50 protein-coding genes, 1 tRNA gene and 1 pseudogene (2 of these 52 running past the window's edge) are annotated in these 57,671 nt (G+C 45.7%); 9 read left to right on the forward strand and 43 right to left on the reverse strand.

Annotation, left to right across the window (positions count from 1 at the left end):
* The 4 genes and pseudogenes from vanY to NO352_RS21595 form a co-directional block, all read right to left on the reverse strand.
* Positions 1–583 carry the 5' portion of a VanY-A/VanY-F/VanY-M family D-Ala-D-Ala carboxypeptidase gene (vanY, locus tag NO352_RS21580; RefSeq protein ID WP_005545369.1) on the reverse strand. It extends 281 nt beyond the left edge of the window, so 583 of the gene's 864 nt are visible here — the first part of the coding sequence; it begins with the start codon at positions 581–583; the stop codon falls past the left edge of the window.
* 109 nt (positions 584–692) lie between these two features.
* The gene (locus tag NO352_RS21585) at positions 693–1,799 is read right to left on the reverse strand and encodes a HAMP domain-containing sensor histidine kinase (protein ID WP_268599176.1); all 1,107 of its coding nucleotides are present in this window, start codon (positions 1,797–1,799) and stop codon (positions 693–695) included.
* A gap of 81 nt (positions 1,800–1,880) precedes the next feature.
* Positions 1,881–2,299, reverse strand: a pseudogene (locus NO352_RS21590) (response regulator transcription factor); the annotation flags it as partial.
* A 539-nt stretch (positions 2,300–2,838) separates the two neighbouring features.
* Complete coding sequence (locus tag NO352_RS21595; protein ID WP_289356749.1) at positions 2,839–3,399, reverse strand: TetR/AcrR family transcriptional regulator; 561 nt, start codon at positions 3,397–3,399, stop codon at positions 2,839–2,841.
* A gap of 150 nt (positions 3,400–3,549) precedes the next feature.
* Between NO352_RS21595 and NO352_RS21600 the strand changes: the two genes are divergently transcribed.
* Positions 3,550–4,503, forward strand: a complete 954-nt coding sequence (locus tag NO352_RS21600; RefSeq protein WP_289356750.1) for a DsbA family protein — start codon at positions 3,550–3,552, stop codon at positions 4,501–4,503.
* Positions 4,504–4,730: 227 nt separating this feature from the next.
* Here the strand turns inward: NO352_RS21600 and rlmH are convergent, their stop codons facing one another.
* Positions 4,731–5,210, reverse strand: coding sequence for a 23S rRNA (pseudouridine(1915)-N(3))-methyltransferase RlmH (rlmH, locus tag NO352_RS21605; protein WP_040735637.1), 480 nt, complete (start codon positions 5,208–5,210; stop codon positions 4,731–4,733).
* A gap of 268 nt (positions 5,211–5,478) precedes the next feature.
* Between rlmH and NO352_RS21610 the strand changes: the two genes are divergently transcribed.
* Entirely contained in the window at positions 5,479–5,646 is a 168-nt protein-coding gene (locus tag NO352_RS21610) for a hypothetical protein (RefSeq protein ID WP_005545381.1), read from the forward strand.
* Between the two features lie 115 nt (positions 5,647–5,761).
* Here NO352_RS21610 and NO352_RS21615 read toward each other — a convergent pair whose 3' ends face one another.
* Both NO352_RS21615 and NO352_RS21620 read right to left on the reverse strand, forming a co-directional pair.
* Positions 5,762–10,516 carry a phosphodiester glycosidase family protein gene (locus NO352_RS21615; protein WP_289356751.1) on the reverse strand — a complete coding sequence of 1,585 codons (4,755 nt, stop codon included), beginning with the start codon at positions 10,514–10,516 and terminating at the stop codon, positions 5,762–5,764.
* A 70-nt stretch (positions 10,517–10,586) separates the two neighbouring features.
* Positions 10,587–10,853: a helix-turn-helix transcriptional regulator gene (locus NO352_RS21620; protein ID WP_289356752.1), complete on the reverse strand. Its 267-nt coding sequence runs from the start codon at positions 10,851–10,853 to the stop codon at positions 10,587–10,589.
* Between the two features lie 439 nt (positions 10,854–11,292).
* On the opposite strand from NO352_RS21620, the gene NO352_RS21625 reads away from it, so the two are divergent.
* Together NO352_RS21625 and NO352_RS21630 are read left to right on the forward strand one after the other, a co-directional pair.
* Complete coding sequence (locus NO352_RS21625; RefSeq protein WP_289356753.1) at positions 11,293–13,443, forward strand: YhgE/Pip domain-containing protein; 2,151 nt, start codon at positions 11,293–11,295, stop codon at positions 13,441–13,443.
* A gap of 220 nt (positions 13,444–13,663) precedes the next feature.
* Positions 13,664–14,974, forward strand: a complete 1,311-nt coding sequence (locus NO352_RS21630) for an MFS transporter (RefSeq protein ID WP_289356754.1) — start codon at positions 13,664–13,666, stop codon at positions 14,972–14,974.
* Positions 14,975–15,116: 142 nt separating this feature from the next.
* Here the strand turns inward: NO352_RS21630 and NO352_RS21635 are convergent, their stop codons facing one another.
* From NO352_RS21635 to NO352_RS21645, 3 genes are all read right to left on the reverse strand, one after another.
* A complete protein-coding gene (locus tag NO352_RS21635; RefSeq protein ID WP_268622904.1) occupies positions 15,117–18,116 on the reverse strand; it encodes a YhgE/Pip domain-containing protein in 3,000 nt (999 codons plus the stop codon).
* Positions 18,117–18,137: 21 nt separating this feature from the next.
* On the reverse strand, positions 18,138–18,752 hold the full coding sequence (locus NO352_RS21640) for a TetR/AcrR family transcriptional regulator (RefSeq protein WP_238555787.1): 615 nt from the start codon (positions 18,750–18,752) through the stop codon (positions 18,138–18,140).
* Positions 18,753–18,932: 180 nt separating this feature from the next.
* Entirely contained in the window at positions 18,933–19,676 is a 744-nt protein-coding gene (locus NO352_RS21645) for an MBL fold metallo-hydrolase (protein WP_268622905.1), read from the reverse strand.
* Positions 19,677–20,101: 425 nt separating this feature from the next.
* Here NO352_RS21645 and NO352_RS21650 point away from each other — a divergent pair, with 425 nt between their 5' ends.
* The gene (locus NO352_RS21650) at positions 20,102–20,428 is read left to right on the forward strand and encodes a YxeA family protein (RefSeq protein WP_163979195.1); all 327 of its coding nucleotides are present in this window, start codon (positions 20,102–20,104) and stop codon (positions 20,426–20,428) included.
* Between the two features lie 150 nt (positions 20,429–20,578).
* On the opposite strand, the gene NO352_RS21655 is transcribed toward NO352_RS21650, so the two are convergent.
* The gene (locus tag NO352_RS21655) at positions 20,579–20,749 is read right to left on the reverse strand and encodes a CxxH/CxxC protein (RefSeq protein WP_005545397.1); all 171 of its coding nucleotides are present in this window, start codon (positions 20,747–20,749) and stop codon (positions 20,579–20,581) included.
* 112 nt (positions 20,750–20,861) lie between these two features.
* On the reverse strand, positions 20,862–22,109 hold the full coding sequence (locus NO352_RS21660; RefSeq protein ID WP_268599175.1) for a S1C family serine protease: 1,248 nt from the start codon (positions 22,107–22,109) through the stop codon (positions 20,862–20,864).
* Positions 22,110–22,350: 241 nt separating this feature from the next.
* Here NO352_RS21660 and NO352_RS21665 point away from each other — a divergent pair, with 241 nt between their 5' ends.
* The gene (locus NO352_RS21665; protein ID WP_005545400.1) at positions 22,351–22,575 is read left to right on the forward strand and encodes a hypothetical protein; all 225 of its coding nucleotides are present in this window, start codon (positions 22,351–22,353) and stop codon (positions 22,573–22,575) included.
* On the opposite strand, the gene NO352_RS21670 is transcribed toward NO352_RS21665, so the two are convergent.
* The 18 genes from NO352_RS21670 to rpsF form a co-directional block, all read right to left on the reverse strand.
* Complete coding sequence (locus NO352_RS21670) at positions 22,529–23,350, reverse strand: MBL fold metallo-hydrolase (RefSeq protein WP_005545402.1); 822 nt, start codon at positions 23,348–23,350, stop codon at positions 22,529–22,531. The two genes, NO352_RS21665 and NO352_RS21670, sit on opposite strands and share 47 nt — an antisense overlap.
* Positions 23,347–24,096, reverse strand: coding sequence for a two-component system regulatory protein YycI (gene yycI / locus NO352_RS21675; protein ID WP_005545404.1), 750 nt, complete (start codon positions 24,094–24,096; stop codon positions 23,347–23,349). The genes NO352_RS21670 and yycI overlap by 4 nt, the downstream gene beginning before the upstream one ends.
* A gap of 33 nt (positions 24,097–24,129) precedes the next feature.
* A complete protein-coding gene (gene yycH, locus NO352_RS21680; protein WP_289356755.1) occupies positions 24,130–25,449 on the reverse strand; it encodes a two-component system activity regulator YycH in 1,320 nt (439 codons plus the stop codon).
* Positions 25,446–27,233: a cell wall metabolism sensor histidine kinase WalK gene (walK, locus tag NO352_RS21685; RefSeq protein WP_412071093.1), complete on the reverse strand. Its 1,788-nt coding sequence runs from the start codon at positions 27,231–27,233 to the stop codon at positions 25,446–25,448. The genes yycH and walK overlap by 4 nt, the downstream gene beginning before the upstream one ends.
* An 80-nt stretch (positions 27,234–27,313) precedes the next feature.
* On the reverse strand, positions 27,314–28,048 hold the full coding sequence (gene yycF, locus NO352_RS21690) for a response regulator YycF (protein ID WP_268599174.1): 735 nt from the start codon (positions 28,046–28,048) through the stop codon (positions 27,314–27,316).
* Positions 28,049–28,257: 209 nt separating this feature from the next.
* A complete protein-coding gene (locus tag NO352_RS21695) occupies positions 28,258–29,793 on the reverse strand; it encodes a peptidoglycan DD-metalloendopeptidase family protein (protein WP_289356756.1) in 1,536 nt (511 codons plus the stop codon).
* A 324-nt stretch (positions 29,794–30,117) separates the two neighbouring features.
* Entirely contained in the window at positions 30,118–30,894 is a 777-nt protein-coding gene (locus tag NO352_RS21700; protein WP_289356757.1) for a spore coat protein, read from the reverse strand.
* Positions 30,895–31,130: 236 nt separating this feature from the next.
* The gene (locus NO352_RS21705) at positions 31,131–32,414 is read right to left on the reverse strand and encodes an adenylosuccinate synthase (protein ID WP_005545412.1); all 1,284 of its coding nucleotides are present in this window, start codon (positions 32,412–32,414) and stop codon (positions 31,131–31,133) included.
* 174 nt (positions 32,415–32,588) lie between these two features.
* Entirely contained in the window at positions 32,589–33,947 is a 1,359-nt protein-coding gene (dnaB, locus tag NO352_RS21710; RefSeq protein WP_163979204.1) for a replicative DNA helicase, read from the reverse strand.
* Position 33,948: 1 nt separating this feature from the next.
* Complete coding sequence (gene rplI / locus NO352_RS21715) at positions 33,949–34,392, reverse strand: 50S ribosomal protein L9 (RefSeq protein WP_005545414.1); 444 nt, start codon at positions 34,390–34,392, stop codon at positions 33,949–33,951.
* Positions 34,389–36,347, reverse strand: coding sequence for a DHH family phosphoesterase (locus tag NO352_RS21720; protein ID WP_268622911.1), 1,959 nt, complete (start codon positions 36,345–36,347; stop codon positions 34,389–34,391). The genes rplI and NO352_RS21720 overlap by 4 nt, the downstream gene beginning before the upstream one ends.
* An 11-nt stretch (positions 36,348–36,358) precedes the next feature.
* On the reverse strand, positions 36,359–37,312 hold the full coding sequence (locus NO352_RS21725) for a DUF2232 domain-containing protein (RefSeq protein ID WP_238555788.1): 954 nt from the start codon (positions 37,310–37,312) through the stop codon (positions 36,359–36,361).
* A 101-nt stretch (positions 37,313–37,413) separates the two neighbouring features.
* Positions 37,414–37,836: a CBS domain-containing protein gene (locus NO352_RS21730; RefSeq protein ID WP_005545418.1), complete on the reverse strand. Its 423-nt coding sequence runs from the start codon at positions 37,834–37,836 to the stop codon at positions 37,414–37,416.
* A 147-nt stretch (positions 37,837–37,983) separates the two neighbouring features.
* Entirely contained in the window at positions 37,984–38,961 is a 978-nt protein-coding gene (locus tag NO352_RS21735; protein WP_005545420.1) for an LCP family protein, read from the reverse strand.
* Positions 38,962–39,666: 705 nt separating this feature from the next.
* The gene (locus tag NO352_RS21740) at positions 39,667–40,158 is read right to left on the reverse strand and encodes a hypothetical protein (RefSeq protein WP_005545423.1); all 492 of its coding nucleotides are present in this window, start codon (positions 40,156–40,158) and stop codon (positions 39,667–39,669) included.
* A 275-nt stretch (positions 40,159–40,433) separates the two neighbouring features.
* The gene (gene rpsR, locus NO352_RS21745; RefSeq protein WP_005545426.1) at positions 40,434–40,703 is read right to left on the reverse strand and encodes a 30S ribosomal protein S18; all 270 of its coding nucleotides are present in this window, start codon (positions 40,701–40,703) and stop codon (positions 40,434–40,436) included.
* Positions 40,704–40,723: 20 nt separating this feature from the next.
* Positions 40,724–41,215 carry a single-stranded DNA-binding protein gene (gene ssb, locus NO352_RS21750; protein ID WP_005545428.1) on the reverse strand — a complete coding sequence of 164 codons (492 nt, stop codon included), beginning with the start codon at positions 41,213–41,215 and terminating at the stop codon, positions 40,724–40,726.
* A 51-nt stretch (positions 41,216–41,266) separates the two neighbouring features.
* The gene (rpsF, locus tag NO352_RS21755; RefSeq protein ID WP_005545431.1) at positions 41,267–41,554 is read right to left on the reverse strand and encodes a 30S ribosomal protein S6; all 288 of its coding nucleotides are present in this window, start codon (positions 41,552–41,554) and stop codon (positions 41,267–41,269) included.
* Positions 41,555–41,790: 236 nt separating this feature from the next.
* On the opposite strand from rpsF, the gene NO352_RS21760 reads away from it, so the two are divergent.
* Positions 41,791–41,985, forward strand: coding sequence for a YjzC family protein (locus NO352_RS21760; protein WP_005545433.1), 195 nt, complete (start codon positions 41,791–41,793; stop codon positions 41,983–41,985).
* Between the two features lie 753 nt (positions 41,986–42,738).
* Here NO352_RS21760 and NO352_RS21765 read toward each other — a convergent pair.
* The 3 genes from NO352_RS21765 to NO352_RS21775 form a co-directional block, all read right to left on the reverse strand.
* Positions 42,739–42,829 (reverse strand) — tRNA-Ser (locus NO352_RS21765).
* A 64-nt stretch (positions 42,830–42,893) separates the two neighbouring features.
* Entirely contained in the window at positions 42,894–43,100 is a 207-nt protein-coding gene (locus tag NO352_RS21770) for a DUF951 domain-containing protein (RefSeq protein ID WP_005545435.1), read from the reverse strand.
* Entirely contained in the window at positions 43,100–44,035 is a 936-nt protein-coding gene (locus tag NO352_RS21775) for a mechanosensitive ion channel family protein (protein WP_268622913.1), read from the reverse strand. Before NO352_RS21775 ends, NO352_RS21770 begins: the two co-directional genes overlap by 1 nt.
* A 146-nt stretch (positions 44,036–44,181) precedes the next feature.
* Between NO352_RS21775 and yyaC the strand changes: the two genes are divergently transcribed.
* Positions 44,182–44,769: a spore protease YyaC gene (gene yyaC / locus NO352_RS21780; RefSeq protein ID WP_005545438.1), complete on the forward strand. Its 588-nt coding sequence runs from the start codon at positions 44,182–44,184 to the stop codon at positions 44,767–44,769.
* Between the two features lie 15 nt (positions 44,770–44,784).
* Here yyaC and NO352_RS21785 read toward each other — a convergent pair whose 3' ends face one another.
* The 6 genes from NO352_RS21785 to NO352_RS21810 form a co-directional block, all read right to left on the reverse strand.
* Positions 44,785–45,276, reverse strand: a complete 492-nt coding sequence (locus tag NO352_RS21785) for a DUF4446 family protein (RefSeq protein ID WP_005545440.1) — start codon at positions 45,274–45,276, stop codon at positions 44,785–44,787.
* A gap of 584 nt (positions 45,277–45,860) precedes the next feature.
* On the reverse strand, positions 45,861–46,715 hold the full coding sequence (locus NO352_RS21790) for a ParB/RepB/Spo0J family partition protein (protein ID WP_163979212.1): 855 nt from the start codon (positions 46,713–46,715) through the stop codon (positions 45,861–45,863).
* Positions 46,708–47,469 carry a ParA family protein gene (locus NO352_RS21795; protein ID WP_005545445.1) on the reverse strand — a complete coding sequence of 254 codons (762 nt, stop codon included), beginning with the start codon at positions 47,467–47,469 and terminating at the stop codon, positions 46,708–46,710. Before NO352_RS21795 ends, NO352_RS21790 begins: the two co-directional genes overlap by 8 nt.
* Positions 47,470–47,695: 226 nt before the next feature.
* Entirely contained in the window at positions 47,696–48,511 is an 816-nt protein-coding gene (gene noc, locus NO352_RS21800; RefSeq protein WP_005545448.1) for a nucleoid occlusion protein, read from the reverse strand.
* A 539-nt stretch (positions 48,512–49,050) separates the two neighbouring features.
* Positions 49,051–51,384 (reverse strand): S8 family serine peptidase, encoded by a 2,334-nt coding sequence (locus NO352_RS21805; RefSeq protein ID WP_289356758.1) that lies wholly within the window; start codon positions 51,382–51,384, stop codon positions 49,051–49,053.
* Between the two features lie 168 nt (positions 51,385–51,552).
* Positions 51,553–52,491 carry a helix-turn-helix transcriptional regulator gene (locus NO352_RS21810; RefSeq protein WP_289356759.1) on the reverse strand — a complete coding sequence of 313 codons (939 nt, stop codon included), beginning with the start codon at positions 52,489–52,491 and terminating at the stop codon, positions 51,553–51,555.
* A gap of 124 nt (positions 52,492–52,615) precedes the next feature.
* Between NO352_RS21810 and NO352_RS21815 the strand changes: the two genes are divergently transcribed.
* Complete coding sequence (locus NO352_RS21815) at positions 52,616–53,065, forward strand: VOC family protein (protein ID WP_005545455.1); 450 nt, start codon at positions 52,616–52,618, stop codon at positions 53,063–53,065.
* A 65-nt stretch (positions 53,066–53,130) separates the two neighbouring features.
* On the opposite strand, the gene rsmG is transcribed toward NO352_RS21815, so the two are convergent.
* From rsmG to jag, 4 genes are all read right to left on the reverse strand, one after another.
* Positions 53,131–53,856 carry a 16S rRNA (guanine(527)-N(7))-methyltransferase RsmG gene (gene rsmG / locus NO352_RS21820; RefSeq protein WP_289356760.1) on the reverse strand — a complete coding sequence of 242 codons (726 nt, stop codon included), beginning with the start codon at positions 53,854–53,856 and terminating at the stop codon, positions 53,131–53,133.
* A 68-nt stretch (positions 53,857–53,924) separates the two neighbouring features.
* Positions 53,925–55,823 carry a tRNA uridine-5-carboxymethylaminomethyl(34) synthesis enzyme MnmG gene (gene mnmG, locus NO352_RS21825; RefSeq protein ID WP_289356761.1) on the reverse strand — a complete coding sequence of 633 codons (1,899 nt, stop codon included), beginning with the start codon at positions 55,821–55,823 and terminating at the stop codon, positions 53,925–53,927.
* Positions 55,824–55,898: 75 nt separating this feature from the next.
* Positions 55,899–57,275, reverse strand: coding sequence for a tRNA uridine-5-carboxymethylaminomethyl(34) synthesis GTPase MnmE (gene mnmE / locus NO352_RS21830; protein WP_268622915.1), 1,377 nt, complete (start codon positions 57,273–57,275; stop codon positions 55,899–55,901).
* Positions 57,276–57,470: 195 nt separating this feature from the next.
* A protein-coding gene (gene jag, locus NO352_RS21835; RefSeq protein ID WP_005545459.1) for an RNA-binding cell elongation regulator Jag/EloR crosses the window boundary here: on the reverse strand, positions 57,471–57,671 show its end. Its footprint extends 564 nt past the window's final position; the window shows 201 of its 765 coding nt (coding positions 565–765); its start codon lies off the right edge, out of view; it ends in the stop codon at positions 57,471–57,473.

Here is a 57,671-nt window from a genome sequence, read left to right on the forward strand (position 1 = left end):
TATCCAAGGGATAGCGTAATATAAATCCGTATTCCCAAGAATTTTTTTCTATCCACCTTCCTTCAGGTGCTTTATCCATCTTCATTTGAGTAGATCCCACATCAAGCGATAACCCCAAATTGTGTTCGCTATGACCTGCTGGCAAAGCAAAATCAGAACCCATTTCTTCGTAAAGTCTGCTTTGCTCATCTAAGTCTCGAAAACCACTGCTAATTAAAAAGTGCCAAACCCCATCTTTTTTGGCATCAGCTATCATCTTGGAAAATTTTTTAGCTATTTCTTCTGACAATTTAATTTCGTTATCAAGTAACCCATACCCCTTTGTCAATTCTTCGTGCGTAAATAAATTTATGACATCTGATTTTATACTCTTTTGGCGAACAGGATGTTCATTGTTGACCAAGAGTAGATTCCCATGATAGATTTGTTCTTCCGTAAGCTCAATCTTTTGGATATTTTCAGTAGCTGTATTATCATTTTGTTCATATTTTTGAATATCTACTTTATCTTTGGATATCGGTAATATATTAAAAATAAAAACTAGAAATAATGCAAAAACCAATAAAAAACCCCACTTTTTCATTTTTAGTCTCCTCCTTGATGTAACTTGTTTATAGGATAGGAAAAACTTTTAAAATAAAAAGTGGGGTAAATTTTAAATTTTCCTTAAATTTTTCATTTGGATTTTACACTTAATCTCTTTGGGAATCCTCCATTGGTAATCGGACTTCAAATATAGTGCGTATTAAATCACTTTCGGCAGTTATTGTCCCATTGTGTTGCTCTACTATATTCTTCGCAATGAATAAACCGAGACCTGTGCTATTTTCTTGATGAGTTCGTGCTTTGTCACCAGTAAAAAGCATATCGAAAATATGAGGCAGTTCATCTGGAGGAATGGCGTCCCCATAATTGATAACTTGAATAACTACTTCCTTTGAATCAATAGAGCCGTTGATATCTACATACTGCCCATCATATCCATAACGGTTTGCATTAATTAGAAGATTTTCAAACACACGCGCCAACAACTCTCCATCACCCATAATAGATAAAGGGGAAGTAATATTCGTTCTTGCTATCAAATCGTTTTTCTCTAAGACAGGATACAACTCTTCTTTTAATTGAATAAGTAGCTCGCTTAAATCGATTTGTTTCTTTTCAATTGGTAACATGCCATAATTCATCCTAGTTATTTCGAATAATTCATCAATCAACCGTTCTAGGCGTTGAGATTTAGTAAAGGCAATCGTTAAAAAATGCCTGATCTGATTTTCAGTCAAGCTATCATCCTTAAGGATTAAATCTAAATAACCTAAAACAGAGGTAAGAGGTGTGCGCAAATCATGAGCCAAATTCACTACTAACTGCTCTTTACTATTTTCCGAAAAGTCACCCCTTTCTATAGCCTTTTCCAATTTTTCACTTGCCTGATTAATGCCTTGTGCAATATCACTAAATTCATCATTTGACAATATTTGAACTCGATGCTTAAAGTCACCCTGAGCGAGATAATGAATTCCTTTTGAAATCTCATTGAAATAGGCAGAATAGGGTTTTGTAAGTAAAAAGAAAAACAATATCGAAAGCAGGATAAATAACAGTAAAAAGACGTTAAGGTCTCCAATATTTTGTATGATTTTGCGAAAATAAGCTAGTGTATCTCCATAACTAACATTTGTATAATAATACAATTGGAGTACTTTAAAGAGTAGGTATGTTATGGCGCTAGACAACAACATGCTTAAACATAACAATAATATCATTTTTGAACGAAAGCCTCGTAGTATTTTAACCATTGAGTTTATAATCTACCTCCATACCTGCTAAAAAATGTCTTCTGCACTATAAACTTTATTTGGATAACTGGTTAATAACTATAAAATTTCAAACTCTTTCGGTGTTGACTCAATATTCTTACCATATATAGTAACTGTACGTTGTTCAGGAGAAATCGTTAATCCTCCAAATTCCAAGTTTGAGTTCTGTTTGAATGGTTTCGTCATATAATCGTTTGCTCCAATCACGAGTCCCTGCACTTTATCAAAATCAGACATTTTCGCGCTCAAAAAATAATGGGCATATTATGTTTTTCGCGAATGCAATGTGCAACCTTATATCCATCCATTTTCGGCATCGCAATATTCAAAATAAGTAAATCAATGTGTTAAGTCTGGATAACATTAATATTTTCTTGCCCATCCGATACCTTAATGACACGATACCCTTCTAAATGTATAGCAACCAAATCAGCAATTTCAACATCATCGTCACCTATTAATATTGTTATATTTTCCATTCATTCTACTCATATACAAAATTATCATTAATTGAACTTAATTTTGAGCAGCAGAACTGCATGTAACTGAACAATAAATATTGTCACGCCTGTTGATTATCCAATAAAATACAAAAATATCGCAGCAAAAAGGACGCCTTTTCAGTAAAATCTATTGCACCACACAACACGATTTGAAAGAGGCGACCTCCTGATAAGGATAAACTTTCGCCCATATTTTAGCCTCGATAAGATTGAAGTAAATGGACTTAATAATTGGTCTAACATACTTTCCCCCCGTGATATATCCTCTTAGATGTCCAGTATGTTTTACCGATGAAATTTACCAACACTTGTGGTAAATTTCATAGCCAACAGCCTTTCTAGCGGATAAATAGAATGAAGCCATTTCTCTTGAAACGCTGGAGGACGCCCACCCAGACATTTTTTATGGATTTTGGTTTCATTCCTGAATCTTGTAGTTAGTTTATTGCATAACTGCTTTGCCAATTTAGCTCTGCTTTCCATCTCTTAATACTCGGCAGAGTCAGCTTTAACCCTCACCCCTGTTCAATGCCCGACATCAGAAAGGGAATAGCGGGGTGAATAAATGCTTCCGGCGATAATTCCTTCCCCTTTCTCCTCCACTCCACAGAAGCACCATATAACCCCCAACTTAAAAGGACCGCTGTGATTTTTAACGATTCATCCGCCGCCATCGTCAGTTGTTTTCGCAGCATTTTATAGAAGATAATCTCGAGCTGCTCTCGAATAATACGAGCAATGGTCTCATCGTATCCTCGATGACACCGATTGGATAACGCGCTCTGGAAATCTGTTATAGCTACGAAAATTTTAATAAGCGATGCTTCATTCAGCACGCTATTTCCAAAGTCTATCGCATTCAAATTAATCAGAAGCACTTCGGATAAAACCTTGTCGAGCAAATCATATATGTCTTCAAAGTGATAGTAGAACGTTGCCCGATTAATCATCGCCTCTGTCGTAATATCCTTCACGGTAATATCCTTGAATTCTTTTTTACCTGAAAGTTCAATAAAGGAATCCATGATTAACTTACGCGTTCGCAAAATTCGGGGGTCTGTCTTGGATTGCGTCATTCCTGTCCCTCCAACATTTTAAACAGATGTGCCCATGTGTTGCATAAACGACAAATCACATGATCTATTGGTGTTCCGGTAGAATTATTATGGCTAAAATGTAGTTGTAAAGCAAAATGATCTTTCGGAAACTTCAAGGAGGCAACCATCATGGCAAATGACGATAAACGAATAATCAGCGATAATCATATGATTTGTGATCTTGAGACCGGTGTCTGCGGCGTAGCTGGGGAAGAAGAAGTGGAAATGATTGATTTCAATCCACTCCACAAATCCATTACAGTTTATTATGTGACGGATCCAATCTGCTCACACTGCTGGGCGCTTGACCCTGTCCTACGACGATTTAAAACGCAGTATGGACATGTTTTCAACTTCCAAACGGTAATGGGCGGGCTGCTCGAAAAATGGGGGGATGAGCCGGTCGATCCACGTAACGGTATATCTGGACCTGCTCATGTCTTCGACCACTGGCGAGAGGTTGGGGAATACTCGCGTATGCCAATTGACGGTTCGCTGATGCTAAGCGATCCCGTCCAATCCTCTTACCCACCCTCTCGTGTATTTAAAGTGATTCAGCAACATCATGGCAATACAGTAGCCTATGATTACTTAAGACGATCACGAGAAGCTTTATTCGCATTTAATCGAAATATCGCGGAGGAATCCGTCATGATTGACATCGTAAATCAGCTTGGGCTGAATGGAGAAGCGATCGTTCAAGATGCTGAACATCAATCCGGCCAATCCTTATTGAATGAGGATTTTAGACTCGCTAGAAGCCTTGGCGTTCGAGGTTTCCCAACGATCGTCATGATCAATGAAGAGAATAAAGGAGTCAAAATCGTAGGTAGTCGTCCGTTGGAGTCTTACGTTGAGGGCCTTCAGCAAGTGTTGAATACGGGAGAAATTAAGCCAAGGCAGCAACCATCGCTTTCGAACTTGCTTTCGCAAGAAAAGCTATTATTTTCTAAAGAAATTGAAGTGATGTATGAGATCGACAAGTCGGGGATCAATGCTTTTGTTGAAAAAGAACTTGCACCAGGAAGTTATGAAATAGGGAATCTCTTAGGGGAGTTCTACTATACAACAAAGAGTTCTTGATGGGGAACGTTGAAAATGAACGAAAATAAAGTTAAGGACAAAGAGCTGGCTAATGGGCTGCTCTTTGTCTTTTTACATAGAAATGGATAAATTTCTTGGGCGGATATCGCCTATGAGTTGGGTACAGGAGTCAGCAGCATTTCATTACGGCTTTCGGACGCGTGCTTGAAATAGAGATAATGCCCGCAAACATATTTGTACCTTCTCCACAACAATATTTTTCACCGTCACTTATGGTACGGCTCACCTCGATTTATCTTCACTGCACGGTAGATCTGCTCCACGAGTACCAAGCGCATCAACTGGTGCGGCAGTGTCATGCGGCCGAAGGACAGCTTCGAATTCGCTCGGCGAAGAACCGCATCAGATAGCCCGTTAGAACCGCCTATGACAAAGGCAACATTGCTTGTCCCGTACGTAGCCAACCGATCGAGCTGCGAGGCCAAGTCCTCACTCGACCAAAGCTGCCCATCTATCGCGAGGGCCACGACATGGGCATCCTGCTTAATGTGGCCAAGAATACGCTCTCCCTCACGATCCTTAACTTGCTCCAGCTCGGCATCGCTCATTTTCTCGGGTGCCTGCTCATCCGGTACCTCTGACACCTGGAATTTCACATATGGAGCCAGCCGCTTGCTGTACTCCGCAATGCCCTGCACCAAGTATTTCTCCTTCAGTTTCCCTACGCATACCAATTGAATGTTCATTGTTGCTGTTAACCCCGTTTCCTGATCTTAATCACCATATAAAAAGAGAGAACGATCCATGCCCTCCCTATGATCCAGCATATATAGTTAGTGTACCCGACATTTATCTCCTTCGTCCATGTTGGCAATCAGCCGCCTGATGTCACAAATTTTCAAAATAAAACAAAAAACTTTTGTACCCAAACGCGTAAAAGCGTGATAGAATACATCTATGCAAATATTTACATCGGCTTTTTAACCAACAACTACAACCTTGGAGGTGTAAAGAATGGCGACGATCATTCTGTACATGGCTTACTTGCTAATTCCGGTACTCAGCTTTCTATTTCTGTTCAACCTGCTCGACAACAACAAGAAGAGAACACAATATTCCGTCTACTACTCGTCCATAATGTCGGCATTCTGCCTCATCGTGTTCTTGTCAGGGCAGCTCTAAACTTAATAGCGACTATGATTGTTAAAAACTTGACATGCAAAAGGGGCTGGATAAACAGCCCCTTTATTTGTGCCTTCATATGGAGTTAAAACGGTTGTATGGTCGGTGTTCTTCTTCAGAAGAAGTGGCAAGTGTAACGCTGAATGGGCTTGTGAAGGCGTTGAACGGCACTACTGTTGCATTCAGTTGCAGCGTCGCTAACCTTTAATGTTCCTTCGTTTCGATCAAGTTGGACCTCGTCAATCGTCGTATCCGGCAGGCCATTAACTGTAATGAAACTTTCCCCGTACACGGACTCCACTACACTCGTAGCACGTACAACCGCTGTCCCCTGCTTGTGTCCTGTCACGATACCATCAGACGTTACCGTCACAGCTCCGTCTACTGAAGCATCACGAACTGACCATTTTACGGTCTGATCAGCACCGATAAGAAGCATCTTCGCATTCAACTTTACACTTTCTTTTACAGCCAAACTTACGTCCGTCTGATCAAGCTCGACCGATACAGGCTGCTGTTGTGGCTTGCGAATCGAGAACTCATCAATGACAACATCATTAATGTTCTTCACGAGGAACTTCATCTCGCTGCCAATAATCTCAACGGCTACATAGATTTGCGCCTTCGTTCCGTCTATTTTGTACTGCCAGTCTTGTGCAACAACCTCATAGAACTTCGGCCCTGAGGAGCCCGCTACAATATAAGTTGTCCCTTCTCCCTCGCCAACTGGCTTGCCGCCGCGCAATGGGCTCGTTCTTAAGTACACATGGTCATGGCCATTTAATGCCGCATCCACATTAAGTTCATCAAATGTGGATGTCCAAGCATTGCGAATATGCTTCTCATTATTCTTGCTTCCATATGGACCACGATGGAACGTAACGATCTTCCACGTTTTATCCGTTGCGGCCAAATCTCGTCGCAACCATTCCTTTTGCTCTTCGAGGTCGTACTCACTATTCAGCACGGCAATATGGGCATTATGATAATTAAATGAATAATTGCTGCCCTTCAAGCTGTCTATCCCGTTCTGTGGATTGTTGAAATGAGCAAGGAAATCATCATTTTTCCGTGTTCCCGTCACCTCATGGTTACCGACTACCGACACAACTGTTGTCTTCAAGAATGTATCCTGTACTGCCTTGAACCACATATTCCATTCATTTTCCTTAAACCCATCCTCGACCATATCCCCGGCCTGTAGAATGAAGTCAAAATCCGGCTGATCAGCCACTGCCTTCCGTACAATATTGCCCCACAGCTCGAATCCCGCTTCATCCGCGGATTGCGAGTCGCCAAAGAAGAGGAATTTCGTACGTGTACCGTCCAGCTCAGCCGTCTTGAACGTGCCCTGCTCACTCACCTTGTCGCTGCCGTTGCCAACACGATATACATATTCCGTTCCCGGCTTAAGCCCTTGAACAACTGCCTTATGCACACGAACCGTACCGATATCCCACGTATGGAGCATATTGCTCGAGCCATTCACCCGAATGACATTCGAATGGTTAAAATCGACGAAGTCTTCCTTTTTCGCGATCTCTACCACTGAAACATCCACGTTAATATTGGAATGCCACGTAAAGCCGCGAGAAGTTGCCGGATCTACTCCCATTGTCACACTCACGTTGTAAGGCAATTCGCTGCCCGCCACCGGGGATACCTTGAACTTCACTACTGGACTGAATCGTGTTCCCTCGTTCGCTTGCAGCTCGTATTCCCGCACTGTCCCCGTCAGCTTATTCGTGGTAAGCTTGCCGTCTGTGCCCGTTACACCCAACTCTATTCCGTCACGTGTCACGATACGCGCGCCTTGTACAGGAGCGCCAGTCTCATCAACAACCCCAAGCACAGTATCCTGCCCCTCGGTTATGCCGTCCGTGTTCCAATTCAAGCGCAGATGATACTGAATGGCCGCGTGAAGAGGAAGGCCGAAGAAGCTAAAGTCTGTGTTTCCTTTATCCGCCAATCCAATGCTTCCTGATGTAAAATCGACCTTGAACGCACCCGACACATCCGACTTTAGGTGATATTCAATTCTCGCGAGCACTTCGTCATCCCTCAAGTTTAACTGATGCACATCAGAAAACTTTAGATTCACTTTCCCATCCGAGGTAATACTTTCCTCGATATTAGCGGGGCCAAGTTCACCGCCTGCAACTACTTCTATCTTCTCTATCAAATTGGGATCAACGATAAATCCAATGTCAGCACGTTTAATATGGGAAGGCTTGAATCCTTTAACCTCCACCTTGTAAACATTGCCTGCATAAGCATTGTTTGCTCCCGTATATACGAGCTTCGATGACACGGTATCAACGGTAAACATCCATTCTTTTTCTGCCCGATTCCCGTTCATATCACGAATTTTGACCTTCACGACATGAACCCCGTCTGCCAAAGGCACATTCGGTGTATAGTGAATTTCACCCTTCGGTGGATAAAATCCATGCTGAACCAGTTGTCCATCCACATACATGCGCACCTTATCGGGATCAATCAGCGTCGTTGCTGGATGCTTGATTGGATCATATCCGAAATCTTCCCCGTACACATGGATTTTCGGAGTCGAAGTATGAATTGTACTGCCATCAACCGGAGAGAAATCCTTCAGCACTGGCGGCTCCATGTCATCCGTATTCGGGCCATATAGCGCTCGGATTTGATCGATATAAAGAGTCCCATCGTTCTTGTTTGTATTTTTCGTTTCCATATATCGAATCGGCATGGAAATTTGAAGCGGAAGAGGTCTTCCCTTAGGAACCGCTGCCTCGATATACTTCCAGCCTGTGAACTCAAGGCCCGTCTTCTCATCCGTATAATCAATATCTACTGCAGCCCCATTGCCGTCTCGCAGCTGACCGCGCAGCCAGTGCTTTTTACCGTCGCCATACACCCACGCGCTTATTTTTTCCGGATAGCCAGGAATATCAATATACTTATCCTTGCCTTTCGTATTGATGTATGCGCCTGATATCCCTACTGTATCGGTAAAGTCATATTCCAGCTTTGCAGCCTTACTGCCGAATCGTACAAATTCTTCATCCGCCGTCTCGCTGAGCTTTACACTCTTGTACCTTGCACCACTTTCCTCATAGTAACGATCCAGACCACCCTCGAAATCTTCCAATACAACAGGTTTCAGCCCTATATTTACATCCATTGATGCCTCAATATTACCGTACTTGACGATAATTTTACCGTTCTTATCCGATTCCGAAGTTGCGGTAAATACACCGTTAGCATCAATAGAACCGATTGGGCCTTCGACCCTCCACTCAAACTGGCGATTATCGGCAACAACGACTCGCCCATCTCGAATAGCCGTTACCTGCATATTCACTTGTTCGCCGGTAGAAAAAGCCTTTACCTTGTCAGGCAATATGAGGTCTGTCAAATCCTTTACCACCTCGACTTGGCCTTGCCCCTGCATGCCACCTGCAGTCACTGCAACATTTGCGCTCCCTGCAGCAGATCCAGCCGTGAACTTGCCATCCCCTGCTATCGTTCCAAGCGAAGGATCAACAGCCCATTGAAATACATCTGTATATGGAGCTGGATGTCCATTTACATCTACTCCGGCTGCTGCGAATTTGAATGTAGAGCCAACGAGCACTCGCTCCATATTCGGCTGTACGACCAGCTTCGAGGCAGTTCCTTGCTCCGGTGCCTTATTTACGAGCAGCAATCCGTTTGCCGTCTTGCGTTCACTGCCGTCAGATGGACGGTTCAGGACCTTGCGAGTCAGCTCCCCCGGCAGCTTCGCTACGAACGTGGACGAGCCGCCACCATCAAGACACAGCGCATTGACGACACCCATGTCCTTCATTACCTTACCGAAATCATCGTAGGATACCCCTTCACTAAATCCTGGCGCTCGGCCGTCGATCACCATCATGATAATGGAGCCGTCAGCTTTTGTTCCGATTGCCACTCGTGGGTAGAGTGCCTTATCAGGATTCTCTTGCGGTACGCCATCCTTGACCAGCATAAACACGCCGCCGACTGCCATTTTAACGTCCTTCCACTCATCCTCCAGCTCAAAGCTTGCGGAGATTTCATCTCCTACCTTCAGCTGTTCGAGGATTTTGCGGTTCTCTGTTCCCGAAGCAGACAGCACAACCTTGCCCGAGGCAAGCGGTGCGTCCCCTTTGTCCTTGCGTATCTCCGCAACCTTGAGCTTTAAGGTGCTGCCGCTCTTTACTTCTCCCGACAGCACATCAAGAATAACTTCGTCGCCGAGATCATTAGTTTTGGTTGAAGTATGAAATACGGATGTGAATAAGGACAGCTTGTCGGCATTTTCACGCATCCGATTAATTTCCGATATTTCATAATCCTTGCCGCTAATGTGAAGCGTTCGCTTCAACTCTGGACTCAGTCCGTATATCGAGGTTCCATCCTTTTTCAATCCATATGCATACCAATCCCACTTAGGCGGCGGACTCACCAATATCTCACTATCACCCATAAATAAGCCAAGAGGCACGCCTGTCGTCATATCATAGAAGTCGCCGTTGATGGCTGCAATAACCCGATTTCCCGCCTTGTCTGCATGATCGGCCATCTTCGTAACACCTGTCATGCCGTACACTTTCCCGTCCGTCATGCCAGGCTGCAAATCCAAGGAAGGATTCTTCGGATCGAACTCTACATAATGAACCTTCTCTTGCCCTTGTGGCAGCTCCATACTGTTCCAGGTATAATTTACCCCAGGTGCAAGCTCCATCTTTCGCTCATCCACAACTTTTCCGAAGCTTCCCTGCCCTGCACTAGACGCCATTGCCATACTGGTACCTGTGAATGCAATCATGGACCAGATCATACACAGAGATAGAACGACCGCCAATCGTTGTCGAATTTGTTTCATCCGTAATGTGTTCCTCCTACCGTGAAATGTACGAGAGGCCTTGCCCTCTCTATAACATGTCTCTATAACATCATCTTGTATAGTCGGCTGTCCCTGCAAAGTAATGAAACGCATTTCTCATTTCTTCGCCGATTCTACTCCTTACGAAATATTCAAAAATTGCTAGATGCGAAAACTTCCGATACTCAAGAAGCGTCATCTTCACGATCTGCTTAAATACGCGATTAAAATATTGAAGAGTTGTATATCCCGCGGCATGTGCATCCTCCCTCTTCCACATCTGCATGGCTAGCTTGCGTTCAACAACATCTTGATCCGCGAGCATGACCCGCAACATCAATGTCCCTCCTTTGCTGCTTTACTTGGTAATCAACGTTAACATAAACCGTTGGCGTCTGGTCATGATCTAACCAATCTTATCCAAATCTTAATAGTCAGGCGTACACCCGACCTCCTTTCCCTCTCTTCATAAAATGTACTGCTTAATGAGCAGAGCTGCCCGTACGCATCAGACTTTTTTCATCCGTTACAATACCTCCCTCTCTAAATTAGCTGACATGAGTCGGATGATTCGTCCCTACTATTTATGCAAGCGCTTTCCTAAAAATTGTTCACATTCCCCTTGCTTGCTTTGGCATTGACCCATCACCACACAATCCGTACACTGTATCCCCCAGCTTTAAGGCATCACCTCCTTTATCGCATGTTTCTCGCCTAAAATAGGCACAATGATAGCAATGTTGTCAATTCTTGAAATGAACGGGAGAGCAACTGCTATGAAATCCATCTTCAACCTATACCTGACTGACCTGAAACGCATTACAAGCAATTGGGCGGCCGCTATTGTGATTACGGGCCTTATTGCCCTTCCTTCCCTATATGCATGGTTCAACATTCTGGCATCATGGGATCCCTACAGCAACACCAAGGGTGTAGCCATTGCTGTCGCCAACAATGATAAGGGCGATACCCTGATGGACAAGCCAATCAATATCGGCAAGCAAATCATCGAATCGCTCAAGACCAATGAAGCGATCGGCTGGACATTCATGGACGAGAAAGAAGCACTGCGCCGCGCCGAACGCGGACAGGTATACGCAGCCATTATTATCCCTGCCGATTTTTCCGCACGGATCGGTACCGTATTGTCCAATGATCCACAGAAGGCGGAAATCGTCTATTACGTGAATGAGAAGATCAATGCAATTTCACCGAAAATTACAGCCAAAGGCGCGTCCGGCATCATCGAGCAGGTCAGCTCCAACTTCGTTCGTGAAGCCAATCGCACCATCTTTAAAATATTTAACGATGTAGGGGTGGAACTGAAAAATGAGCTCCCGACCATCGAAAAGGTAAAAAACCTCGTCTTTAAGCTGGAAAAAGGGTTCCCAGAGCTCACACATATTGTCGATGTGGCACTGCGCGATACGGCGAAGGCCAATGACATTGTAGCCTCAGCACAGCGTAATCTCCCGCTCGTTTCTCAGGTGGCCGAGGAAGGAGCCCGCTTCTCTCGCAGCGTTGGTGATCTGCTCAATTATAGCGAGCAAGGGATTGATACGATATCTCCCTTTATTAAGCAGGATCTTAACTCCATTCAACAGACGGCATTGGCCATTCAAGATTTGACCTCCCTACTGCAAGATGCAAGCAGCGATCCCTCTCTTGTGAAGGAGGCTTTGAATCGTGCCGAGGGTCGGCTGAATACTGCTCTTACTCTTGTAGATGGCCTTAGCAGCTGGTTCAGTCGACTTAATGGGGTTGTCCCTGGAGATCGCTTTGGCAGCACTATAGGACGCTTGAAATCCATACGAGATAAGCTGGAGCGGCAATTATCCACTGTGCGTCAAATCTCCGGCGCGGTAGATCGTGGTGAGAAAGTGTCGGCAGACCTGATTAATCAATTGAATCGGATTGCGAAAGAGACTGCTGATATTACGGGCAGCATATTAAATCGGTACGATGATGAGATTAAGCCGAATATTGTCCAAGGCATTCAGACAGCAAAGCGTACCGTCAACAATGTTCAGACTGTATTGCAGGATGCACTGAATCACATGCCTGACGTAAAGACAATTCTGAACGATGCCGCTAAGCTGATTTCGGTCGGTAGTGAGGAAATTGCAAAGATACAGCACAGCCTGCCGGAAGCGCAATCCAAGCTGACGGATATCGCGAATCGAATTCGCTCATTAGAGGCACGTGGCGATATCAATGAAATTATTGATTTGCTGAGAAACAATTTTGAGAAAGAGAGCGAGTTTTTCGCTGAGCCCGTCGTGTTGAAAGAACATAAGCTGTTTCCGATCCCGAACTACGGATCGGCCATGTCACCATTCTTCTCTACGTTATCATTATGGGTCGGTGCCCTGCTCCTGGTGTCGCTTCTGACGGTGGAGGTGCATGAGGAAGGCGTAAAATATAAGGATCATCAAGTGTATTTCGGTCGCTATCTCACCTTCGTCACAATCGCGCTGCTGCAGTCCTTGCTTGTAACACTAGGCGATTGCTATCTGTTGAAGGCATACGTGCTCAATCCATTCTGGTTCGTTCTCTTCGGCATGATGCTAAGCGTCGTATTCATGCTAATAGTATATACGCTCGTATCTGTCTTCGGCAACGTAGGCAAAGCGTTGGCCATCGTGCTGCTTGTTCTCCAGCTGGCAGGCTCAGGAGGTACCTTCCCAATCCAAGTAACACCGCCTTTTTTCCAGGCAATTCATCCTTATTTGCCATTCACCTATGGCATCAGCATGATGCGTGAGGCGGTCGGCGGTATCCTATGGGATGTAGTGTGGCGCGACTTGATGATGATGTGTATCTATGTTGCGATTACACTCGTCATGGGCCTTCTGCTAAAGACACCGCTCAACCGGTCAAGCGCCAAGTTCGTGCGAAAGGCGAAGGAGAGCAAACTGATTCACTAGCCTTACATTCAGGCACGCATGTTCCATACAGTACGTATAATCTAGGGCGCTCATGAATTCTATCCTATCCATTAGCGCTCGATAGTACATCTGCTGGCTTAGAACTTAAAGCTTAGAGCATCGAGCTCTGGAACCCAAATCGAACAATTCGACCCCTTCCTTGTTCGCGGAACCATTGATACAATGGAAGATGCTAACATGGACAATCGGAGGAACGAACATGCGCTTAATTCAACAAGTATGGACAGACGTGAAGCAATGGGATCGGAATATTAAGCTGTTTTTTATCGCCAACTTGTGCTTTCAAGTGGGCAGCGGTATGTTCATGGTACTCTACAACTTGTATATTCAATCACTCGGATATAATGATGACATGAACGGGACGCTCATCAGCCTGCAATCTCTTGCTACGGCTTTGATGTTTGTCCCGATTGGCTTTCTGGGGGATCGCACGAGCCGGAAGAAGATTCTCATCCTTGGCGCGCTGCTAACAGGGATCGGATTCATTGGACGCTCCTATGTTGAGTCATCTACGAACCTGCACGTATTGGCGGTTTTTTCAGGGCTAGTTGCGTCGGCCTTTCAAGTTATTGCTGTTCCGTTCCTTGCGGAAAATGCCCGTAAGGAGCAGCGTTTGCAGCTCTTCAGTTATCACTTTGCTCTAGGCTTGGCTGCGCAGGTATTTGGCAGCATGGGAGGAAGCGCCTTGGCGGATGTACTGCAATCTACAGGCTGGACACGGGTTGCGAGCCTACAAACCGTATTGATGCTGGGCGGAATCGCCACATTAATCTCCTTCCTGCCGCTGCTTGCCGTGAAGGAAGCGCGCAAGCGAGGTGCTTTACAGGCAGAGACGGAACCAGCAGCTCCATCACGGACAGCAGCTCCAAAACGCAAGGAAGAAGATCTTCAACATCCTAATCCGGCAGCAGAATGGCGCGACATTCGCCGCCTTACCTTCTGTCAGCTGCTTGTAGGCTTAGGCTCTGGGCTAGTCGTTCCCTACTTGAACCTATATTTTACGAATCGATTCGACACTTCCATCACTATGGTCGGTTTGTTAATCTCGTTAGGGCAGGTCATGACGATTATTTCTATGCTTATTGGCCCAACGCTGGTGAAGCGAATCGGACAGGTGCCAGCGATCGTCGTGTTCCAAATGCTATCCCTGCCATTCCTGCTGTTGACCGGATTCACCAACGCGCTTTCCATTGCCGTCGTCAGCTTCCTGTTCCGGCAAGCGCTTATGAATGCAGCCAACCCAATTCAATCCGCCGTTATGGTTGACCGAATTTCAGACTCCCGCCGCGGAATTGCAAATTCATTAACACAGACTGCCTTTATGCTTGGATGGGCAAGTATGGGCACAGTGCAATCCTATTTGGTAACGACTCACGGCTATTATTGGGGCTATGCGATGACCTTTAGTATTACAGGAGTTCTCTATGTAACCTCATCCATTTGCTACTTCACTATGTTTCGCGAGAAGCGTATTCAGAAGGATCTGCAAACCGAGGGAATTGCTACATAAGTCTAGATCGTCCAGCACAAACTCAAGAACCATACGAAATCCAAAAAAACTGCCTGATTGCTCAGGCAGCTTTTTTGCTTATATGGCTATATATAATTGCATGACTCTGTTACCCTATCTTACACAATCTCAGCCTAACTGCTTACAGAAGCTTACTTTGCTTCGCCTTCTTCAAGAACTTATCACTAGACTTATTAATCGTCTTCTTCAAGCCTACACCAAGTACAAAGGCAATTCCGATATAAATCAACAGGATGAGTACATGCTTCGTTACGACATCCCACAGAATTCCCCCCACGGCTTCTCGCATAATGCCGATTGCATGTGTGAATGGCAGGAACGGATTCAGCTTCTGGAAGAACTTCGGCGTCATTTGAATCGGGAATGTACCGCCCGAGGCTGCCAATTGGAACACGAGCAATACAATGGATAGCGCCTTCCCTACATTTCCGAATACCGATACCAACGTATAGACGATGCTGACGAATATGATACTGATGAAAATCCCGAATGCAAAGAACCAGAACTTATGCACGACATACGTTTTGAGCAGGAACATGTCGCCCAATGTCACGATCATGCTCTGACATATCCCGATCGTTACAAAGGTCATCCAACGTCCGAAGTACACTTGGTAGCTCTTATAATCTTGCTTGTTCTCGATATCCACGATCAACATGGAGATAAGCAGCAAGCCGCCAACCCATAATGCCAATGTCGTAAAGAACGGTGACATCGCTGATCCATAGTTCGGAACTGGGAACAATTCATGTTGATTGAGCAGTACCGGCTCTGCAAAGAACTGGCTTTCCTTTGCAGCATCTTTGCGAAGCAAATCAATGATTTGATCCAGGTCGCCTTTTGCTTCGAATTCACGGATTTTAGCAGCGATATCCTTTACTTTCTTTTTGAGTTCCGGGTATTTGTCACTGAATTCATTCAGGCCATCTTCCCCAGTATTAATTTTGCCCTTCACATCGGCTAATTGGGCTTCGATTTCTGGAATCATCGAATATACTTCTTTTTTCACGTTCTTGATGAAATCCAGACCTTTGCGGGAATCCTTGACGCCTTTATCGAAGGCAGGGACAACATCCGAATCGATCTTCTTCACGATTTTATCAATAGATGCGCTTGTGTCCTTCGTAGAATCATAAATTTTTTGCAGCGCATCCTTCGTCGGCTGATTCGCCTTGCCTGCTGCTTCACTTGCACGCATCAGCATATCCGACAAGTCTGCGATTTTCCCTTTCAGCTTATACATGTTATCGACGATATCTGTAATTGCACCGTCGTCTACCGTCTGCTTCATTTTCTCGGTAGCAGAAATGAGCTGATCCGCCACTTTTTGTCCGCTATCAATATGCTTCTTCGCGTTATTGATTTGATCAATTACTTTGTCCGCTGTATTGCGGTTCATAACTTTATCGGCCAAATTAATGACATTGCGCGTGCTGACCTGCATTTTATCAATCATGTTCAGAACATCACGATTCAATGCCTGCATGTCTCCGCGAATCGTATGGAATCGTGGTTTAATGCTGTTATCGTAATCATTAATGAGCTGACCGACGACCTCACTTGCTCTTGCTATAGCTTCAGCGCCAATCTGCTTGCCATTGCCTAGTCGATCCTGCAGCAGAGTCAGCTTCGTCTCCATACCCTTCAATTGGGCAATCAGCAGGCCAGTGTCTACGCCAGTCACTTGGGCAAGCTTATCCAGTTGATTCTTATACTTCTCCAAGGAGCTTAGCGTAAGCTTCAGCTGATTAGTCAGATCCCCTATAGCTGCATTCAGCTTATCGGATAATGAAGCATCTGTTGCACTGCCTTGAATAAGCTTATTGACCCGATCAATCTTCTCTTGCAGCTGGCCAAGATGCTCTCGATACATTTTGCCCAGCCGCTCTGCCTCATCAAAGGCTTTAGTTACGGTTGGAGCAACCTGCGAGTTCAGGCTCGCTCTTGCCTTATCCAAAATGTTATTTACATCAATAGCCTTATTTCGAATATCCTTCAGCTTATCGTCGGCAATCGATTTTACAGACTCAACTGTTCTTTGTGCTTCATCCAGACGATTCTTCAAATCCTCTGCGCCCCGCTTCGCATCAGTCAGGGAGGTTAGCACATTATCGAACATTCCGTTATTTCTTAAATTGCGGTCTATATCTTCCACAGTCGTGATTACACGCTGCAAGGAATTCATCCCGGACTCCACTTCAGCACTCTTCTTGGCCAGCTCTGTTTCCACTTTGCCAAGGTCGAAGTCCGAGTTCATAATATTTTCTGCAACCTTCGATGTATCATTGACGACACCCTGCAGCTTGCGCAAATTATCTTTGACAACCGGCACTTCCTTATGGAAAGTATCATTGCCCTCATCGATCAGATTCTCTGCATCTGCAATTACCGAATCCGGTCGATTTTCAAAGCGTTTGATGACACGAATTGCGGACTCTGCCTTACTTACAAAGTCCTTTGCCTTTATAATATCCACTTGGCCCGACTTCATCAGCTTCTCGATTTCCGGAAGCTTCTCTTCCAGCTTGAAGATGTTGTCTCTCAGCTTCTTAATATCGGGTTCATTCGTCTCCAGCTTGAGGCCCACATCATTGAAAATATCGAAGATTGCTTTATTTGCCGTCTCGACAAAGTTGCTGCTGATATTTGATACAAGCGTTGAAGCTCCTGCACCCGCAACCTTTGGCGATATCGCGTTAATCTTTTCATTAATGTAGTAATCGAGCTGCGCCTTTTCTGGGTGATCCGAAATAACGGAAGAAATCTTCTCTGAGAAATCCTCAGGAATAACAATGGCCGCGTAGTAGTCGCCATGGTTGACCCCTTTGACAGCTTCTTCCTTCGTGACAAATTTCCACCCTAACTTGTTATTTTCCTTTAACTGATCCATGACCTTTTTCCCGACATCAAGATCCTTGCCTTCCACCTTAGCACCTTTATCCAAGTTCGCAACCGCAACCGCTACGTCCTTCGTATTGGCATACGGATCCCAAGATGGGAGAATATTGAACCATGCATACAGGGAGGGCAGAATCACTACTGCTAAAATGACAATAATTGCAGCAGGATTGGTTATAATGTTGCGAAGATCCGTTTTATAAATGCGTAAGATGTTCTTCATCCCACTGCCACCACCATTCTTCTAAATAATATGTATTGCGTTATCCGATTCTCGCAATTCTGTTTGTGCTGCCCCATTCATTAAATAAAATTCCAGCAACTGTGGTATCTGGCCTTGATGAAAAGCCTGAGCCCGCTTCGGCCAATCTACCGCTAAAGCCACATAGGTTCTTATAAATAGGAAAGCCGTTAGTTCAGCATCGCAGCTTTTTAACTCTCCAGAATGAATAGCTAGCTCCACTTGCTCCTTCACAAAGTGCTGGAGCGCATCTTCAACCTTGCCTATTTTCGACATTACAATCTCGGTACCCATTTCCCTCATCTCGTGTGAGAGAACGACCATCAAATCATGCTTGGATCGAAACTCCAATACGTTGTGAAGCGTACGGTGCAGATTCTCTAAGAAGGTTGCACCTTGCTGGATAGACGACTTTGCAATTTCCAAAATGTCTTGAATGAACCCTTTCATAATCGCTTCTAACAGCTCTTCCTTATTCGGAAAAAAGCGATAAATCGTACCTTTTCCAACATGTGCAAGTCTCGCAATCTGATCCATGGTGCTGCCTTTATAACCATATAGTGAAAATGACTGTGTTGCTGCCTCTATTATTCTCGTTCTTCGATCAACGATCATCATAATTCCTCCTTTCCGCAAAGAGGCGATTTTGAACAGGCTTCAGAACTACAGAACTGATCGTGAATTTTGGTCATTCATTCTTGCTATTATACTTCCAGTAAAATGAATTTGCAAGAAACAACACATTTTAGACACAAAAAAGCGCCCTATCTCATTGACAGAACGCTTGTAACCGTTTTCCTATTCCAAGATTTTGCTGCTCATGGGTACAACTCCCCACTTCCGCTCTGCATCCTGAATCGCTTGATCCATGACAGAAACCGGGTTCACAATCATTCCCCCATGACCAACAGCAAGCAGGGTAGGCTGCAATGCTATTAGCTTGCATGCACTCGCCAATGCGGCTTCCTTATTCCAAGTCGCCATTGCAGGGAATGGGAATAGTGGCTTGAACATCCCCGACACTGCAACCCCTCCCCGAATCTGAAAAGCATCGCCCGCAAGCAGAGCTCCATCCCTTGTATCATAGAAAGCCATCATACCTGGTGTGTGGCCTGGTGCAAGCACAGCGCGTAAAGATCCTATCCTTTGTCCATCTTGCAGGAAAACATCCGGCTTCGTCCGAATCGCCCCTTCTTTCGGTACACCACCGCGAATTGGTGTTACAGGCTCACCAGCCTCTAATGTTCGATTCCCTGCCAACAGTTTGGCATCACGAGCAGAGATCAATACCTGAGCATCAGGAAGCTCTTGCTTCAAGGCATCCAGAGCACCAATGTGATCATCATGTGCATGAGTAAGCAAGATACGTGTAATCGGCTTTCCAATTTGCTTAGCTGCCTTCAATATACTAACTGCACTATAAGGAAGAGCAGCATCCACCAATGTCAGTCCGTGCTCCTCTTCAACCAAATAACAATTCACCGGAAACAAACGTGGAAGGAAAGACAGTTGAAAGATGTGACCTTGCTTACGCATACGCATGAATGACCATTCCCTTCTAACTAATTGTAATTATATATTAACTAATGTTATTAGTTTTTGCAAGAAGAAATTTCCCTATTGCTTTGCATAGCATGTCCTCTCTCTAAATAGGCTTACTAAACGAAATCGTTGTACATTTTCGGCCAGATAAAGCGTTCAATGCCCCATAGCTCTTTGTTTTTGGCTATCCACATGTGGATAACTATTCTCCATAGTCCCACTATTTCTTATCCACATATTCATCCACGTTATCACCAGCCGCTGACTATTTCTACAGATGGCTGTCATCCCTCTTTTCACTCCTCTATATTCTCCGAGACACATGACATAACTGTAAGGATGCTGTTGGGTAAATCGATTTGTCCTTCCTCTTGTACTTGTTATGATAAGACTCAGGAATATGGATAACCCGGAGGTAACCACATATGAAGAGAATAATCACTTTATTCGCAGTCATCACCTTATTTGCAAGTATTCTTGTCGGCTGTGACTATAATCGAGACGGCAAGCAGCAATATTATGTCCAAACTGTTGGCGATCCAAATGAGCAAGGTGAGTATACACTCCCTGCATTTGATGAAAACGGCAATGAGAAAAAGCTTACTTTTATGAAAACAGGGGAAAATCGCAAGTTTAAAGAACATGCCTTTTTACGTGTCTATGTCAAAGATGAGGAACGAGTAACTGCCTACGAAGAGATAAGCAAGGATGAGTTGCCGGATAAGGTTAAGGACAAGCTGAATGTAAAATAACTTACTGCCATTCACTCCTAATCAACTAACGCAAAAAAACAAGGGCGTATCCCCCTCGGGGGCAGCGCCCTTGTTGTGTACACTCTATTGAACCGTATGAACGAATTAGCCCCTGTCTTGCTGCACAGACCAATACGCCCAACGACAAGACTACACGACCAGAAACTTTGCTTCTTGCTCGCAATCCATACAGCACTTGATTGGCCGTTCCCAATCACTGAATTCTACGCCATCCAAATCGACTACATCAGGCGCATCTTCGAACTCATCTACAAAATTGTCAATTGCCAATTCTACATGCTCTTTACAGACTACGTACATGTCGTTCCCTCTTTCTCGCTAATCTTGCTGTATTATTACGTCCATCATAACATAAATAGGACAAGTACGGGGAAAAGACCTTTGTTTTCCCCATCAATGGACATTGATTAGTTTATCCGCCCTGCTGCGGCTTATCCTCAAGCTGTACAGTCGTCATCATCAGCTTGCCTTCACGATAGAAGTGAACCTCCATCGTTTCCCCGATCTTCTTCTTCTCATATAGGTATTTGCGCAGGTCGCGGGTTTGACCAATGGCCTCATTATCGAAGCGGATAATCACGTCATTCAGCTTCAATCCCGCCTTCTTCGCTGGCCCTGTGGCTTCCAGTACAATGACCCCGTTCTTCACTTCATGTGGCAGCTTCAGATCATTGCGCTGCTCCTCTGTGATTGGGGCATAAGGATTCGTCAGATCGATCGTATAGACGCCCAAGTAAGGCCGAACCACCTTGCCATTCTTCATAATCTCATTCACAATTGACATCACTTCATTCGTCGGGATCGCGAATCCAAGACCCTCAACGCCGGTCGTAGCAATCTTCATTGTATTGATGCCGATGACCTGTCCCTGCAAGTTTACGAGCGCACCGCCGCTATTGCCTTCATTAATGGCTGCATCCGTCTGGATGACCATCTGCTCCCAGTCATATACGCCATCCTGGTTTAGGGAGACCGGGATTAGCCGTTTCGTATAACTAACGATACCAGCAGTCAGAGATCCGCCGAGACCGAGCGGGTTGCCGATTGCCACCACGGTTTCCCCAAGGCGCAGCTGCCGTGAATCCCCAATCTCCGCAACCGTTGTTACACCTGCATCATCAATGCGAAGAACCGCAACGTCCATCACGCGATCCTTGCCTACGAGCTCTGCATTTTTGCGCTGTCCGTTCGAAAGCACGACCTCCAGCTTGTCTGCTCCCTGCACAACATGCTCATTTGTCAGGATGAACGCTTTGCCATCATCGCGCTTGATAATTACACCCGATCCCAGATTCGTATCCTTCTCATCCTCGGTCTCAGGTGCCGCTAATCGCTTCTGCTCATTGACAATGCTGACGACTGCGGGGCCAACCTTATCCGCTACAGATACAATCCGATCATAGGGATCAACTGTTCCCGCAGTATTGACTGCTACAGGCTGTGGGGACGTGCCGCTCCCTACGATCCAGCTATATACAATAACCGCTGACAAGGCACTGACTACCGAGCTTACGATAGCTACTTGCACGGTAGACCATTTGCGGCCAGACCAATTGGATCTGCCCAGAATCCATCCCGTTCTTGCTTCACGTTCCTGCCATCTTCGCTTTACCCTGCCAGACACCTTTGTCGAGAAAAAATCATCATCAAACAAGCTCATCCGAACAACTCCCCTCAACCCTCCAACCGGGATCGATCCACGCGTTGAATCGATGCCTAAGCAGCATCATCACCATGGAATGATATGGCTGAAAATCGTCAACACTATATATTAATGCATACTATGAGCTTGTCATGTAAAAAGAAATGTACTAGATTTGCAAGCTTGTACATATTCTATCATACAAACAGGAAGTTGAGAGAACAATATCCCTTCCCTAATCGAAAGGAGCTATCGATTTATGACGACAACTAACCCAATTTGGTCAGACATCGACCTCGTCGGTCAACTCGCTGATATGAAGGAAGACCAATACCGTCTCACCTTGGCACTATCTACCCTTATGGAGCTGCTCGTGGAGAAGGGTCTGATTACACAAGAGGATATCTCCCAAAAGGCCAATGACCTTGATAGATGGCTTACAGACGCACCACAGACTTCGCGTGAACCGTATCCCATTCCGTAGGCTTGTTATAATACGTGTCTTTTATTTGCAATTCGCTCTCTTTGAAAAAATGGCCGTTGTCCTCCATGACTCCCTTCACCGTCAAGCGGGCGAGATCCATCATATTGTGATCCAAGCTCAAGTGGGCCAAATACACACGGCGAGTATTGCCTGTCGCAATCTCGCACAGCGCCTCGCCTGCCGCATCATTGGACAAATGGCCCATATCCCCGAGTATCCGCCGCTTAATGTTCCATGGATATCGGCCCATACGAAGCATTTCCGTATCGTGGTTCGATTCCAGCACAAGTACATCGGAATCGATAATCTCATCGCGAACCTTATCGCTCATATAGCCAAGATCCGTCGTAACACTCAGCTTCGTTTCGCCTTCATAGAACTTATAGCCGACCGGCTCGGCAGCATCATGGGAGATACCGTACGATTCTACACGCAAATCCCCAAAGTCGCGCGCCTCGCCGGTTTGCATAACAATCCGATTTTCCTCTGCGATTTCACCCACATGCTTCTCAAGTGCTTCCCAAGTATTTTCGTTGGCATAGATCGGCACATTATGCTTGCGAGAGAATGCACCTAGACCTTTAATATGATCAGAATGCTCATGCGTAACGAATATGGCGTTAATCTGCTTGCCGGAAAGTCCTTGCTCCTCCAGGAGCTGCTCTGTCCGTTTACAGCTCAGGCCCACATCGATCATCACCGTTGCATCCTCGTTCTGAATGACCGTTGCATTGCCTGTTGATCCACTCGACAATACCGAAAATCGCAAACTCATCTATCGTTCTCCTTCTTTCCTTCTTGCGGCGTATCAATCGCCCCACTTATCGCATTCACATAATAGACTTCATCATTTTCCAACAGGATGCGCCATGATGGCGCCGCCACCTGCGTATTGGCCGCATCGAATATTTGACCGTGATAGCCAAGCTGTACATCCTTAACGACAGCTCCAGACATTAAAGCACTCAAAATGACATGCTCCAAAGCTTGAGAAGCCGGCAATATTTTTTGCTCCTTGCTTTCCTTCGCCTCAATCAGCTCCACATATTGCTGCCGGAAGCCTTGGATCTTCTGCTGACTATGCACGAGATCCAGTGTCACCTCGAATATGGGCAGCCCGTTCGGCAGCCGCTGATGTAAGACGAAGGTGCCATTCCGACCGGTCAACGGGTCATATCGGTACATTTCGATATGAGGAATGTCCCCTTGAAGCGACTTGATCAAATCGTTCTCTGCGAATACAATCTTCGTATCCTGCGGTTGTTTAAGCGGCTCAATCTGCTCTCCGCGCTTCAGGAATCGATACGTAATTTCACGTAAGGCCGGAGTTTCCGAAGGAATCTTAGCCGTCACTTGTATCTTCTTCACTTCCATCATCTTCTTTGCCGCGTCAGACAGGGAGGTCCAATCCAGCTCGGAATGCATTTGGTCGCGTACTTCTTGCCAGAGCTGATAGCCCAGCACAATATTGAGCAGCAGAAAAGCATAGATCAATATATTCTTCGCCCGACTCCAATCCATGTGACTCCTCCCTTCTGATGAGCAATATCCCCTTTACTTTCCTGCAGCCTCATCGAGCAATGCAGTCGTTCCATCCTTGTTCTTCACCTGCCATGCAGGCAGCAGTCGAACCGTGTCTTTCCCTAATATCGGAACATATACAGGATCAATGGCTGATATCGGCTTCTCCTTGCTAAGCTCTTTCAACTTTTTGATTAATGCATCGCCGATCGCCAACTTGCGCATCTCTTTTTTCGCTGCACGCTGATGAAGCTGCACAAGAGATCGTTCATAGCTCGTAACCGTGCCTTCCTGCATCGTGACCTGCATATAGCCAAACCGGAATCGGCTTGTATTTACAATCGGGTAAGAGCCCCAATACTGCTGGAACCGGATTGCTGTTCCTAATTCACTGGCTGCTCCATTTAACGAATCCCGCTTCATATTGTCAGGCATCGTAACACGATATCTGCCATTCCAGCCGCCATGCTGGTTAATGAACCGAACTGCTGCGGTTACATCTGATGTGATATCCTGTTGTCCTTCTGTCTGTACAACTGGATCGGAATAAATGAGCCACTGTAATCCACGGTTTACTTCAAGCCCCCGTTTAACATCGGTATAAATCTCAGAATTTCCAGTCTCAATATTTTTCGTTACGGTTGGGTCATTGAACAAACTGCGCTGCATCTGCTCCGCCGTAATTCGGTCAAACGGCAGTGTAACCTCCTGCATCTCAATAGGCTGCTCAGGAACATAATACGCTCCATCGACAAGCTTATAAGGCGTCCAGGCCCGTCCGAATTCGACTTGCTGCTTCACATCCTGCTCCGTCAAGTTCGCACTGGTCGACTCATAGACAGCGTCCCCCTCCGCATTGAAGAAGAAGACGCGGACTTCCTTCGTATCCTTCGTGGTATACAACCAGATTCGACGGATGCTTTCATTCATAAGTACACTATCATCGCCGATCGGGAACACCCTCTGCAGCAGCTTTACCGGAATAGGCGTGTGGAACAGCAGCTCTACCCCTTCGTTCTCCTCACGAATGCGAGCCCAATCTACCGCAGAGACTGAACGATACTGGAATCCATCGTACGAACGTCCTTGCAGCCGTTTGACGATAATGTTATAGAAGGTCATGCCTGGATATAGAACCGTATGCTTGTTCCCTCCTAGGTGAAGCACGAGCTGCTCCGGGAACACCAGATTCTCAACCTTCTCCTCTGGACCAAGCGGATCCGTCATAATATAGTCGCTAGTGAACTTTTTGCGTACGTCGAAGTTCGGCATGCTGTATGCGAGAAAGAAGCTTTGCAGCAAGCTTAACAGCACTAGAAATGTCAGCAACAGCGTCTTAATGCGCTCAATCATTCGCCTGCCTCACTCCCTTCCGCATTCATCAAGGTCAACGGAAGTGAGAAGGTAATTTCAGTACCTGAGCCCCATTCCGACTCAATCCATATATCCCCGCCATGCGTTCGCACAATTTCCCGGGCAATGGACAAGCCAAGTCCCGTACCGCCCATATTTCGTGAGCGTGCCTTATCTACTCGATAGAAACGTTCGAATATTCGTTCCAAATCCTTCTGTGGAATACCTAGACCATTATCCTGTACCGATACATGCAGCATACTGCGAGAATCATCCAACCCAGCAACCAGCTTCACCTCGCCACCGTCTGGCGTATACTTCACTGCATTGGACACGAGATTGTCCAGCAATTGATCAATCTGATCCCGATCAATCATCACTGATCCGTCCTTCCCGATGTCTGGGGCGATTTCCACTGCTGCAGTGATTCCCTTTTTGCGGAACTGGAAGGAGAATCGATCAATAACGTCCTCCAGCATCTCCGTCATATCTGTCACCTGCTTGCGCAGCTTTGCCTGCTTCGAATCAAGACGCGACAAGTGCAGCAAGTCGGTCACAAGACGGATCATACGCTCCGTCTCATTCTGAATGACACCGACGAAGCGACCTGCAAGCTTCGGCTCCTCCAGCGCACCGTCACCCAACGCCTCGACATAGCTTTTAATCGTCGTTAGCGGCGTTCGAAGCTCATGTGACACATTCGCAACGAACTCACGACGTGACTGCTCTAGCTTCTCTTGCTCTGTCACATCCTGCAGGACAACAATCGAGCCCGTCATTCCTTCTCCACGGCGATGAACTGGCGTAAAGGAGATCCGCAAGATTGTCTCACTGTCCCCATCCCCCTCATGCGCTTCTGTCCGAGGTAGCAGCATCCAATTAAGCTTGCCATTCACCATCTCATCAATCTGCTCCTGTGGCACGCGAAGCACCTCGGCAATATGGCTGCTCTCGACTTCGCCTTGCTTTACATTAAGCAGCTTGCATGCACGTCTGTTGACGAGGATAACCTGTCCCTGCTCGTCCGTCGCCACTACACCGTCACTCATATTCGTCAGGATGGAAGTAAGCTTCTCCCTCTCTTCCTCATTGGCGTTCAACGCCTCCTGCAAGCGCCGGGTCATGTAATTGAAGGCTTCACTCAACTGACCAATTTCATCAGTGCCCATTACAGGAACCTGACCTGCAAAGTTCCCTTCCGCCACCTTTGTCGCCTGCTTCGTAATTTCCTTGATCGGCTGTGTTATTGTATGGGCTAGAATGACCCCGAGAACAGCCGTCAATCCAAGCGCAATTGCCATCCCGGAGAGGAAGATCCGATTGATTCCCTCAATCGTCGCATACAGTTCTTTCATCGAAGCGACAATATACAGGGCGCCAACAAGCTTCCCACTGGAGTAAACGGGCTTTGCCAACACCTGCTTGCGCACGTTATCCTCATCAATAATGACCTCTTGGTTATCCCGCATTCCCTGTAGCGCTCGATTTACTACCGTTTCTGTATTTTTACGCCCCACATATTCCATATGGGTTGGCACAGATGTCGTCAGTACCTTTCCGGTTACGTCTAGTACCTGAATCTCCACGCCGTTCATATTGATGAAGCTACGCACGAACTTATTCAGCGCCTCCAATGTCTGCTCATCATCCAGTGTTTCATCGCCTTTCAGCGTCTGACCGGCATAAATAGACATAAGCTCTGCAGTGTTCTGCAGCTCCTTCGTAAAGTTGGTCGTCTGCGTATGCTTCATGGAACTGACGAAATAGACGCCTATGAGTTGCATTGCAATCAAGATGAGCAATACATAGATAATAATCAGCTTTGCTTGGATCGTACGAAAAAACCGGCCTATTCCCCGCTTCACTAGAAGCCTCCGCTCCGCGGATTGCGCATCATATAGCCCAATCCACGCCGAGTGATGATATATTCCGGCTTACTTGGATCGTCCTCAATCTTTTCGCGCAATCGCCTTATCGTCACATCCACTGTACGCACATCTCCGAAATACTCATAGCCCCATACGGCCTGCAGCAAATGCTCGCGTGTCATGACCTTGCCTGCGTTGCGCACTAAATAGAACAGCAGTTCATACTCCCGATGAGTTAAATCAAGCATTGCGCCGTTCTTATATACCACATACATATCCGTATCAATAAGCAGCTCGTGAAGCTTGATACCCTGCTTTTCAGCCAATAGCGCCTCGGCGTCCTCTTCTTGGGTCGGAGTCGAAACCTTGTTTTGACGCCGCAAATGCGCCTTTACCCGAGCCAGCAGCTCTCTCGTACTGAAGGGCTTCGTTACATAGTCATCCGCACCCATTTCAAGACCGAGCACCTTATCCAGCTCCGTGTCCTTTGCTGTCAGCATAATGATAGGCATATGCAAATGTTGACGCACCTCGCGGCACACGTCCATTCCGTCCTTCACGGGCAGCATCAAATCAAGAAGCATCAGATCCGGCTTCTCCGATAAGGCCAATTCAACAGCAGCTCCCCCGTCAAAGGCGCAAATTACCTCATAGCCTTCCTTTTCCAAATTAAATTTTAAAATATCTGCAATCGGTTGTTCATCATCTACAACGAGTATTTTGCCGTACACGAATCCACACCTCTCCCTCTGCCTTCACATTTCCAATTACATACTATGAATTCACAATATTCCGATCTGTATGCAGCTAGTCCATATGTCACTCTATTTTACCATAATTGTCTCTACATCCCGAACCCAAACGTTGGAGGGGACGGCATAACACGGCAGTTAAGCTACAAAAAAGACGGGACATCCGATTCGTCCCGTCTAGCTTGTGTTTATAAATATTTTAGAGGGTTTTGAACCTCGTCATTTTTGATAATCTCAAAATGCAGATGCGTACCGGTTGAGTCTCCCGTATTTCCCATGACACCGATATCTTGGCCCTTCTCAACAATATCGCCTACGTTGATATTAATCTTGCTAAGATGGCCGTACAACGTTTTGTAGCCATTGCGATGATTGACAATAATGCAGTTGCCATATCCGTTCTTCACGCCCGCGAACAGCACAACGCCTTCATCGGCGGCCATAATAGAACGATCAGAGGATACCATGTCGATGCCCTTGTGCATACGCCCCCAGCGCTTGCCGAATCCGCTCGTCAAGGTTGCACTGTTCACTGGCCAGTCAAAGGAGCCTGTCCCTTCACCGCGCACGATTTTCGTGCCGCGAACGACAATTTCCGGAATGGCTGGCTCAACAACCTCTTGCTCAAGCCACTCCTCGTGGGACAGCTTGCCGTTGTCTTTCACCAGACGATAAGACATGCGCTTGAGTCCCTGCTTGCCCTTACGGACAACCTTCGACTCGCCAGAACGCATATTTGGGTCTTCCTTGATCACTTTTTGTGGCTCAGTAACTAAATATTCGCTATACGCCTCAACCGTCTTCACGGTAATAAGCGGCTTCGAATCTGTTAAGTTAAGTACTTGCCCCTCCTTCAATCGTTCTTCACCGATTTCTGGATTATTGCGATAAATTGCCTCCATCGACACATTCATCTTGTTTGCAATTGAAGAGACGGTATCTCCATCCCTTACAATATATTGGAGCTTATTCGTAAGACCTGTCGTCAGCTTGCTAATTGCCTCTTCTGGTGTTAACAGTTGCTTAGGGCTAATATTGGCATTTTCCGTGCTGACACGCTCGCGGAAGCTGACGGATTCAAGGCGTGATACCGCCTTCGTTGCCTTTTCTGAGCGCATAGGCGCAGCCAGTACACGAACTTCCTTCGCATTGCCCTTTTTAGATGCCGAAGGCGTATACTTCGCCTTTACTTGCTTCAATACTTTATCAGCCGTTGCCTCATCATTGACATAGCCGATCGCCTTACCATTGATATTCAGCTCCACACCTTCTGCATAAGCAGTAGTCAATTGATCGAGCTTGTCGAGCGTTGCTGACGTCGTTGGCTCTGCCTTGAAGCCGGAATCCTCAATCGTTCGGATCCCTTCCCGATTCAACTTCATGTGAGCATTCGGATATTTAGCCTGCTCTTTTTGCAAACGCTCAGTATAGAAGCGCTCTATTTCACCAAGATTGGACACAGTGCCCAATAGCTCATCCTGATGATATACATGATAAAAAGTTATCGTATTAGCCTTTACATATGTAATGCCGCCCCATATCGCAGATGCGACCAATGCCATGCCGCTAGTTGCAAAAATAATTGTTCTTTTTCCCTTTGTCATCCATCGGGTTGCAGGATTCATCGCTAACCGTTCCCGCCATGCAGCCGTCCATTGTTGCCATCGGTTGCGGCTATCCATTTGTTCATCCTCATCCCGACGATTTCCGTTGAAACGTTCCATGATGGTCTCCTTTACGAATACAGTGCCTATATTCTCATACGTAGTTTGATTTTTTCTATGAAAAGTTGAAAAGTTACAAAAAATTAATGTTTTGTCATCATTTTTTAATGTACCATAGGTCGAAAGTACATTGCAACTTGACCGAATTCGTCGCTTTATAGACGTTCCTCACCTCGATACCCCTTACTTTTGCACACAAAAACGCGGAATTGTGCTCATCGAAGAAAAGATGGCCAATTCCGCGCTTATTATTTTCTCTATTTGCCCTGTTTATTCAAAACGTACCAATAGCTGTCCTACATGGTTTTTTCCATCGTATAAAGATTACGGAGTTCCTGTTCCCTCGTTTTTGCTCTCTTTCGTATTTGCTGTATTTGCTGTATCCGTTGTCTTCGATTCTCCAACCATCCATTCCCGCATCTCTTTATATTCCTCATCATTCAGATGCTTCGCCAGAATCTGCTCCACCTCGATAACCTCACTGGACGTCAGTCCGCCTTCCATCAATGTGGAGATGCGCTGCCAATCCTCCTGAGGCAGTTTCTTCATTAAGGTCGCAAAAATTTGATCCTTCTTCTCCTTCGACAACTCTTCCTTGCTCTTCGATATCGATTCAGGCGGAACTATAATCGCTTCTCGTCCCTTTGATTCCTGACCGGATGATATACCTCCCATTACCGGCAAAGAACCATCAGGCGCCATATGTGAGCCGCTCTCGCCTTCATTCGTTTTATCAGTCGAAGGAATGGACGTTCCGTGATCCTCCTCCTTCGATCCCTGCCCTTTTTGGGTCGCTTGCTGCCCGTTATTGTCCGTACGCTCGTTCATACCGCTACTATTGTTGAGCGTGCCTCCCTGACTCTTCCCTATCGGAATATTATTCTGAATACTAGCTGTTTGGGTATCAGAACCGAGTAGCACGCCCCACATAGAGGTTAACGTTAAAGGCTTCCGCTCTACTGGAATCTGGAATTTATCCAGAGCAGTTTGAATATATCGATCCACTACGATCGCTGTTGTCCCTATCGTTAATAAGCTAGATAATATGCCAACTACTAATATTGTCATTGCCACTCGCATTACACGCCATACTAAGCGCATCTATACTACCTCCTAGCCAGCCCTAGTCCCACGCGGCAGGCGCTATGCCTCCATCGTTCCTAGACGCGTATTAAGAGAAATAGAAGCACTAACCCGACTCTTTTTCCCCTATCTCGCATTTGGGCTCTTTACCGGCTCACAGTCATTTACTTCTTAGTATGCCCAAATATGCACAAAAAAAACGGCTACTCCCAAAGGAAAAGCCGTTTGTTTCCGTTTCAATATCATGCTTGCAATTAACGGTAGATAGGACGCACTTGATTCGTTTGCTCGCGGTTGCGGCCAACGGAGAAAATCGAGATCGGAATGCCTGTGAGCTCCGATACGCGCTTCACATAGTTGCGAGTTGATTCAGGCAGTTCATCAAGCGTTTTGCAACCTGTGATATCTTCCGACCAGCCTGGCATTTCTTCATAAATCGCCTCACACTTCGCAAGCATATCAAGGCTTGCTGGGTAGTGTTCGATAATTTCATCTCCACATTTATAAGCGGTACAGATCTTTACAGTTTCCAATCCGGTCAAGACGTCTAGCGAGTTCAGGGACAAGCCTGTAATCCCACTTACGCGGCGAGCATGACGTACGACAACACTGTCAAACCAACCAACGCGACGCGCACGGCCCGTAACTGTACCGTACTCATGGCCTGCTTCACGGATGAAGTCGCCTGTTTCATTGTTCAGCTCTGTAGGGAATGGGCCGTCGCCTACACGAGTTGTATAAGCCTTCGCTACACCGATAACCTCTTCAATTTTGGACGGGCCGACACCGGAACCGATGCAGACACCGCCAGCTGTTGGGTTCGAAGAAGTAACGAACGGATAAGTACCTTGGTCGATATCGAGCATAACGCCCTGCGCACCTTCGAACAATACCTTCTTGCCGCCATCGATTGCATCATTAAGCACAACCGAAGTATCAACCACATACTTGCGAATGAACTCTGCGTATTCGTAGTATTCCTGCAGCGTAGCTTCGATATCCAGCTCTTCGCCGCCGTACATTCTGATTAACTCGTTCTTCTCATTTGCCAAGTGGCGGAATTTCTTCTCAAATACATCCTTGTCGAGCAAGTCGACAATACGAATACCGTTCCGAGCTGCTTTATCCATATAACAAGGGCCGATCCCTTTGCGGGTCGTCCCGATCTTGTTCGGGCCTTTTCGCTCTTCTTCCAAGCCGTCCAGCACCATATGATACGGCATGATGACATGCGCACGATCACTGATGCGAAGATTATCGGTAGAGAAGCCATTTTCGTGAATATATTCAATTTCTTGGATTAGTGCCTTTGGATTGATGACCATACCATTACCGATTACACAAATTTTGTCTGTGTAGAATATGCCGGATGGAATCAGGCTCAGCTTATATTTCTTGTTATCAATCAAAATCGTGTGTCCCGCATTGTTACCACCTTGATAACGCGCAACCACGTCGGCGCTTTCGGCGAGGAAATCAGTGATTTTCCCTTTTCCCTCGTCTCCCCATTGGGTTCCTACGACGACTACTGTAGACATTTTCATACCCCCGTCGGGTGTTTACACACCGTTATTCACTGCTCTTTCAAGCGTTCGCTCCAAGCAGCATACCTAGTTTATCAGTCAAATAGTGCAAAGTCAACGAAAAGCGAACGTTGATATCCGACCTTAACCAAATGTTCGGAAAACAACGTTCGCTTTCTTTTACGCTTATTATCCCGCAGGAGCGTCCTGATGATTCCTTTCGTAGCTGACGAATTTGTTGAAGTTCTTCAAAAACACCAACTCCACCGTCCCTACTGGGCCATTCCGCTGCTTGGCAATAATAATTTCAATAATATTTTTTTTCTCCGTATCCTGATTGTAGTAATCATCACGGTACAGGAAGGCTACGATATCGGCATCCTGCTCGATGGAACCCGATTCCCGAAGGTCGGACATCATCGGACGCTTATCCTGCCGCTGCTCTACGCCCCGGCTAAGCTGGGACAAGGCAATAACGGGAACTTCTAGCTCACGCGCAATCTGCTTCAAGGTACGGGAAATCTCAGATACTTCCTGCTGGCGGTTCTCGCCAGGCTTACCGCGTCCTTGAATCAGCTGCAAGTAATCGATAAGAATCATGCCGAGACCGCGTTCTTTCTTAAGGCGTCTGCACTTAGCACGAATATCCGCTACCGTAATTCCCGGCGTATCATCAATGTAGACCTCTGCCTCGGACAAGGCTGCGATGGACATCGTCAGCTTCTCCCAATCGTCATCCTCAAGCGCCCCTGTACGGAGCCGTCCTGCATCGACATTGGACTCGGCACAGACCATACGCTGAACAAGCTGTGCCGCAGACATCTCGAGACTGAAAATGGCTACCGTCTCCTTCGCGCGAACCCCAACATTCTGGGCAACATTCAAAGCGAAGGCTGTCTTGCCGACAGAAGGGCGGGCCGCCACAATGACAAGGTCACTGCGCTGGAAGCCTGACGTCATCTTATCCAAATCTGGGAAGCCTGACGGGATTCCTGTCGTTCCGCCGCCTGTTTGCTGGCTTAGCGTTTCTACTTTATCATAGACTTCCATCAACACATCTTTAATCGCGATAAAGCCGCTCGAAGAGCGGCGGTTCGAAATTTCCAAGATACGTCGTTCCGCATCGCTAAGCAGTCCAGAGACATCCTCACCGCCTGTATATCCTTCACTAGCGATTTGAGTGGCGGTTCGGATGAGACGTCGCATCATTGATTTTTCTTCAATAATTTGCGCGTAATAATCAACGTTGGCTGCAGTCGGCACCGCATTGGCCAGCTTCGTCAAATAGGACACGCTGCCGACGTCTTCCAACTGCTGCTTATCCTTCAGCTTTGCCGTAAGCGTCACGAGGTCAATCGGCTGGTTGTCTTCCCCCAGCTCGATCATGGCCTCATAGATCATCTGATGGGCCGGATTATAGAAGTCCTCGGACTGAATCCGTTCCATCGATGTAATCAACGCCTCGGACTGCAGCAATATCGCACCGAGAACGGCTTGCTCAGCCTCTAGGTTCTGCGGCGGAACACGATCGACATACATCTCATTCATTCTATTCCTCCGTTACGTGCACCTTCATCGTCGCCTTGACTTCAGGATGCAGCTTCACGGCTACATTCGTAAATCCAAGCGTACGAATCGGGTCATGCAGTTCGATTTTACGCTTATCTATTTTGATCTTCATGCCTGCAAGAGCTTCGGCAATTTGCTTTGATGTGATTGCGCCGAACAGACGACCGCCCTCACCAGCCTTTGCCTTTAGTTCAACCGTTGTTTCACCCAGCTTCTCTGCAAGCACTTCCGCATCGATCTTTTCTTGTTCCTTACGCTTCTCTTCAGACTTCTTCTGTTGATCCAGGGTCTTCAGATTGCCGTCCGTCGCCGGACGAGCCAGTCCCTGCTTGATAAGGAAATTTTGAGCGTACCCTTCGGAAACCTCTTTGACTTGTCCTTTCTTGCCTTGTCCTTTTACATCCTGCAACAAGATGACTTTCATTCGAACAACCCCTCTTCTGCGTCGATTTCTTCCAGCACGCGCTTTAGCTTCGCTTCTGCCTCAACCAGCGTACCTTGCAATTGTGCCGCGGCATTGGTTAAATGACCACCGCCGCCCAGCTGTTCCATAACAACCTGCACATTCATCTGGCCCAACGAGCGCGCGCTAATCCCGATGAGTCCGTCATGTCGCTCGCTGATTACGAACGAAGCGAGAACATCGGTCATATTTAATAGCGTATCAGCTACCTGTGCAATGAGCAACTGAGAAAATTTTCGTCCCGGTTCTGTAACCGCAACCGCAATATGCCCATAAAGCATCTGTGCATGGCGGATAACTTCCGCCTTCTGAATATACTCATCCAGATCTTCCTTCAAAATTCGCTGGATGAGCAGTGGATCCGCTCCCTGTCTGCGCAGGAAGCTTGCTGCATCGAATGTGCGCGAGCCTGTTCGCAGCGTGAAATATTTCGTATCCACAGTGATCCCCGCCAACAACGCCGTTGCCTCCAGCATGCTCAGATTAATTCGATTATGGATATATTGCAGCAGCTCAGTAACAAGCTCTGCCGTAGATGACGCGTACGGCTCCAAATAAACGAGAACCGCGTCATTTATAAACTCTTCACCTCGGCGATGATGATCAATGATGACAATCCGATCCGATTGAAGCAAGCGCGGCTCTTCCACCATAGAAGCTTTGTGCGTGTCACATACAACCAAGAGACTAGCTTCCGTAATCATTTCTATAGCTTCCGCTCGAGAAATAAACCTCGACCATAGAATTTCGTCCTTCTTCAAATAATCAACTAGACGATCAATCGACGGATTGCTCTCTTCCAGCACAATATAGGCTTCAACCCCAAGCATGCGACATGCGTTCAGCACTCCAATCGATGATCCAATCGAATCCGTATCTGGATTTTTGTGTCCCATAATGAAAACAGCATCGCTCTGCTTAATGAAGTCCCGAAGTGCATGAGCAATAACACGGGCACGGACGCGTGTCCGCTTTTCCACCGCATTCGACTTACCACCGTAGAACGATAGACGCTGGCCCATACGAACCGCCACCTGATCTCCTCCACGGCCCAATGCGATATCCAAGCTAGATTGGGAAAGCTGCCCAAGCTCTGGAATGCTGTCAGCACCTGCTGCTATTCCCATACTCAGCGTCACTGGGAGCTTGTTGTCCAGCGTCGTTTCCCGAACCTCATCAAGTATGACAAATCTCGTCTGTTCCAGCGCCTTGAGCGTCTGCACATCCATGATCATAAAATGGCGATCAGAGGATAGACGCTTCATCAGCACGCCATGCTCACCTGCCCATGACGTAATTTGACCGTTCACTCGGGCGAGCAGAGCCGCTCGCTGCTGATCGTCCAGTCCTTGTGTGGACTCCTCCAAGTTATCCATTACGACAACGCCGACCGCAATACGCTCCTCGTCATAACGCTTGCGCAGGCTCCACAAGTCAGTAATGTCCGTGAAGTAAACAACCCGCTCCTCTGGAACAATATCTGCATGTACGATTCGCCCGCCGATGAACAACTCTGCGGAACGATCCTTCTCTTTTCCCATATGAAGCTGCGGAAAGATGTCTGTCAATTCCTCGCCGACTAGCCCATCCTGACCGGTTAATTGAGAGACATAAGGGTTATGCCACTCAATGACACGATCTTCACGATATAGGAGGATACCATACGGCAGATCAACGATTGCCTCTTCCCCAGCCCGTTTTACCCGCAATCCAAGCGTCGATAAATACGACTCCGTCTCTTCCCGGAATTTGCGCTCTGCCGTGAACGATGCAACTGCGAGCGCTGCAATACAGAGCCATGCCAATACGCCTACTCCCCAATTGAACCAGGTGAGCACCAGGCTCATGGCGATCAGTACAACGAATGTCCAGCTTGTATGTTTCGTATACCAACGTTGAAACAATAGTTTAGGCATGCCTTCTCACCCTATACTTTTGGTTTGGACATGAACTTCCGCAGAGGAAGTACGAGATCCACCAATCCTACGATTCGAAGTAGTGAATAGAGCAGCGGAATGAACAATGCAGCTATTGTAATGACAATCGGCAGCACCTTGCCCCATTTCCTCATATGTGCAAAGAAGAAAAGGAAAGCAATTCCCTGCACCACGAATGCCAACTGCAAAAGTGGTGCCAAATTCAATAAAATCATCGTTAGAAAGCTGTCCGTTGATTTCGGGCCAACAAAGTCGAGAATCACAACGATGAAATAGTATACTACTAGGGACTTGGGAAGCATCCATTGGTGTACTGGCTTCATTTTTTGAACATCATGCCCTTGCGCAGTTAGCAATCTGCGGCTGATGGCATACGTAATTGTTCCCATATACAGCGCGCTCACAATCATCATGAATGGAACCATCTTACTCATGAGAAGCGCGAATTGCTGCTTCATTTCCGCCGTCACTTGTGTCGGGAATAACGCGGACTGTTCTACACCCACCATCCCGTAGTTCAGCATTTCAATTACGAATTCATACACATTGAAGTCCAGAACCCACTTCGCAACGACAAAGAGGACAAGGGACTCGATAAGAAATGTCACGGTACCTGCAACAAATACAGAAAGTGCTGGTTTCCTGCCTTTAAACATTTGTCCAATGACAATGCCCGGAATAATAAAATACAAGGCAGAAACAGCTACATAAATGCCCGCTTTGCCCATCAATACATATACAATGGCAAGTACGGCAGCTGTGATGAGTGCGAACCCCTGCCTAGACTGTGTTGCGTACAGCATCACAAATGGAACCGCCATAAAACTCATCGTCAACACCTGTATCGGCTGCAATATGGATAATAACAATACGAGCGCTACAATCGCCCATAATAACGACGATGACCAGCGGTTTTTCAATTCGTTCACCTCTTGCGCATTCAATCTTTTTCCCCTGAATGTTATTCAGAGCCCGCTTACCGTACGGGTATACCCCTTTATCTTCCATAATTATGGAAAGGGCGTCATTTTCCATTATACCATATTTACCGCACGTCCATAGCTTTGGTAGCGAACTGCTCGCAATATTCTATAATTTGACTCCGCCTTACAATGCCAATGAAGCGGTTCATGTCGTCCACTACGGGGACAAAGTTTTGGACTTTGGCTAAGTTGATTAAGTCCCCCATGTTGGAGTCAATCCGAACAGATTTATTGTGCATATTCAGCGATACATCTTTCAGCATGAATTTTGAAGCGTTCTCAAACGTAATTGCGCCATTTGAGTTTTTCATGTGCCACAATAAATCCCCTTCAGTAACCGTCCCGACATATTCCCCATCATCGTTCAAAATGGGAACGGCCGTATACCGATGAAATTCCATACGTTCTAGTGTTTGTCTCAATGTTGTGTTCAGTGTTAGACTGACAACCTCATGTTTCGGTGTTAAGAAAAAAGCAATGTTCATCCGTTTGGTCTCCTCCTCAACGACTCCAGCGAGATGATCGCTGTAACTCCTTAACACTAAATTAACACATTTAGGCATACAAAAACAAAAAGCCAGCCGTAAAAAATACGACTGACTTTTTGCTTTTATTCCACTGCGTTCCGTTCTTTAATCTTCTTTTACTTCACGTGGTTCCATCAAATTCTCTTTGGTTGTTTTTGGATCCAGCCAGTTATCCAGCAAGGACTTGATATAATCCAGATCCTCGTCCTTCACCATATAGTACCAGCCATTGCCGATCATCTTGCCATCGCCGTGCAGCATATAGCTGCTAATGCTTGGTATTCCGTCATTCGTGAACATTGTCTTGGCCAAATCAATCATATACTTTGGTCGCATATCCGTTGTAAAATTCTCACCCATAATTTCAATAAGCTCTGGAATGCGTCCGATTTTGTCCATTTCAATGGTACGCTGCATAACGGCATTCAAGAAGATTCGATGGCGCATCGTACGGTTCATATCTGAATCTTCACGGTAGCGTACGAAGTACAATGCTTCTTGACCATCATAAATTGGCTTGTTCGGCTCAATCCGGAACTTCTCGTGGTCTGGATCCTTGTTGACAATCGGCTTCGTAATCGGCAGCTTCACACCGTCTAATGCATTGACAACATCCTTTAATCCCTCGAAGTTAATCGTTGCATAATGGTCAACCTTATGCTTAAGCAGATTATCTACTGACTCCATGCTCATCTTCGCACCGCCGTAGGCATAAGCGTGATTGAGCTTCGTTTCGAATCCCTTGCCGATGATTTCCGTGTACGTATCACGCGGAATCGACAACAACAGCACCTTATTATCTTGTGGTCGAACTACAGAATATATAATCGTATCAGAACGTCCAATTTCCTTGCCTCGCTGGTCGACCCCCAGCAGTAGTACCGAGAATGGCTCCGTTACTTTGCGAATAACTTCTTCTTTGCCTTCAATTGGCTTATATGACTTATCAAGCGTCTCTTCAACATGTCCGGATAAGAACATATCGAAAGCCAGAACCGCGAGCTGCTTGCGGAAAATAAATCCGCTTATGCCGACAATCGCAATAATGGCAAGTGCGATTCCCCATTTTTTATATTTTTTCATTCCAGATCCTCTTCTTCCTTTATGTGATGCATTCAATCCAATCCCAATTCAACCGACACTTCTCACTTCATTAACTCGAGAAGTATTTTTTGTCCACTAGGACAGTAACTTCTCAAGCTCAATGACACTATCCACATTCCCCTAATGGAAAACAAAATGTTGCGTAACAAAGCCACCTGTGTTCATCCATGATCGCCTGACACGCATACAGTATTCCAAATTCCTCATGTGTATAGGGCTTCGGTCCCCTGTATTTCCAAATTGGCAGCACATCGCATCCGCTTCGTCTTTCACAAGGATACCCGCCCCATTTGCCAACGACACGAATTTCCTATACCCGCATTTCCTATTCCCCTAGAATGCCTAGAGTGTTCTCATTGCATTGAAATTGCCGTGCTCACATTCATCACTTCCACAGCTTCTCAACCCATGAAAGGAGTATGCGATTCTCCCTGTGGGGGAAAGCTGTATCAGATATAGGATGAGCATGCACGGTCGTTTTTATCTGTATGTTACGACCGGTAATCCGAACCCTCTTTGGTATGTTTCTTTGATGATTATGCATGAAACAATATTTTTATTTTACATGCAAACGATCAAAAAGGAAAATACAGATTTCATGATCCAGATCACTAATTTGACAAAAGTACCAAAAAACCGCCCAAAAATGGGCGGATTTCGCACAAAATATGACAAAATATCCGATTAGCCGAACCAGCTTCTCACCCAGCGTATGACATCCAAGGTTAAAGGAATAAGTCCGAATCCGTGATTGCCAATCGCAATGATTCCATACGCATATTGACCCATCGCGATGACCCCTAACGCCAAATGGCTCATAGCGATAGCTCCAATGGATAACATGCTGCTTATCGCAATCGCCCCAATGGACAGCCAGTCACTTACGGCAATCGCCCCTACCGAAAAGCAATCACTAAATGCAATGGCCCCAGCTGCTGCCAGCAGTCCCAAGGAAATAGCGCCAAAAGCGAGCACGCCGACACTAATCATCCCCCCAGCAATTAGTCCGATGGCGATATCTCCGATTGCAATAAGACCAATTGCAACTTTGCTGTGTCGGCCCACTCGACTGGCGCCGCTGCTTCGAATGCTAATAATCGGAACCTGCGGGGACGGCCATTGATAGTCGATTTCTTGTCCATGCCAGCGCTTACTGAAACGTTCATGCCATCTCATTGCATTACCCCCCGCACCCATTTTCTTACGTCATTACTAGCTATTGTACCATCCAAAAAATCCGGAAAAATCAGCCCCAAGACGGAAATGGAACTGGACATAAGGCGGTGATTCTCCTCCGCTAGGTAAAAGGAGATAAGGATGTAATGATAATAAGATAAAGCATGCGTAGTTAATGTATGATCAGGCAAAAAGCTGAAAATATATTCCCGTTTTACCTTTATATAATGAAAAAAGACAGCTGATTAATATCAGCTGTCTTTTTTGTACCTGCATTACTCTGTAGTGTATGGAAGCAATGCTACTTGGCGAGCGCGTTTAACAGCGATCGTCAAAGCACGTTGGTACTTCGCGCTTGTACCTGTTACACGGCGTGGCAAGATTTTGCCGCGCTCGCTGATGAATTTCTTCAACAGGTCGATGTCTTTATAATCAATGTGAGTGATTTTATTCACTGTGAAGAAGCACACTTTACGGCGCTTGTTACGGCCTCTACGGCCACCGAATTTACGGCCTTCGCCGCCTTCATTTTGCTTGAAGCTCATTCAATTCAGTCCTTTCCGTTTTAGAATGGCAAATCATCATCGGAAATGTCGATAGGTCTGCCGTCATCAGAGAAAGGATCCGCCGCTGCTTGTCCGCGAGAATTGGAATTCCCACCACGTGCTGGAGCATTGTACTGCGGCGCTGGTGCACCGTAATTACTGCCCATATCATCACGTGTTCCCCCGTTGTCACGGTTCGATTCCAAGAAACGCACATTATCTGCAATAATTTCAGTCACGTATACACGCTTACCTTCGTTATTGTCATAGTTGCGCACTTGAATGCGTCCTTCTACTGCTGTAAGCCGACCCTTGCGCAAATAATTTGCACATGTTTCCGCCAACTGCCGCCAAGTAACGACTGGAATAAAGTCCGCTTCACGTTCCCCTCCTTGACTCGAGAACGGTCGATCAACCGCTAACGTAAACTGTGTCACTGCCACTCCAGATGAAGTGTAGCGCAATTCTGGGTCCCGTGTAAGACGTCCTATCAATATCACGCGATTCAACATGCTATCCCCTCCTTCGACGTATCCTTTACGAATTTACGATTGTTTTGGCTATTAAGCCACGTCGCTAACGACAAGATGACGGATGATTTCGTCAGCAATTTTCAGTTGACGATCCAACTCCGCTACTACTGCAGGTTCTGCAGTAAAGTTCACGAGAACGTACACGCCATCGCGGAACTTCTTGATTTCGTAAGCAAGACGGCGCTTACCCATCACATCGTGCTTCGTAATTTCTCCACCGCCGTTAGAGATAACGCCTTGGAATTTTTCGACTGCTGCTTGAACAGCTTCTTGCTCTACGTCAGGACGAATGATGTACATCAATTCGTATTTGCGCATTTCACGTTCACCTCCTTATGGACTTCAGGCCTCTGATCTTGTCAGAAGCAAGGAGCGAGAAAACTCGCACTAAACTAGTGTACCAAAATGAATCCTGACATGCAAGAAAAACTCTTTTTTCCAAGAGCAAACACTTTTCTCCATTCATGATTGGGAATCTGCACGCACACACTACAGAGGCAAGCGATCTCGTTACGCTTCTGCATCTATACGACAAGCATACAGGAGGTTACACGATGGGTGAGCGTACAGAATTCGAACCTGGAGACAAGGCGCCAAATGATGCCATCTATATGGAGGTTGGTGAAAGAAGTTTCCATACCGAGATTCAAAATCCAAAACAAATTAAGTTGAAAAGGGGAGATACATTCCCTGAAACGACGAACAAAGACCGCAAGTGGAAAAAGAAATCCCATGCCTTGACGCACTGATTATGGTCGTTCTCTTTTTTAAAGTACCGACGTATAAAACAGCGATTATGATCCATAATAACAACTGACGGTGCGAAGCGAGGTGGGTTCCGTTGAACAATGGAGCAAAGAAGCCTAGTGGAGACATTTAACTTTACGACATAAGAGAAGCGAGGGGTTGTGCTAAAGACCATTTGTCTGCAACACACTTATCGTAATATGGATTACTGCATAAGTATCCATATGCTGTAGGAAGCCTGAGCCATCTAATATTGTGAAGATTGAGGTCAATTAAGCACCGTCAACCAGGAAGGGATTTCGCGCAAGCGAAGTCCCTTTTCTATATGTCTTTACACCCTTATATAAACACATATACCTGCACGTTTTATGCCGAGTCACGCATAGAAATTTAATAATAATCCATAATAACAACTGACGGTGCGAAGCGAGGTGGGTTCCGTTGAACAATGGAGCAAAGAAGCCTAGTGGAGACATTTAACTTTACGAAATAAGGGAAGCGAGGGGTTGTGCTGTAGAGCATTTGTCTGTAACACACTTATCGTAATATGGAATCCTTTATACGGTTCCATATGATAGGAAACCTGAGCCATCTAACATTGTGAAGATAGAAGTCGAATAAGCACCGTCAACCAGGAAGGGATTTCGCCAGGCGAAGTCCCTTCTTTTATTTTCCTTGGCAGCAACAGCAGCATAATCAGCTAATATGCAAAAAAACTCCGAAGCCTCAGCTTCGGAGTTGTTCTATACAATAAGTGGCGGAAAGGGTGGGATTCGAACCCACGCACGCCTTGCGACGCCTAGCTGATTTCGAGTCAGCCCCCTTGGACCTCTTGGGTACCTTTCCATAGCAAGAGTTATCTTACCATACTACTCACTTTATTGCAACATATTTTTTACAATTTTGCTTTTTACTCTGAGTCAGGCTGGGCAGAACGGAGCACCTTTTTCATGCTCTTCTCGAACTTCGCTCGCGGGACGAGTACACTATGCTTGCATCCTACACACTTAATGCGGATATCCATACCCATTCGGATGATTTCCATTTCGTTCGTGCCGCAAGGATGAGGCTTTTTCATTTGAACGATATCACCCAGTGCGAAGACTTTACGTTCCATCAATAACTCCCCCCTTGTTCTGTTCGCTGATACGTTACGAGTCGTGGATACGGAATTTCAATGCCTTCCTGCTCTAACGCCCGCTTCATCTCAGCATTTATCTCGCGAACAACTCCCGATTGTGTGAATGGACGGCATTCTGCAATCACGCGAATGGTTACTTCAGAAGGCCCAAGCGTTTGGACACCGAGTACTTGTGGCGTCTTCACTACATTTTCATTGCGTTCAGGCAATCCTTCCAAAGTCTGATTCATCACCTGAATCGCCTTGTCTACATTTTCCTCATAAGCAATGGATACATCAACTACTGCAATTGAATTGTTCAGTGAATAGTTTGTTACCTCTGTAATACTACCATTCGGGATAACATGAACTTCTCCTGTCCAGCTATGGATCCGCGTCGATCGCAGCCCGATCATCTCAACCGTTCCTTGGAACGAACCCACCTTAATGACATCCCCTACTGCAAAATGATCCTCCAAAATAATAAAGAATCCGGTCATGACGTCCTTCACTAAGCTTTGAGCACCAAAACCGATTGCTAAGCCGACAACCCCCGCACCCGCTAAGAGCGGCGCCAGATTTACATTGAATTCCGATAAGACAACAAGAATCATGATGAAATTCATCGCTAGCGACGTCATATTCTTGAGCAACTTGCCTACGGTTACAAGCCGTCTTGGATTCCCGTTAATACGGGACTTTTCCTGTTTCACAATCGCATGATTAATCATCCGATGAACGATTCGAATCACAATTCTCGTTACTAAAATAATCAGTACGATTTTTATGCATTTCACGAAAAGCATTTCCCAAGTTGCCATATCAGTCAACCAGTTCCATATTCCTTGCTGCCACTTCTCGAATACCGACAGCGTCTCTTCAATATTGTCGGTAACGTTCTCAGGGTTATTTGCCTCTGCGGCCCATAACATGATCATTCCCCCTCTGTCATTATCAATATGATAAGTGTTAGGAAACTTATTATAAAATAGGATGCTTATTTTCGTCGAAGTATAAAAATATTCTCGCTTCCATATACTAGATACTAACCTTTAGTAGAAAACGGAGGCTGCTTGAGATGACATTTCCTTTGTTCAAACGCCCGACATCTGATGAATGCCATCCTTGTAAAGTGGCTTATGATGCACCTAACGCACGATCTTCCTTAATCCACTCCTGCCAACAACATTTGCAAATGCGCGCTCCCAATCAGTCGACGACAGTCATATGTATTGGAACTGACCGCTCAACAGGAGATTGCCTTGGACCGCTTGTTGGAACACGTCTATCACAATTATGTTCGCAAGACTTTCGAGTGCTTGGTACACTCCATCAACCCGTGCATGCCATGAATTTGCAAGAAACGATAGATTCACTGCAAGCGAGCGATCCTCATACCTTCATTATTGCAGTAGATGCGTGTCTTGGCCAGAGCAGCAGCGTAGGATCCGTTCAGGTCGTCGAGGGGCCGGTTCGCCCCGGCGCTGGGGTAAATAAACAACTGCCCCCGATCGGAGATATGCACATTACAGGCATTGTCAACGTCGGAGGCTTCATGGAATATTTCGTATTACAAAATACTAGACTTCATTTAGTTATGGGAATGGCCGATGTGATCGCAGATACGATCGAACAGTCGCTGACTGCCCTATCCTATCGTCCGTAATCGGGAACATTATTTTTATTTTGCCTCCGCGATTTCGATTGCTTTTTTCTCCTCAGGAGACAAAGAATAAGTCGACTGTCCCTTCTCAACGGGCTTCGCATATACATAAGAATGTTCCCGTCCGTGAATGCTTGTAATGACAACTCCGTCCTGCTCCTCATTTAACCATGCAATCGAGAAGCTAAGATCACTCCCGCGCTCTGCAAAGGCGTTGTAACGCTGAATGCCGACGTGGGATTTCATTTTTTTCAGAGCTTTTTTGGTCTGTTCCATTTCAACATGATGATGTTCCGTCATGCCTTGCAGATGTGCAATATCCTCATGCATGCTGGACAATACAACATCCAAGCTCTCAATACCGCTTTCTCCCATAATGGCTTCGTATTTACGGCGAAGCTTACGAATCTGTGAACCCTGGAGAAGAACAATAATAAGTAACAACAATAGTAATACACCGATGCCAGCGGCAATGAGCGGCAACCAATCATTCTGCAATTCATTCATCATAAGTCTCTGTTCTCTCCTGCCTATAACGTGTCCCGTACCTCATTGGCACGAACTTTCTCACCCTTGTTTCCCCATCTATTCCTTTATCGTCTGCAAGATGGCTTGCTATTAATATCGGACAGCCCTGAATATGGCTGGCTGAATGAGGATTCGTATCTTTCTAGGGGCATCGTGTCCATTCTTATTATAAATTTTTTTAACGGACTCATACAACACATCTTACCTACTATTCTCTATATATCGAACTTACAAAGCATCAGCTTTATATCAACCAATTCAAGCTTTCTAGTTCGAGAAGCTGTTCCCAAAAATAGAGAATCTATTCATAGTCAAAAATATGCTCTTTGCCCCATATCTATATTTAGTTATATCATGATCCAAGCGGTATAAGAGACAACAAAATTGTAACCTTTTACTTCAATATTTTGTAAATTAAAAAAATAGGTTCAAGCAATTGCTATTCGTTTCTTATCAAGTGATTATATGTATACCCTCAATGCAAAAACTGGCATCCCTCGTGTAATCCTTCTTGCTTTGGATAACAACCAAGAATGCCAGTTCTTGTTCAAATTATTGCTATGGCTTCATTCAACCGACAACGTTTGAAGCATTTCGAGCAATCGCTCCAAATCCTGCTTGTTAAAGTAAGAAATTTCGATTTTCCCTTTATCTTTACTTTGCTTAATTTTTACCGTTGTGCGGAACCTTTCTCGTAGGCTTTCTTCCAACTCATCTAAATATGGATCTTTACGGATAGGCTTTGCTTTATCAACTGGCTTTCCTTTTTTGTTCATTTGTTGGATTGCTTCCTCCAACTGGCGAACACTCCATCCTTGATTTATAGAGTCTTTAGCCAACTGTTTTACTTTTGCCTCATCCTTGACCCCTACAATTGCACGTGCATGTCCCATTGATAGTGTTCCACGTGAAACACAGTCCTTAACTTCCTCAGGAAGCTGTAATAACCGTAAGAAGTTTGCAATATGTGAGCGTGACTTTCCAACCTTAACAGATAGCTCTTCTTGCGTTAAGGAGAACTGATCCATTAGTGCTTGGTAGGCAACGGCCAATTCAATAGCATTCAAATTTTCACGTTGTAAATTTTCAATCAGGGCAATTTCCATGACCTGCTGATCGGAAAAATTACGCACAACAGCTGGGATATTCAGCAAGCCCAATTGCTGAGAAGCACGATAGCGGCGTTCACCAGCAATAATCTCATATCCTTTTAATACACTCCGCACAATAATTGGCTGAATGACACCGTGCTGCTTGATCGACTCTGCAAGTTCCTGAATGGACTGCTCATCAAAATGCTTTCGCGGCTGATATGGATTGGGACGCAACTGCTGTAGGGATAATTCTACCACCTTGTCGTCATCATTGACGGATAGTGACGGAATAAGGGCGTCTAATCCACGTCCTAATCGCTTACTCATACGAAATCACTTCCTTCGCAAGTTCCAAGTATACTTCCGCACCTTTCGATTTCGGATCATAGGTCATAATGGATTGACCATGTGATGGTGCCTCACTAAGGCGTATGTTTCGAGGAATAATCGTTGTATATACTTTCTGCTGAAAATACTTCTTAACCTCGTCGATGACTTGAATCCCTAAATTTGTACGCGCATCAAGCATCGTTAGGAGAACACCTTCAATTTGCAGTGAGGTATTCAAATGCTTCTGAACGAGTCTGACTGTATTCAGTAGTTGGCTGAGTCCCTCCAATGCATAGTACTCACATTGAATTGGGATAATGACCGAATGAGATGCAGTCAAGGAGTTGATTGTCAATATACCAAGTGAAGGCGGACAATCAATTAATATATAATCGTATAAATGTGCTACAAGCTGAAGCGACTTCTTCAATCGCACCTCACGCGATATCGTCGGAACCAATTCGATCTCAGCACCCGCCAACTGTATTGTTGCCGGAATAATGTGCAGACCTTCGACCATGGTCGGGATCGTTGCGTCCTTTGGATGAACATCATTAATAATCACATCATAAATACAATTGGTCACGTCTGCCTTGTTAATCCCAATTCCGCTTGTAGTGTTGCCTTGTGGATCAATATCAACAAGCAGCACTCGCTTCCCTAATAACGCCAAACCTGCACCCAAATTTACCGTCGTCGTTGTCTTGCCGACGCCGCCCTTCTGGTTGGTAATGGCAATGACCTTAGCCATTCCTCTTCACCCCAATGTTGTTTCTTTTGCGTTTCTAGCTGTAACAATAACCGCTAACGACTACAAAAACAGAAAAGAGCGGCCTCTTGCCTGCCGCTGCACATATAAGCACTACGCATGACAACAATCTCGCTGTACGACATATAAGGTACAACGATTAGGCTCGAATCAACCGATAATTAGGTGGATCAACTATTCAGGTTGTTAAAAAGGTGTGAGATTTGACCTACCTTTTCGGTATTTTGATGACAATTTCATAATGATCCTCGTGATCATGTTCATCTGTCTTAATTTTTAGACCGGAACCCGTCACAAGATCAATGGATTGACGAATCGTATTGAGTGCAAGTCGCACATCCTTCGTATAGGAGATACGCTTCGATTTCTTAGCTTTGTGAACCTCTTTATAAAATGCGACCCGTGCTTCCGTCTGCTTCACATTTAATTCTTTTGCGATAATTTCCTCAAGCAGCTTGAGCTGCAGGTTCTCAGATTCGAGTCCAAGCAATGCTCTTGCATGTCGCTCTGTAATCTTACGTCCCATTAAAGCCTGCTTCACTGCATCCGGTAGATTTAACAAGCGAATTTTATTTGCAATTGTAGACTGGCTCTTGCCTAGTCGTTGAGCTAAGCTTTCTTGCGTCAAATCATGCAAATCAATCAGCTTCTGATAAGCATATGCTTCTTCAATCGCTGTAAGTCCCTCACGCTGCAAATTCTCGATTAGGGCAATGGATGCCGCTTGAGCATCATTTATTTCTCTAACGATGCCCGGGATCGTATCCAAACCCAACTTCTTGACAGCACGCCAACGGCGCTCTCCGGCAATGATTTCAAATTGCCCGTTTCGCTGGCGGACAACGATCGGCTGAATAACACCGTGCGTTTTGATCGTCTGACACAGTTCATCAATACGCTCATCATCGAATATAGTACGAGGCTGATAGGGACTGCTGACAATCTCATTCACCGGAAGCTGTTTTACTTCATCCAGCGATTGACGCTCCGCAAAACCGAATAACCGAGACAGTTGTTCTTTCATTTCCGTATAATACCACCTAACTTCAAAATAATGCCAGGCACATGAAGAAGCGGCAGTGCTCTGCTCCATTCTTGATCTTCGCCCTATATCGTTCAAGACGGCAAATCGGTCACGATCCCCGCTACTCTTCGCGAATTCCGATTGCTTTACATCCTTTGCGACAATGTTCAACAGGGCATCTGATTCAAACCATTTCTTTCCTTCGACAAAATTATACGCTCTGCCTTATGTATTCTCCAAGCTTGTGCCTTTTTCCTGCCTTTTTGTGTATCCGTGTAAGAAAAACTTCTACAGATTTCTTTCACTATACTAAACTTATATTTTAAACAACACCATTACATATAAACATCGTTATCATTACACCTGTTTCACGTGGAACATTTCCCCACATTGCTTTTTACTGCTCCTCTATCCTATCATAATTACTTGCTAAAATGAGATTGCATCCGTAACATTCTATGAATTATCTTCTACCTCATCTTGAACATGAAAATTATTCCACGCAAATAAAACAAAAGCGGGGTAACCCCCCGCTTCTGCTATAACTTCACTTGTGTTTTTTGAATCTGTGCATTCCCAGCTGCATCTTCCATGCGGATGAATATATCATGAGTTCCTTTTCTCATTCTTGATCCGATAAATGAAATATAGAAAGTCCGTTTATCCTCATTGAAGCGCATCTCTTTCCACGCTCCTGTATTGGATGTGCTCCATTTTACGCTAATTAGAGCTGCTTGCTTATTATGAACAGACGAATGAAGCATAGGGCGCACTGCATACTCGAGTTCCAGCATCATATCATGAATTGTCCCTTGCACAATACCGTGCTCGGCCTTTTCCTTCATAAATATTGCCGTTGGGGCCTCTCGATCGATATAAATCAATTGATCGCCCTTTATCTCCGAGCGGCTATCAGCAAAAGCTTTACTTTTTAGGTTATATAAACCGTCAGGCAGCTTATGCCCGGATACATCCGTGCCCTTCCATTCATACGTATGCAGCCCGCTGGAAGGTTTAACTGTATTGAGCAGCAGATATTCTTTACGATTCTTTTTATGTTTATCAATCCGAGTTGCGGTAATCAACATCCGTTCAGCATCACCAGGCAGATAATAATGGAATTCAATAGATTTATTTTTATCCCCGTTCGGCGTGAGCAGTTGATGACTTGCGAACCATCCCGTCAGCAGCGGGTACTGACTTGCTCCACGAATCAATTGAATAGGCACTCGAAGCTTTTCCGTGTCATGAATAAGCTGTAAATACCCTGTAAGAACTCCTGTCTCCTGTAGGGTGGATAGATTCCATGTCACAGGAATACGTACCGTTTCACCAGGCTGTACGGTGACGGAAGCAGGATATGAAATATCCCACTTACCCGCTTCAGACGATAACGTAATTTGATAAGTTATCTTATGATTAGACCGATTCGTTAACTGAAGAGACTGCTCTTTCATCAAATCACACGAATCCGGATCAACAACACCGTAAGACAGAGCTGCCGGTTGGAGAAACGAAATTGTCTCCATGGCTCTATCTACATTCACAAGTCCTGATCCTTGCGCGTGATAGGGATATTCTGCTCCATTGTTATCAGTAAGTTTATCCGCTGATGTCATCAAAGCTGATTTTACCATGGCCGGCGTCCACTCCGGATGTGCTTCCAGGAGAACCGCCGCTGCGGCAGATACATAAGGAGCAGCCATACTCGTCCCACTCATATTCCCGTATCCTTGCTCCATCTGGTTACGAGGCACAGAGCTTCGCACATTAATTCCAGGTGCCACTAGATCAGGCTTCAACAGCCATGTGCCAACTGCAGGCCCACGAGAACTTATGGCAGACATCCGACTTCTTTGTTCCTCTCCCCACTGCCATGCCCATGACTTGCCCTGCTTCAGCATAGAGGCTCCTTGTGGAGAAATGGAGGCTGCTGGGATAAGTCTGTCATCATTTTTACTATCAATTCTGAGCTCTGGCTCCCACTCCACCTTGTCATTCTGATAGAATAGAATACCGCTAGCTCCTGCGTTACACGCTGCTTCGTAATAAGATGAAGCAGCGGAACTGGTTGTTTGGACAACAAGCAATTTCCCTTGATGAAGCTCTTGCTTGATTGCATTGGGACTATTTCCCTCGATGAATACCAGATCAGGCGAGCCTTCCTTCGGAAAATCAGGCGATCCCATCCCCGAAATAAGACGTATGCTGTGATTACGATACAAGAGCATGGACTCAAATGTAGGCAAGGTAGCCGCTCCAACGGTGATTACATCCTCCACCAATCCTGGAGCGGTAATACTCCATAGCTTGTCTCCTGCATTGCCCGCAGAGTTTACAACAACAACCCCTTTACTTACCGCATCTGCGATCACCCGTGACAGCGGCTCATCCGGGGCATCGATATCAGAATGAAGCGATAGATTGATGACCTTCGCTCCATCCTTCACTGCTTGCTGCATCGCTTTAACAATCGTAGAAGTGAATTCGTGACCCTCTGTAGCAATCGCTCGATAAATAAGCAGAGAAGCATCGGGAGCCTGCTGGGCTACAATACCGGCAACATGCGTGCCATGCCCTTTTTCATCCTGCGGGTTTGTATCATTTTCTACAAAATCATAAGCTTCTACGATTCTCTCCTTGAGCAGCGGATGCTGGATATCTGCTCCCGAATCGATAATGGCAATTTTAACGCCTTTGCCTGTATATGGAGGCTGCTTGATAGATGATATAGAGGAATCAGCCTGCACGGATACACTCTCTATCTGTGCGGCTGCTGTCTTCGTTCCTAGCGGTGCAGCCAATAAAGCTGCAGCCACAAATAAGGTGCATAAGGCCTTCATTATTGGGTTGTACCAGCTATTTATCTTCATGTTGTGAATTCCTACTCTCTAAGCCTTTCATGATGTTCATAAATCGTAACATAGGACATAGAAAGAAAGATTTACGCCACTGTAACCTAGTTCCACCAAATTTTTCAAATCAGTACCAGCTTTCCAGCTAACTTCTTGTCTAACTTCATATTTACCCAGTATTTCGATTTATAACGTTTGATAGTGTTGTAAGAGATTAGATATTTTATCTTGAATGAGCTGTTTTAAAGAATCCGGCTTCACTTCTAACACATCACTACCATATCTCATCAAATAAGAAGCTATAAAATCCTCTTCCCCTTGATTATAACTTCCTGTAATAATTGTTCTATGACCTGTCTCAATTTGCATCGATGGATAATGCTCCTTATAGAAAATATCCTTCGCCTGCTCGGCAATCTCAACTTCAAAGCTAATACTGTTCACAGATTGATACCTTTCTAATGATCGGCTAATCAGCTCATCCAGCAAAAAATGTCCATGCTCTCCCCCCTCCTCCATAGCGGTAATTCGATCACATCTAAAAACTCGATATTGATTCGTCGCTGTCTCGAATCCTGTTGCATACCACTGGCCGAACTTAGCTGATATTTTGAAAAATTGAACGTGATATTTTTTGGTCTGTTTATGTTTTACATAATCTATGATGCAACTGCTCTCATTCAGGATACTCTTCAGGATCTTATCCAAAAAACGGCTCGCATGATGATGCTGGTAGCTTTCGAATTGAAGCACTTTTCGCATGTTGTGAATTTGCCTGATTTGTTCCGAAGACAGACAGCTTTCGAACTTTTCATTAAGCTGATTCGCCCGTAAATGAAAAGGCGTGGATTGATAAGCACTTAGTGTCAACATTGCAAAATACAGAGCATACACTTCATCGATCGTAAAGATAATGGGAGATAATAATCGATTTTTCAACATTCCGTATCGTCCATATTTTCCATATTCCGAATAAATGGGCATGCCTAATTCCTCTAAGGAACGAATATCGCGCAGTGCTGTACTTTTTGAAATACTGTATTTCTCCATTAGATCATGCAAATTGAAAAATTCTCGACTGTTTACATATCTAATCATGTCATATAATCGCTCTGATTTCTTCATGAATAGCTCCTTCATAAAGGTGTCATATTTTGATACCTTTATCCATTATGATGAATCTAAGCTCATCTATCAAATAGAAAAGATGGTTGGGTTAACATCTTTGCTTAAAAAGGAGATTGATCTCATGAGTGCAACCCTGGAAGTTGCGATTTTCTTATCCATGAACGGAAAGGCACAAGAAGCCATTGATTTTTACAAGATCCATTTCCATGCAAAAGAATCGCTGCTCGTTACTTATGAAGACATGGCGAAGCGCGACAGCTCGATACTGCTTACGGAGGGGAACAAAAATAACATCGTCCACTCTGTCCTATTGATTGGGAAAACAAAAGTAATGATTGCGGAGGATACAATGGATCCGAGGAGTAAATACTCGGTTGGCAATAACACATCATTATGTATTCAAAGTTCGAACCTAGAAGAGATTGAACAATTTTATAGCAGCCTGCTTACCGATGATAGAGTAAAAGTGATTGTCCCTCTCTCTGCAAATTCATTTAGTAAAGCCTATGGCATTATTGAAGACCCATTCGGAATCCACATCCAACTGATGTATGATCCTCGGTTGAAATGATTCCTTTATCACATAACGCAAAAAAGAGGTCGAATGCATTCGACCTCTTTGTCTTATAACTGAAATTATACAAGCGGTGTCTTTAGCGGCGTCCCCGGCTTGCGCGGATAGGCCTTAGGGGTTGTCCCCTTCTTCGTCATCACTACGATATGACGCTCGGATTGCTCTACTGGAAGCTTCAATGCATAATCAGCCGTGAAGGTCGCCTGCAGCACCTGAAGGCTCCGCTTCGCTTCTACAATCTCTTCCTGTGGATTTGTCCCTTTCATCGCAGCGAACGTCCCGCCTGGACGTACGAACGGCAGGCAGAACTCATTTAGCACGTTCAATCTTGCAACAGCGCGTGCCGTCACAAGATCATACTGATCGCGATGCTCCGGCTTGCGTGCAACCTCTTCTGCGCGACCATGAATGCAGGAAACGCCTGTTAATCCAAGCTCCTGTACCAAATGATTCAGAAATACGATCCGTTTGTTAAGGGAATCAACAATTGTCAGCTTAATATGCGGAAACATAATTACGAGCGGTATCCCTGGAAAGCCTGCACCTGATCCGATATCCGCCATGCGCTTCACACTCATCATATCGACGTGAAAGCCTAACGTTAGGGAATCATAGAAATGCTTCTCGTATACGAGCTCACGCTCTGTAATGCCTGTCAAATTCATTTTTTCATTCCACTCAACCAACACACGGTAATACGTATCGAGCTGGTTCCATTGTATATCTGTAACCGGCGGCCATCCATGTCCGGACAGCCAGCCTTGGAACTGTTCTTGCAATGCATCCATTACTGGCAATCTCCTCTTCTGCAGTTAGTATCCCATTCCTGCATACTTGCCACAGCCTACATCCTCAATTACGCCTCAGCATGCTTCTCAGCTGTTACACGGTTATAGTGCTCCAAGTATACAAGCAGGATCGAAATATCCGCAGGAGTTACACCGGAAATACGCGACGCTTGCCCGATCGACAGCGGACGGATCTTCGTCAGCTTTTGCTTCGCTTCCGACGCAATTCCATGAACTACATCGTAATCGATATCCTGCGGGATAAGCTTCTTCTCCATCTTTGCCAGACGCTCTACCTGCAGCAGTTGCTTCTCAATATATCCTGCATACTTTATTTGGATTTCAACTTGTTCCTTTATCTCATCGTCCAGCTCCAGCGGTGATGGAAACAACTTATCCACATGTGAATAAGTTATTTCTGGACGTCTCAGCAATGTCACTGCATCACACCCGTTGGTCAGTGGAGCGGAACCCGCTTCAGCAAGCATTGACTGTACAGCCTCATCCGGCTTTACCTTCGTTGCCTTCAGGCGCTCCATCTCTTGACCAACCAAGTCAAGCTTATGCTGGAATGCTGCGTATCTCTCATCGGTAATAAGGCCAATCTCATGCCCGATATCCGTCAAGCGCATATCCGCATTGTCATGGCGAAGCAGCAATCTATATTCTGCGCGAGAAGTAAGCAAGCGATAAGGCTCATTGGTTCCCTTCGTCACGAGATCATCAATCAGAACGCCAATGTAAGCTTGCGAACGATTCAAGATGACAGCAGGCTTGCCCTGTACCTTACGCGCGGCATTAATGCCGGCCATAACCCCCTGTGCAGCAGCCTCCTCATAACCGGATGTTCCGTTAATTTGCCCAGCTGTGAACAAGCCATCGACCCGCTTCGTTTCAAGAGTTGGCCACAACTGTGTCGGTACGACTGCATCATACTCAATCGCATAACCGGTTCGCATCATTTCTGCATTCTCAAGTCCTGGAACAGAGCGCAGAATTTGTAGCTGTACATCTTCAGGCATACTCGTTGACAGACCCTGCACATAATACTCAGCCGTATCCTTCCCTTCTGGCTCAAGGAAGATTTGGTGCTTCGGCTTATCAGCAAAACGAACAATTTTATCTTCAATGGACGGGCAATAACGAGGTCCTGTACCTTCTATGACACCAGAGAACATCGGTGCACGATGCAAGTTCTCATTAATAATGCGATGCGTATTCTCTGACGTATACGTCAACCAGCAAGGAAGCTGCTCATTATCGGAAGACTTCGTCTCATAAGAGAAGAACTTCGGATGATCGTCTCCAGGCTGGATTTCTGTTTTGGAAAAGTCGATCGTCCCACCATTCACCCGTGGAGGTGTACCTGTCTTGAAGCGAACGAGATCAAATCCGAGATTGCGCAAACATTCGGACAGCTTCAAGGAAGGCTGCTGGTTATTCGGACCGCTCTCATACATCAGCTCACCGATAATAATTTTGCCCCGCAGGTACGTACCTGTCGTTAAGACAACCGCTTTCGAACGGAATATAGCGCCTGATTTCGTGATGACACCTACACATTTACCGTTTTCCACGATCAGTTCCTCAACCATGCCTTGACGCAGCGTCAAGTTCGGCGTCGTTTCCACCGTTTCCTTCATTTTCGCCTGATACAATACCTTGTCGGCCTGGGCACGCAGTGCGTGAACGGCAGGCCCTTTCCCTGTATTGAGCATCCGCATTTGAATAAAGGTTTTGTCAATATTGCGGCCCATTTCTCCGCCTAATGCGTCGATTTCACGTACAACATGGCCCTTAGCTGGGCCACCAATGGAAGGGTTGCACGGCATGAAAGCAACCATATCCAGGTTAATCGTCAATAGCAGCGTATCGCAGCCCATCCGTGCAGAAGCAAGTGCCGCTTCACAGCCCGCATGGCCCGCTCCGATAACTATTACATTATATTTTCCCGCCTCAAATGGCATGGGGCTCCCTCCTTTTACTACTTCTCTATGATAAACAACACTCACGGCAAAACGACCGTATCCGTGTTCGCTTTTCTATTTTCCAAGACAGAACTGAGAGAAAATTTGATCAATCAGTGAATCGCCAACTGCGTCTCCGATAATTTCACCGAGCAGCTCCCAAGCGGTGCGTACGTCGATTTGAATCATGTCGATTGGTATTCCCTGTTGGGAAGCCCCCACAGCATCTTCTAATGCCTGCAGCGCCTTCTTGAGAAGCGCAATATGCCGTACGTTGCTGACATACGTCATATCTCCCGCTTCAATTCCTCCACTGAAGAACAACTCAGAGATTACCTTTTCAAGCGCGTCGACGCCTTCCTGTTCCTTCGCCGACATGCGCACAATCTGATTCTCACCGAATGCCTCCTTTAACGGAGCATCATCCAACACCGTAGGCAGATCCATTTTATTCACAATCACAATCACTTGTCTACCCGTAATTTGCTCCATCCACTCGCGCTCATCCGGATGAAGCTCATCATTATTGTTCACAACGAACAATATCAAGTCTGCTTCCTGAAGGGCACTGCGAGAACGCTCCACTCCGATTCGTTCAACAACATCTGTCGTCTCCCGAATGCCGGCTGTGTCCAGGAGACGCAGCGGAATTCCGTTAATTGTTACGAATTGCTCGACTACATCGCGAGTTGTCCCCGGAATATCGGTTACAATCGCTTTATTATCTTGGGCAAGCGTATTGAGCAGCGATGATTTACCGACATTCGGTCTGCCGATAATCGCTGTCACAATACCCTCCCTCAATATTTTCCCTTCGGATGCGGTTTTCAACAGCCGCGTGACCTCTTCCATAACATGCCCGCATTTATCTTGGATAAAGGCGCTTGTCAGCTCCTCTACATCATGCTCAGGATAGTCGATATTCACTTCAATATGAGCAAGTGTCTCAATGAGTGTATGACGGAGTGACTTGATTCGGTTAGACAATTGACCTTGCGCCTGCTTCATAGCGATGCTGAAGGCACGATCCGACTTCGAGCGAATGAGATCAATGACCGCCTCAGCCTGTGACAAGTCAATTCTTCCGTTCAAGAAGGCTCGCTTCGTGAACTCGCCTGGCTCCGCCAAGCGAATCCCCTGCTGAAGCAGAATATCCATCACTTTCCGCACCGAAATAATCCCGCCATGTGTGTTGATTTCGACAACATCCTCAGTCGTAAACGAACGCGGCCCGCGCATCACGCTTACGAGCACTTCCTCTACCCGCTCTCCAGACTTCGGATCAACAATATGTCCGTAATGTATTGTATGGCTTTCCGCCTCTGTCAGCTTCGTTTTCGAACGGAATATGCGATCAACCTCAGCAAAAGATCCCTCTCCGCTTACTCGGATAATCGCTATACCGCCTTCTCCAAGCGGTGTAGATACCGCTGCGATTGGTTCGTAATTCATCCTAATAATGACCTCCGCACATATAGGGTACATTTATATTATCTCATTTTACGTCAAACACCTAATCATGAAATCCAATTCTGGTTCAGCAAAAAACGAAAAAATGCAATGAGAGCACCCTGAACCAGGCGCAATCATTGCATTTTCTATCTGTCTATGCGTTCTGAATAGAGGTATTCATAAGTGCAGTCATGCCTATTTAATCATAATGACTACGCGCCGGTTTGGCTCTTCGCCTTTACTGCAAGTTTTCACTTTCGGATGATCCTGCAGCTTCGCATGAATAATCTTGCGATCCTGCGCCGTCATCGGCTCCAGCACAACCTCTTGCCGGGAACGAATAACTTTGTTCGCGAGCCGCTCAGATAAGGATTCGAGCGTTTTCTTACGTCGCTC

This window comes from Paenibacillus sp. S-12 (assembly GCF_030363895.1).
Lineage (GTDB): Bacteria > Bacillota > Bacilli > Paenibacillales > Paenibacillaceae > Paenibacillus_B > Paenibacillus_B alvei.

What these genes read in the sequence shown, in the direction of transcription:
- NO352_RS21585 (WP_268599176.1), bottom strand. Translation starts at nt 1,799, where the DNA reads ATGGTTAAAATACTACGAGGCTTTCGTTCAAAAATGATATTATTGTTA.
- NO352_RS21595 (WP_289356749.1), bottom strand. Translation starts at nt 3,399, where the DNA reads ATGACGCAATCCAAGACAGACCCCCGAATTTTGCGAACGCGTAAGTTA.
- NO352_RS21600 (WP_289356750.1), top strand. Translation starts at nt 3,550, where the DNA reads ATGGCAAATGACGATAAACGAATAATCAGCGATAATCATATGATTTGT.
- rlmH (WP_040735637.1), bottom strand. Translation starts at nt 5,210, where the DNA reads ATGAACATTCAATTGGTATGCGTAGGGAAACTGAAGGAGAAATACTTG.
- NO352_RS21610 (WP_005545381.1), top strand. Translation starts at nt 5,479, where the DNA reads ATGGCGACGATCATTCTGTACATGGCTTACTTGCTAATTCCGGTACTC.
- NO352_RS21615 (WP_289356751.1), bottom strand. Translation starts at nt 10,516, where the DNA reads ATGAAACAAATTCGACAACGATTGGCGGTCGTTCTATCTCTGTGTATG.
- NO352_RS21620 (WP_289356752.1), bottom strand. Translation starts at nt 10,853, where the DNA reads ATGTTGCGGGTCATGCTCGCGGATCAAGATGTTGTTGAACGCAAGCTA.
- NO352_RS21625 (WP_289356753.1), top strand. Translation starts at nt 11,293, where the DNA reads ATGAAATCCATCTTCAACCTATACCTGACTGACCTGAAACGCATTACA.
- NO352_RS21630 (WP_289356754.1), top strand. Translation starts at nt 13,664, where the DNA reads ATGCGCTTAATTCAACAAGTATGGACAGACGTGAAGCAATGGGATCGG.
- NO352_RS21635 (WP_268622904.1), bottom strand. Translation starts at nt 18,116, where the DNA reads ATGAAGAACATCTTACGCATTTATAAAACGGATCTTCGCAACATTATA.
- NO352_RS21640 (WP_238555787.1), bottom strand. Translation starts at nt 18,752, where the DNA reads ATGATGATCGTTGATCGAAGAACGAGAATAATAGAGGCAGCAACACAG.
- NO352_RS21645 (WP_268622905.1), bottom strand. Translation starts at nt 19,676, where the DNA reads ATGCGTATGCGTAAGCAAGGTCACATCTTTCAACTGTCTTTCCTTCCA.
- NO352_RS21650 (WP_163979195.1), top strand. Translation starts at nt 20,102, where the DNA reads ATGAAGAGAATAATCACTTTATTCGCAGTCATCACCTTATTTGCAAGT.
- NO352_RS21655 (WP_005545397.1), bottom strand. Translation starts at nt 20,749, where the DNA reads ATGTACGTAGTCTGTAAAGAGCATGTAGAATTGGCAATTGACAATTTT.
- NO352_RS21660 (WP_268599175.1), bottom strand. Translation starts at nt 22,109, where the DNA reads ATGAGCTTGTTTGATGATGATTTTTTCTCGACAAAGGTGTCTGGCAGG.
- NO352_RS21665 (WP_005545400.1), top strand. Translation starts at nt 22,351, where the DNA reads ATGACGACAACTAACCCAATTTGGTCAGACATCGACCTCGTCGGTCAA.
- NO352_RS21670 (WP_005545402.1), bottom strand. Translation starts at nt 23,350, where the DNA reads ATGAGTTTGCGATTTTCGGTATTGTCGAGTGGATCAACAGGCAATGCA.
- yycI (WP_005545404.1), bottom strand. Translation starts at nt 24,096, where the DNA reads ATGGATTGGAGTCGGGCGAAGAATATATTGATCTATGCTTTTCTGCTG.
- yycH (WP_289356755.1), bottom strand. Translation starts at nt 25,449, where the DNA reads ATGATTGAGCGCATTAAGACGCTGTTGCTGACATTTCTAGTGCTGTTA.
- walK (WP_412071093.1), bottom strand. Translation starts at nt 27,233, where the DNA reads ATGCAACTCATAGGCGTCTATTTCGTCAGTTCCATGAAGCATACGCAG.
- NO352_RS21695 (WP_289356756.1), bottom strand. Translation starts at nt 29,793, where the DNA reads ATGGAACGTTTCAACGGAAATCGTCGGGATGAGGATGAACAAATGGAT.
- NO352_RS21700 (WP_289356757.1), bottom strand. Translation starts at nt 30,894, where the DNA reads ATGCGCTTAGTATGGCGTGTAATGCGAGTGGCAATGACAATATTAGTA.
- NO352_RS21705 (WP_005545412.1), bottom strand. Translation starts at nt 32,414, where the DNA reads ATGTCTACAGTAGTCGTCGTAGGAACCCAATGGGGAGACGAGGGAAAA.
- dnaB (WP_163979204.1), bottom strand. Translation starts at nt 33,947, where the DNA reads ATGAATGAGATGTATGTCGATCGTGTTCCGCCGCAGAACCTAGAGGCT.
- rplI (WP_005545414.1), bottom strand. Translation starts at nt 34,392, where the DNA reads ATGAAAGTCATCTTGTTGCAGGATGTAAAAGGACAAGGCAAGAAAGGA.
- NO352_RS21720 (WP_268622911.1), bottom strand. Translation starts at nt 36,347, where the DNA reads ATGCCTAAACTATTGTTTCAACGTTGGTATACGAAACATACAAGCTGG.
- NO352_RS21730 (WP_005545418.1), bottom strand. Translation starts at nt 37,836, where the DNA reads ATGAACATTGCTTTTTTCTTAACACCGAAACATGAGGTTGTCAGTCTA.
- NO352_RS21735 (WP_005545420.1), bottom strand. Translation starts at nt 38,961, where the DNA reads ATGAAAAAATATAAAAAATGGGGAATCGCACTTGCCATTATTGCGATT.
- NO352_RS21740 (WP_005545423.1), bottom strand. Translation starts at nt 40,158, where the DNA reads ATGAGATGGCATGAACGTTTCAGTAAGCGCTGGCATGGACAAGAAATC.
- rpsR (WP_005545426.1), bottom strand. Translation starts at nt 40,703, where the DNA reads ATGAGCTTCAAGCAAAATGAAGGCGGCGAAGGCCGTAAATTCGGTGGC.
- ssb (WP_005545428.1), bottom strand. Translation starts at nt 41,215, where the DNA reads ATGTTGAATCGCGTGATATTGATAGGACGTCTTACACGGGACCCAGAA.
- rpsF (WP_005545431.1), bottom strand. Translation starts at nt 41,554, where the DNA reads ATGCGCAAATACGAATTGATGTACATCATTCGTCCTGACGTAGAGCAA.
- NO352_RS21760 (WP_005545433.1), top strand. Translation starts at nt 41,791, where the DNA reads ATGGGTGAGCGTACAGAATTCGAACCTGGAGACAAGGCGCCAAATGAT.
- NO352_RS21770 (WP_005545435.1), bottom strand. Translation starts at nt 43,100, where the DNA reads ATGGAACGTAAAGTCTTCGCACTGGGTGATATCGTTCAAATGAAAAAG.
- NO352_RS21775 (WP_268622913.1), bottom strand. Translation starts at nt 44,035, where the DNA reads ATGTTATGGGCCGCAGAGGCAAATAACCCTGAGAACGTTACCGACAAT.
- yyaC (WP_005545438.1), top strand. Translation starts at nt 44,182, where the DNA reads ATGACATTTCCTTTGTTCAAACGCCCGACATCTGATGAATGCCATCCT.
- NO352_RS21785 (WP_005545440.1), bottom strand. Translation starts at nt 45,276, where the DNA reads ATGATGAATGAATTGCAGAATGATTGGTTGCCGCTCATTGCCGCTGGC.
- NO352_RS21790 (WP_163979212.1), bottom strand. Translation starts at nt 46,715, where the DNA reads ATGAGTAAGCGATTAGGACGTGGATTAGACGCCCTTATTCCGTCACTA.
- NO352_RS21795 (WP_005545445.1), bottom strand. Translation starts at nt 47,469, where the DNA reads ATGGCTAAGGTCATTGCCATTACCAACCAGAAGGGCGGCGTCGGCAAG.
- noc (WP_005545448.1), bottom strand. Translation starts at nt 48,511, where the DNA reads ATGAAAGAACAACTGTCTCGGTTATTCGGTTTTGCGGAGCGTCAATCG.
- NO352_RS21805 (WP_289356758.1), bottom strand. Translation starts at nt 51,384, where the DNA reads ATGAAGATAAATAGCTGGTACAACCCAATAATGAAGGCCTTATGCACC.
- NO352_RS21810 (WP_289356759.1), bottom strand. Translation starts at nt 52,491, where the DNA reads ATGAAGAAATCAGAGCGATTATATGACATGATTAGATATGTAAACAGT.
- NO352_RS21815 (WP_005545455.1), top strand. Translation starts at nt 52,616, where the DNA reads ATGAGTGCAACCCTGGAAGTTGCGATTTTCTTATCCATGAACGGAAAG.
- rsmG (WP_289356760.1), bottom strand. Translation starts at nt 53,856, where the DNA reads ATGGATGCATTGCAAGAACAGTTCCAAGGCTGGCTGTCCGGACATGGA.
- mnmG (WP_289356761.1), bottom strand. Translation starts at nt 55,823, where the DNA reads ATGCCATTTGAGGCGGGAAAATATAATGTAATAGTTATCGGAGCGGGC.
- mnmE (WP_268622915.1), bottom strand. Translation starts at nt 57,275, where the DNA reads ATGAATTACGAACCAATCGCAGCGGTATCTACACCGCTTGGAGAAGGC.